General features: G+C 57.8%; 49 protein-coding genes (2 of these 49 running past the window's edge). 25 read left to right on the top strand and 24 right to left on the bottom strand.

What is annotated here, in order from left to right; genetic code table 11:
- From MARHY_RS12825 to MARHY_RS12840, 4 genes are all read right to left on the bottom strand, one after another.
- Positions 1-870, bottom strand: the beginning of a protein-coding gene (locus MARHY_RS12825) for a TRAP transporter large permease subunit (RefSeq protein WP_041654880.1). Its footprint begins 1,182 nt before the window's first position; only the first 870 of its 2,052 coding nucleotides appear in the window; it begins with the start codon at positions 868-870; the stop codon falls past the left edge of the window.
- 15 nt (positions 871-885) lie between these two features.
- Positions 886-1,896, bottom strand: coding sequence for a putative solute-binding protein (locus MARHY_RS12830; RefSeq protein WP_011786243.1), 1,011 nt, complete (start codon positions 1,894-1,896; stop codon positions 886-888).
- Positions 1,897-1,959: 63 nt separating this feature from the next.
- Positions 1,960-3,024: a hypothetical protein gene (locus MARHY_RS12835; RefSeq protein WP_014422168.1), complete on the bottom strand. Its 1,065-nt coding sequence runs from the start codon at positions 3,022-3,024 to the stop codon at positions 1,960-1,962.
- 294 nt (positions 3,025-3,318) lie between these two features.
- On the bottom strand, positions 3,319-3,948 hold the full coding sequence (locus MARHY_RS12840; protein ID WP_014422169.1) for a TetR/AcrR family transcriptional regulator: 630 nt from the start codon (positions 3,946-3,948) through the stop codon (positions 3,319-3,321).
- 132 nt (positions 3,949-4,080) lie between these two features.
- On the opposite strand from MARHY_RS12840, the gene MARHY_RS12845 reads away from it, so the two are divergent.
- The 8 genes from MARHY_RS12845 (at position 4,081) to MARHY_RS12880 (ending at position 15,690) form a co-directional block, all read left to right on the top strand.
- A complete protein-coding gene (locus MARHY_RS12845; protein ID WP_014422170.1) occupies positions 4,081-5,877 on the top strand; it encodes an acyclic terpene utilization AtuA family protein in 1,797 nt (598 codons plus the stop codon).
- A 224-nt stretch (positions 5,878-6,101) separates the two neighbouring features.
- A complete protein-coding gene (locus tag MARHY_RS12850; protein WP_014422171.1) occupies positions 6,102-6,968 on the top strand; it encodes an SDR family oxidoreductase in 867 nt (288 codons plus the stop codon).
- A gap of 9 nt (positions 6,969-6,977) precedes the next feature.
- Positions 6,978-8,594: an acyl-CoA carboxylase subunit beta gene (locus tag MARHY_RS12855; RefSeq protein ID WP_014422172.1), complete on the top strand. Its 1,617-nt coding sequence runs from the start codon at positions 6,978-6,980 to the stop codon at positions 8,592-8,594.
- Between the two features lie 30 nt (positions 8,595-8,624).
- Positions 8,625-9,785: a citronellyl-CoA dehydrogenase gene (gene atuD, locus MARHY_RS12860; protein ID WP_014422173.1), complete on the top strand. Its 1,161-nt coding sequence runs from the start codon at positions 8,625-8,627 to the stop codon at positions 9,783-9,785.
- A gap of 183 nt (positions 9,786-9,968) precedes the next feature.
- Positions 9,969-10,784, top strand: a complete 816-nt coding sequence (locus tag MARHY_RS12865) for an enoyl-CoA hydratase/isomerase family protein (RefSeq protein ID WP_014422174.1) — start codon at positions 9,969-9,971, stop codon at positions 10,782-10,784.
- A 228-nt stretch (positions 10,785-11,012) separates the two neighbouring features.
- Positions 11,013-12,971: an acetyl/propionyl/methylcrotonyl-CoA carboxylase subunit alpha gene (locus tag MARHY_RS12870; protein WP_014422176.1), complete on the top strand. Its 1,959-nt coding sequence runs from the start codon at positions 11,013-11,015 to the stop codon at positions 12,969-12,971.
- A complete protein-coding gene (locus tag MARHY_RS12875) occupies positions 12,968-13,792 on the top strand; it encodes an SDR family oxidoreductase (protein ID WP_014422177.1) in 825 nt (274 codons plus the stop codon). Before MARHY_RS12870 ends, MARHY_RS12875 begins: the two co-directional genes overlap by 4 nt.
- 68 nt (positions 13,793-13,860) lie before the next feature.
- Positions 13,861-15,690: a long-chain-acyl-CoA synthetase gene (locus MARHY_RS12880; RefSeq protein ID WP_014422178.1), complete on the top strand. Its 1,830-nt coding sequence runs from the start codon at positions 13,861-13,863 to the stop codon at positions 15,688-15,690.
- Between the two features lie 396 nt (positions 15,691-16,086).
- Here MARHY_RS12880 and MARHY_RS12885 read toward each other — a convergent pair whose 3' ends face one another.
- Positions 16,087-17,067 (bottom strand): NADPH:quinone oxidoreductase family protein, encoded by a 981-nt coding sequence (locus MARHY_RS12885; protein ID WP_014422179.1) that lies wholly within the window; start codon positions 17,065-17,067, stop codon positions 16,087-16,089.
- A gap of 155 nt (positions 17,068-17,222) precedes the next feature.
- Entirely contained in the window at positions 17,223-17,792 is a 570-nt protein-coding gene (locus tag MARHY_RS12890) for a BLUF domain-containing protein (RefSeq protein WP_014422180.1), read from the bottom strand.
- Between the two features lie 183 nt (positions 17,793-17,975).
- On the opposite strand from MARHY_RS12890, the gene MARHY_RS12895 reads away from it, so the two are divergent.
- From MARHY_RS12895 to MARHY_RS12915, 5 genes are all read left to right on the top strand, one after another.
- Positions 17,976-18,593: a trimeric intracellular cation channel family protein gene (locus tag MARHY_RS12895; protein ID WP_011786256.1), complete on the top strand. Its 618-nt coding sequence runs from the start codon at positions 17,976-17,978 to the stop codon at positions 18,591-18,593.
- Positions 18,594-18,725: 132 nt separating this feature from the next.
- Positions 18,726-20,024: an NCS2 family permease gene (locus MARHY_RS12900; protein ID WP_011786257.1), complete on the top strand. Its 1,299-nt coding sequence runs from the start codon at positions 18,726-18,728 to the stop codon at positions 20,022-20,024.
- A 31-nt stretch (positions 20,025-20,055) separates the two neighbouring features.
- A complete protein-coding gene (locus MARHY_RS12905; protein ID WP_011786258.1) occupies positions 20,056-20,598 on the top strand; it encodes an adenine phosphoribosyltransferase in 543 nt (180 codons plus the stop codon).
- Positions 20,599-20,612: 14 nt separating this feature from the next.
- A complete protein-coding gene (locus tag MARHY_RS12910) occupies positions 20,613-21,275 on the top strand; it encodes a fumarylacetoacetate hydrolase family protein (RefSeq protein WP_014422181.1) in 663 nt (220 codons plus the stop codon).
- A 60-nt stretch (positions 21,276-21,335) separates the two neighbouring features.
- The gene (locus MARHY_RS12915; protein ID WP_014422182.1) at positions 21,336-22,640 is read left to right on the top strand and encodes an ABC1 kinase family protein; all 1,305 of its coding nucleotides are present in this window, start codon (positions 21,336-21,338) and stop codon (positions 22,638-22,640) included.
- 8 nt (positions 22,641-22,648) lie between these two features.
- Here the strand turns inward: MARHY_RS12915 and MARHY_RS12920 are convergent, their stop codons facing one another.
- Together MARHY_RS12920 and MARHY_RS12925 are read right to left on the bottom strand one after the other, a co-directional pair.
- Complete coding sequence (locus MARHY_RS12920) at positions 22,649-23,326, bottom strand: SIR2 family NAD-dependent protein deacylase (RefSeq protein WP_014422183.1); 678 nt, start codon at positions 23,324-23,326, stop codon at positions 22,649-22,651.
- Entirely contained in the window at positions 23,326-24,729 is a 1,404-nt protein-coding gene (locus MARHY_RS12925) for a D-2-hydroxyglutarate dehydrogenase (protein ID WP_014422184.1), read from the bottom strand. The genes MARHY_RS12920 and MARHY_RS12925 overlap by 1 nt, the downstream gene beginning before the upstream one ends.
- A 189-nt stretch (positions 24,730-24,918) precedes the next feature.
- Here MARHY_RS12925 and serA point away from each other — a divergent pair, with 189 nt between their 5' ends.
- Both serA and MARHY_RS12935 read left to right on the top strand, forming a co-directional pair.
- Positions 24,919-26,148: a phosphoglycerate dehydrogenase gene (serA, locus tag MARHY_RS12930; protein ID WP_011786263.1), complete on the top strand. Its 1,230-nt coding sequence runs from the start codon at positions 24,919-24,921 to the stop codon at positions 26,146-26,148.
- Positions 26,149-26,336: 188 nt separating this feature from the next.
- Positions 26,337-26,621 (top strand): sll1863 family stress response protein, encoded by a 285-nt coding sequence (locus MARHY_RS12935; RefSeq protein ID WP_014422185.1) that lies wholly within the window; start codon positions 26,337-26,339, stop codon positions 26,619-26,621.
- A 69-nt stretch (positions 26,622-26,690) separates the two neighbouring features.
- Here MARHY_RS12935 and MARHY_RS12940 read toward each other — a convergent pair whose 3' ends face one another.
- Together MARHY_RS12940 and MARHY_RS12945 are read right to left on the bottom strand one after the other, a co-directional pair.
- Positions 26,691-27,347 carry a YiaD family glycine zipper/OmpA-like lipoprotein gene (locus MARHY_RS12940; RefSeq protein WP_014422186.1) on the bottom strand — a complete coding sequence of 219 codons (657 nt, stop codon included), beginning with the start codon at positions 27,345-27,347 and terminating at the stop codon, positions 26,691-26,693.
- 57 nt (positions 27,348-27,404) lie between these two features.
- Positions 27,405-28,394: an alpha/beta hydrolase gene (locus MARHY_RS12945; protein WP_011786266.1), complete on the bottom strand. Its 990-nt coding sequence runs from the start codon at positions 28,392-28,394 to the stop codon at positions 27,405-27,407.
- 70 nt (positions 28,395-28,464) lie between these two features.
- On the opposite strand from MARHY_RS12945, the gene MARHY_RS12950 reads away from it, so the two are divergent.
- Positions 28,465-29,358: an alpha/beta hydrolase gene (locus MARHY_RS12950; protein WP_014422187.1), complete on the top strand. Its 894-nt coding sequence runs from the start codon at positions 28,465-28,467 to the stop codon at positions 29,356-29,358.
- On the opposite strand, the gene MARHY_RS12955 is transcribed toward MARHY_RS12950, so the two are convergent.
- From MARHY_RS12955 to MARHY_RS12970, 4 genes are read right to left on the bottom strand one after another with little or no spacing between them, the layout of a single operon-like run.
- A complete protein-coding gene (locus MARHY_RS12955; protein ID WP_014422188.1) occupies positions 29,336-29,614 on the bottom strand; it encodes a GIY-YIG nuclease family protein in 279 nt (92 codons plus the stop codon). The genes MARHY_RS12950 and MARHY_RS12955 overlap by 23 nt on opposite strands.
- Positions 29,607-30,512 carry a DMT family transporter gene (locus MARHY_RS12960; RefSeq protein ID WP_041655577.1) on the bottom strand — a complete coding sequence of 302 codons (906 nt, stop codon included), beginning with the start codon at positions 30,510-30,512 and terminating at the stop codon, positions 29,607-29,609. Before MARHY_RS12960 ends, MARHY_RS12955 begins: the two co-directional genes overlap by 8 nt.
- Entirely contained in the window at positions 30,505-31,890 is a 1,386-nt protein-coding gene (locus MARHY_RS12965; protein WP_014422190.1) for a sigma-54-dependent transcriptional regulator, read from the bottom strand. The genes MARHY_RS12960 and MARHY_RS12965 overlap by 8 nt, the downstream gene beginning before the upstream one ends.
- Positions 31,887-33,359 (bottom strand): ATP-binding protein, encoded by a 1,473-nt coding sequence (locus MARHY_RS12970; protein ID WP_014422191.1) that lies wholly within the window; start codon positions 33,357-33,359, stop codon positions 31,887-31,889. The genes MARHY_RS12965 and MARHY_RS12970 overlap by 4 nt, the downstream gene beginning before the upstream one ends.
- A gap of 221 nt (positions 33,360-33,580) precedes the next feature.
- Here MARHY_RS12970 and MARHY_RS12975 point away from each other — a divergent pair, with 221 nt between their 5' ends.
- Positions 33,581-33,970: a DUF4168 domain-containing protein gene (locus MARHY_RS12975; RefSeq protein WP_014422193.1), complete on the top strand. Its 390-nt coding sequence runs from the start codon at positions 33,581-33,583 to the stop codon at positions 33,968-33,970.
- Between the two features lie 155 nt (positions 33,971-34,125).
- Positions 34,126-35,187, top strand: coding sequence for a TRAP transporter substrate-binding protein DctP (gene dctP, locus MARHY_RS12980; RefSeq protein WP_014422194.1), 1,062 nt, complete (start codon positions 34,126-34,128; stop codon positions 35,185-35,187).
- A gap of 15 nt (positions 35,188-35,202) precedes the next feature.
- On the opposite strand, the gene MARHY_RS12985 is transcribed toward dctP, so the two are convergent.
- From MARHY_RS12985 to MARHY_RS13005, 5 genes are read right to left on the bottom strand one after another with little or no spacing between them, the layout of a single operon-like run.
- Positions 35,203-36,012: a mechanosensitive ion channel family protein gene (locus MARHY_RS12985; RefSeq protein ID WP_011786274.1), complete on the bottom strand. Its 810-nt coding sequence runs from the start codon at positions 36,010-36,012 to the stop codon at positions 35,203-35,205.
- Between the two features lie 11 nt (positions 36,013-36,023).
- Positions 36,024-37,235, bottom strand: a complete 1,212-nt coding sequence (locus tag MARHY_RS12990) for a hypothetical protein (RefSeq protein WP_014422195.1) — start codon at positions 37,233-37,235, stop codon at positions 36,024-36,026.
- A gap of 16 nt (positions 37,236-37,251) precedes the next feature.
- Positions 37,252-38,094, bottom strand: coding sequence for a 23S rRNA (adenine(2030)-N(6))-methyltransferase RlmJ (locus MARHY_RS12995; RefSeq protein ID WP_014422196.1), 843 nt, complete (start codon positions 38,092-38,094; stop codon positions 37,252-37,254).
- 60 nt (positions 38,095-38,154) lie between these two features.
- Complete coding sequence (locus MARHY_RS13000; RefSeq protein WP_014422197.1) at positions 38,155-40,677, bottom strand: TonB-dependent receptor plug domain-containing protein; 2,523 nt, start codon at positions 40,675-40,677, stop codon at positions 38,155-38,157.
- Entirely contained in the window at positions 40,674-43,886 is a 3,213-nt protein-coding gene (locus tag MARHY_RS13005) for a carboxypeptidase-like regulatory domain-containing protein (RefSeq protein ID WP_014422198.1), read from the bottom strand. Before MARHY_RS13005 ends, MARHY_RS13000 begins: the two co-directional genes overlap by 4 nt.
- A 110-nt stretch (positions 43,887-43,996) precedes the next feature.
- Between MARHY_RS13005 and MARHY_RS13010 the strand changes: the two genes are divergently transcribed.
- The 6 genes from MARHY_RS13010 (at position 43,997) to MARHY_RS13035 (ending at position 51,679) form a co-directional block, all read left to right on the top strand.
- The gene (locus tag MARHY_RS13010) at positions 43,997-45,175 is read left to right on the top strand and encodes a cytochrome-c peroxidase (RefSeq protein ID WP_014422199.1); all 1,179 of its coding nucleotides are present in this window, start codon (positions 43,997-43,999) and stop codon (positions 45,173-45,175) included.
- A gap of 113 nt (positions 45,176-45,288) precedes the next feature.
- On the top strand, positions 45,289-46,584 hold the full coding sequence (locus MARHY_RS13015; protein WP_014422200.1) for an imelysin family protein: 1,296 nt from the start codon (positions 45,289-45,291) through the stop codon (positions 46,582-46,584).
- Between the two features lie 140 nt (positions 46,585-46,724).
- Positions 46,725-48,134, top strand: a complete 1,410-nt coding sequence (locus tag MARHY_RS13020) for a di-heme oxidoreductase family protein (RefSeq protein WP_014422201.1) — start codon at positions 46,725-46,727, stop codon at positions 48,132-48,134.
- 9 nt (positions 48,135-48,143) lie between these two features.
- Positions 48,144-49,178 carry an imelysin family protein gene (locus MARHY_RS13025; protein ID WP_014422202.1) on the top strand — a complete coding sequence of 345 codons (1,035 nt, stop codon included), beginning with the start codon at positions 48,144-48,146 and terminating at the stop codon, positions 49,176-49,178.
- A 12-nt stretch (positions 49,179-49,190) separates the two neighbouring features.
- Entirely contained in the window at positions 49,191-50,285 is a 1,095-nt protein-coding gene (locus tag MARHY_RS13030; RefSeq protein WP_014422203.1) for a DUF1513 domain-containing protein, read from the top strand.
- Between the two features lie 80 nt (positions 50,286-50,365).
- Positions 50,366-51,679 (top strand): MFS transporter, encoded by a 1,314-nt coding sequence (locus tag MARHY_RS13035; RefSeq protein ID WP_014422204.1) that lies wholly within the window; start codon positions 50,366-50,368, stop codon positions 51,677-51,679.
- A 15-nt stretch (positions 51,680-51,694) separates the two neighbouring features.
- Here MARHY_RS13035 and MARHY_RS13040 read toward each other — a convergent pair whose 3' ends face one another.
- From MARHY_RS13040 to MARHY_RS13060, 5 genes are all read right to left on the bottom strand, one after another.
- Positions 51,695-52,063 carry a DUF4870 family protein gene (locus MARHY_RS13040; protein ID WP_014422205.1) on the bottom strand — a complete coding sequence of 123 codons (369 nt, stop codon included), beginning with the start codon at positions 52,061-52,063 and terminating at the stop codon, positions 51,695-51,697.
- Positions 52,064-52,124: 61 nt separating this feature from the next.
- Complete coding sequence (locus MARHY_RS13045; protein WP_014422206.1) at positions 52,125-53,765, bottom strand: methyl-accepting chemotaxis protein; 1,641 nt, start codon at positions 53,763-53,765, stop codon at positions 52,125-52,127.
- Positions 53,766-54,002: 237 nt separating this feature from the next.
- Complete coding sequence (locus tag MARHY_RS13050) at positions 54,003-56,018, bottom strand: PhoX family protein (protein WP_014422207.1); 2,016 nt, start codon at positions 56,016-56,018, stop codon at positions 54,003-54,005.
- Between the two features lie 179 nt (positions 56,019-56,197).
- Complete coding sequence (locus MARHY_RS13055; RefSeq protein WP_011786285.1) at positions 56,198-56,512, bottom strand: hypothetical protein; 315 nt, start codon at positions 56,510-56,512, stop codon at positions 56,198-56,200.
- Positions 56,513-56,591: 79 nt separating this feature from the next.
- On the bottom strand, positions 56,592-56,843 hold the full coding sequence (locus MARHY_RS13060; protein WP_014422208.1) for a hypothetical protein: 252 nt from the start codon (positions 56,841-56,843) through the stop codon (positions 56,592-56,594).
- A 181-nt stretch (positions 56,844-57,024) separates the two neighbouring features.
- Between MARHY_RS13060 and MARHY_RS13065 the strand changes: the two genes are divergently transcribed.
- Positions 57,025-57,671, top strand: the 5' portion of a protein-coding gene (locus tag MARHY_RS13065) for an alkane 1-monooxygenase (RefSeq protein WP_041654888.1). Its footprint extends 643 nt past the window's final position; 647 of the gene's 1,290 nt are visible here — the first part of the coding sequence; its start codon is at positions 57,025-57,027; its stop codon lies off the right edge, out of view.

Genomic DNA, 57,671 nt, shown 5'->3' on the forward strand with positions numbered 1-57,671 from the left:
GCCGAAGTAGATTGCCAGCCCGGAGGAGTAGCCATCCACAAAGAAAAAATAGCTCATGGCAATGAAGCCCATGGTGCAATACAGCGGCACCACAAGGCCGGAAGCCAGCGCCAGACTGCCCGCCCTCATTCGCTCCGGCACATAGACGAAGCGAAAAGCATTGATGATCATGAACAGCCCGAACACGCCTGCCCAGGCGTACTGCAGGACAATGTTCGCCTCAGACCCCGGAGACTGAGCCAGCCGGCCCATGTAAGCGTTCAATGACAGCACCATCAGGCCGTTGATGACGAACTGCACGCCCTGGCTTAAACGCCACTCCGCCCGATTGCGGGGCAGACGCAAAGCAATGTGGTCGGCATCCATTGCGGCAATGGCGGCAGCCAGAGCAAACATGCCGATAAACAGGAACTTAGTCAGGTCTATGTTATCGAGCAGGAAGTCGGCCAAACCCTGCTCTACAGCCTTGTAGACACCGAGCGCCCAGGTGGCGTGTTTCTGGTTTTCGGCAAACTGCAGGTGGCGCTGCTCACACAGCGCCAGGTTACTCTGCAGGGACTGCCGGATAGCCTGGGGATCCGGCGGGGAACTGAACAGGTCGTCCGGGTCTGGCTTATAGGCCTGGACCCGTCGCTCTACCTCTTTATCAATGTCCATGAAAAGGTTGCAGGTAGGCTCTGTTGCATCCGGATTGAGCAGGTAATAGTTAGGCCAAACCTGCTCGCCGACCCATAGCAACCGGGAGTGGAGCGAGTTGCCCATCCCCAGCAGCAGGGTGGCCAGAAGCAACAGCAGCAGAATCATCCCATGCAACCTGTGCATGGGATACAACGTTCTTACGCCGGTTGCAGTCATTGCGCGCCAGTTCATGGTCAGGCTCTCCGCTTATTCCCGGTTTTCCGCTGTGCACTCGGAGGCGCCGGGATTGCTGGCACATCGGATCTTGCTGAGCAGGCTCAGCATTTTCGGGTGATAAACGTTGGGAGCTCCGTCAACCCCATCGCGCATTTCCAAACGGTTCTGGCGGAACATCTCCTGGTAACCAACGATGTCCTTTTCCGGGATCCGTATCCACTGCTCGTCGGGAATCCCGTTTTCCTGGCTTTTAATCAGATTCATTGCCTGTGGGTACATGCCCCAGGCAACTTCCCGAGCCTTCTGGGCCGTGTCGTCTTCGATCACGCCATCACGGGCAATGATCTGAATGGTCAGCTGGGCGAGCGGGTAGTCGACAATGCCCCCCTTGTCACCGATCCCCTTGTACAGCTCCAGAGCCTGGTAGGCGAACGCAGGCGCATAGGCAGTATCAACCGACCCATTGTTGAACTTGCCAGCAAAGTTGGTGATATCAGAGGGAACCACCGTCGCTTTTACATAGTTCACCATGTGGATGGCGTCTTTCTGGTAGTCCAGGGTGGCAATACGCTTTCCGGCCAGTTCGCCCGCTGTATCAATGCTGCGATCATTCACAAACAGATAACCGGCACCCGCCGGTACAATGCCCAGTACCTCATAGTCACCGTCCTTCATGAGGGACGCGGCCTTGGGCTGTGCCAGGGTGGCCAGCAGGGTTTTCAGGTCGTCGTAACTTGGCAGGGCACCGACGGCACTGATGCTTCCGGTAAAACGATTGAATGGGCGAATACGGATGTCGGTCGCGGCGACGGCATCGCACTGGCCCGCGTTGAAGTCGCCAATGGCCACGCCTTCATCGGTGTAGGGCTTGAGTTGGAAATCTACCCCATGGGCTTTCATTTCCAGAGCGTAGTCCTTGACCATGTTGTAGACGTCGCCGTTAGCGCCGATGACATCAAACACACACATGGAAACCGACTGGGCAGATGCCAGTGGTGCGACAATGGCAAGAGACAAGGCTGCAAGGGATTTGCGAATCATGACGACCTCCGGGTCATTCTTGTGTTTTTGATATTTAAGTCATAGATAACTGAAAGGCCAGCCTCAGAGCAGGCCTTCCAGATCCATGGTTTCAACGTTCTCGGTATTGCGCTCCGGACTCATCTTGCCGAAGAAGGTCCGTGGTGTGCGGTGGCCGTAGTTGGCGCTCCAGTGTTTGTCCGATGCGAACTGGACAATCCTGCGGGCCACTTCGTCCACCAGCCGATATTCCTCCCAAACCTCGATGCGCTCTTCAGCCTCTGCGAATTCCGAAATGGCCTGTGCCAGCACCTGCGGTCGCCCAAAGGTTTCCGCAGCGACTACCTGAACGGCGTAAGAGGCACGGATACCGGACTCAACACTCAGCTCTGCGCTGTTTTCCATCACCTGCCAGGGGTCTGGAGACAGGTCCGGTCGGGTGTCAGGCAACAGTAACCAGACGAGGGCGCGAACGGCGTTGGGCAAACCGCCCCATTTTTCATTATCCACGCACTGGGCGGCACGCTCGGCCTGGGGCGCAATGTTGCGAGGCACACCCGCCAGGGCGCCGGAGTTGGAGTCGTTCACAATGGCCTGCATCCCCGTTAGCAGCCCGAGCAGGAACGTGAGTTCGTCCTGATCACTGAAAAGGAACGGGCATTCCAGAGGTTCGGCCGCCGGGTCAAAATCGTAGGCGGCCATGGCACGCTTGAAGGCTTCGTAGCGGCGCTCAGCGGTGCGCGCGTAGAGTCTTTTGGAGACTTCCCGGGCATCTTTGGCGGCGGGAACATCGCCACGGTATTCCGCCCGCAGATAAGCCAGTTCAGCCTCCCAGGCCCGGTATTCCATGCAATTCGCCGCCAGCAGCATGAGCAGGGAACCGGTTGAATCCGGTGCATCAGTGACTCTCGAAAACGAGTAAACCAGCGGATCCGTGCCCTCACCCAGCGCACAGGCCATGCCCGGATCGGACATCTGCATAACGTAGGGGGTTGCCTCGGACTCCGAGTAGTTCGACAACACGATGCCGGTGGTGGTGTAGATAGGGTTGGCAGAACATCCGGCCAGCAGCAGTACCGAACTTCCCAGCATTGCCTGGCGAACACGAGCCGAGAACCGACGCGCTTGAGAGACCATTGAGGAGATCATAATTCGACCTGTCTGACATTGTTTTTGTATGTAAGGGAGTGCGAGAAATTCTTATCACATTTAATTCTCGTCAATCCGTGAACCAGCTCCGGATACCTCTGGCCAGAGCTCGAACGAGAGCAAGAATGCGAGGAATATTGTCAGACAGAAATGGCTTTATTGCCGAAACCGACATGCCGATCAGGCCAATGGCCCGGGATGAATCGAATTATTTTATTATTTATTGATTTATAACAATGAGTTAAATATGTAGCGCATTTCGGAACAAGCGTGCCACTTTGTGACTTGTGCACATTAACATTGAGCAAGACCCAGCATTGCCATCACCTGATCGGTCAGTCCATCGAGGGTCAGACCGCCCCGTTCCGGGCGATACCAGGTGACCGTCCAGCTCAGGGCGCCGGTCAGCATTCTTCGGGTAATGAAAGGGTCCGCCCCAAGCTGGTTTTCCTTCGACAGCTGCTGGAGTGTAGACAACCACAGGTCTTCATAGATATCCCGCAATTCCAGCACTTCAGCCTGGGAGCCTTCCGAAAGACTGCGCCACTCATACACCAACACCGCCATGGCCTCTCCGGTCTGGCCGTTAATCGACTCCAGTTCTGCCCTGATCAGTGCCCGTAGTTTTTCTCTCGCTGAATCCGCCTGGTCGGCAGCGGCCTGCATCAAGGCGGTATTCAGCCGAATGGTCTCGACCATCACCGCCTTGAGAATTTCCTCCTTGGTGCGGAAATGGTGGAACAAGCTCCCTGACTGAATACCCACAGCCGCCGCCAGATCCCGCACCGTCGTGCGCTCGTAGCCTTTATCCCTGAACAGTCTTGCTGCTTCGTTTAACAGGCGCCCGCGGGCGCTGGCGGGATCAGATACAAGTTGCTCGGCAATGAGGGATTGCAGGATTGGGTTCTGGTTCACAAAGGCCATCCGGTTGTCTTGCTGGGACTTTTTATTCTACCCGAGATTTGCCTGTTTACAAACCAAGCGCTTGCTTGGTATTGTCGTTTCGATCGTTGGATAACCTCTCGCCAGTGCGGGTATCAGAACAAGGCCAAGAACATGTCAGACGCCAACAAAACCATCCGTATCGGTTGCTCCGCCGCTTTCTGGGGCGATACCGAAACCGCCGCTGCCCAACTGGTACGCCAGGGCAATATTGATTACCTGGTCGCCGATTACCTGGCCGAGATCACCATGTCGATCATGGCCGGCCAGAAGATGAAAGACCCGACTCAGGGCTACGCCCGGGATTTTGTGCAGACGGTGATGGCGCCTCTGCTCGGCGAGATAAAGGATAAAGGCATCCGGGTTCTGGCCAATGCCGGTGGAGTAAACCCGGTGGCTTGCCGCGATGCTCTGCAGGCCCTGTGTGAAAAGGCCGGCGTCGATCTGAAGATTGTGCTGGTGCTCGGCGATGATCTGTTGATGAAAAAGAAAAAGCTGGGCGATGCCGGCATTACTGAAATGACCACCGGTCAGCCCTTCCCCGCCATGATGGTGAGCCTGAACGCCTATCTGGGTGCGCCCGGCCTGGTGGCGGCCCTGGAACAGGGTGCCGACATCATTATCACCGGCCGTGTCGCAGACAGTGCGCTGGTGCTGGCGCCGCTGGTGCATGAATTCGGCTGGCGCTGGAACGACTACGACAAACTGGCCCAGGGCAGCCTGGCCGGGCATTTGCTGGAATGCGGCGCCCAGTCTACCGGCGGTAATTTCACCGACTGGGAACAGGTGGCTGATGGCTACGCCAATATGGGCTTTCCCATCGCCGAGGTCAGCGCCTCTGGCGATTTTGTGATGACCAAGCCCGAGGGCACCGGCGGCATGGTCAGCAGGGGCACTGTGGGCGAGCAGCTGGTGTATGAGATTGGCGACCCACGGGCTTACCTGCTGCCAGATGTAACCTGCGATTTCACTCAGGTGACACTGGAGGAAATCGGCAAGGACCAGGTCCGGGTGTCCGGTGCCAGGGGACTGCCGCCGACAGACAGCTACAAGGTATCAGGCACCTGGCCCGACGGATTCAAGTGCACGGTGACGTTCCTGCTGGCCGGCTTTGATGCCCGCGCCAAGGCACAACGAGTGGCGCAAGCTGTTCTTGCCAGGACGTCAGCGATGTTTGCCGAGCGCGGCCTGCCGGATTATTCCGAAACCAGTATCGAATTGCTGGGCACCGAGACTACCTATGGCCCCCATGGCAAGGGCGACCAATGCCGGGAAGTGGTGGTGAAGATTGCCACCGCCCATCCGAAGAAAGAAGCCCTGGTGCTGTTTTCCAGGGAAATCGCCCAGGCCGCTACCGGTATGGCGCCTGGCATCACCGGTATTGTCGGCGGTCGGCCAACCGTGTGGCCGAAGATTCGTTTGTATTCCTGCCTGGTACCGAAGTCGGAGGTGGCGGTTTCGGTGGATCTGGCTGGTGAGAAGTCTGAGGTGGAGGTAGCGACCGAAGGTGGTTTCAATCCGGGCGATCTCGCGGCTGAGCCGGAGTCCCGGATGGAGGTGGCAGCGGATACCTCGGTGCCGTTGATCAAGCTGGCTTGGGCGCGGTCCGGGGATAAGGGCGATCACAGCAATATCGGGGTGATTGCGCGGGATCCGGAGTATGTTCCTTACATTGAGGCGGCATTAACGGAGCAGGCGGTGGCCGAGTGGATGGCTCATACGCTGAATCCGGAGTCCGGCAAGGTGACTCGCTGGTCTATGCCTGGGTTGCATGCGTTCAATTTCTTGCTGGAGCACAGTCTAGGTGGCGGCGGTGTGGCGTCGCTTCGGATTGATCCGCAGGGTAAGGCGTTTGCTCAGCAGTTGCTGGAGTTTCCGGTGCCTGTGCCTTCGAATCTGGTTCCTCAATGAATGTATTAACCCCGGTTCTGGGGCAAGAGCCCCGACAGGGCATTACTTCCCTGAGCTTGGGTGCAAGCGCCCCACCGGGGTACAGCCTTCCGGGACACGCCGTAAATACGTCCGTGTAGGCTTGAGCGCAGCTTCCCTGCTGCGCACAGTCCCGGAAGGCTGTACCCCGGCGGAGCGCCCGAACGTTTTTCGTGGATTCTTTGGATTGGAATAGGGAATTTTGTATGAGTTATCAGTCTGTTCTTCGCCCGGGCTTGTTTGAAGGCCAGGTTTTTATTGTCACCGGTGGCGGTTCGGGGATTGGCCGCTGCACGGCTCACGAACTGGCGGCGCTCGGTGCCCGGGTTGCGCTGGTGGGTCGTAAGCAGGAGAAGGTAGACGCGGTTAAGGCCGAGATTGAGGAAGACGGCGGTATTGCCAGCGCCCATGCCTGCGATATTCGCGAGGAGGAGTCGGTCAAGATCACGGTGAAGGCCATTATTGAGACCCACGGCGGTCTGAACGGGGTGGTGAACAATGCCGGCGGGCAGTTTGCGTCTCCGTTAACAGGCATTAACCAGAAGGGTTGGGAAACTGTGGTGCGCACGAATTTGACCGGCGGTTTTCTGATTTCCCGGGAGGCCTATACCCAGGCCTTGAGTAAAACCGGCGGTTCGATTGTGAACATTGTGGCGGATATGTGGGGTGGCATGCCTGGCATGGGCCACTCAGGGGCCGCACGGGCCGGTATGGTGAATTTTACCCAGACGGCCGCGGTCGAATGGGCGCCGTCCGGGGTTCGGGTGAATGCAGTAGCGCCGGGGTGGATTGCGTCCAGCGGGATGGACAACTACCCGGCCCATATGAAGTCGTGGATTCGTAGCCTGGCGGATGCGGTGCCGATCAAGCGGATGGGTACAGAATCAGAGGTAAGCTCGGCGATCTGTTTCCTGCTCAGCCCGGGCGCCGCGTTTATCAGCGGCGATTGTCTGCGGATTGATGGTGCCGCCTCCCAGGGTGGGCGTGTGTGGCCGATGCCGAAGGCGAAGAATAACGAGCCCTACAACGGTTTCCATCGGGCGGTAACGCCGAAAGTGTTGAGTGACGACTGAGGATTTCTCATGCAGGTACTGGAAACAACAATAAGCCCCCAGTCCGACGAGTTCCGGGCCAATGTCGAGGCCATGGAAGCGCATATCTCGACTTTCCGGGATGTGGAGCAGAAGGTTCTGGACCTGGCGGAATCGGCCCGGGAGAAGTTTACCAAGCGGGGCAAGCTGCTGCCGCGGGATCGCATCAATCGGTTGCTCGATCGTGGCAGTGAGTTTCTGGAGCTGTGCTCCCTGGCCGGTTACAAGATGCATGATGACAAAGACGGTTCCATGGCCGGAGGCGGGATTATTGCCGGCATCGGCAGAGTAGCCGGAGTACGCTGCCTGGTGGTCGCAAGCAACAGTGCCATCAAGGGCGGAACCATTACTCCCGCCGGTCTGGACAAAACCCTGCGCCTGCAGCAGATCGCCATGGAGAACAAGCTGCCGGTGGTGTCGCTGTCAGAATCTGGCGGCGCCAACCTGAACTACGCCACCGATATCTTCGTGCTGGGCGCCCGGGGCTTTGCGAACCAGGCCCGTATGTCAGCAGCCGGTATTCCACAGGTAACCGTCGTCCATGGCAACGCCACTGCCGGCGGGGCCTATCAGCCCGGTCTGTCGGATTATGTGATCACCGTGCGCGAACAGGCCAAGATGTTCCTGGCCGGCCCACCTCTGCTAAAAGCGGCTACCGGCGAGGTCGCCACCGATGAAGAGCTGGGTGGAGCAGAAATGCACGCCACGGTTGCCGGCACCGCCGAATACCTGGCGGAAGACGATGCTGATGGCATCCGGCAGGCCCGGGAGATTCTGGGCGCCCTGCCCTGGAACGAAAACCTGCCGCTACGCCAGGAACCACAGTGGGATGAGCCGCTGTATCCGGCGGACGAGCTGCTGGGCGTGATTCCTTCCGACGCCAAGAAGCCCTATGACGTGCGAGAGATCCTGGCCCGCATCGCCGATGGCTCCCGGTTCCTGGATTTCAAGAACGACTACGACAGCCAGACGGTGTGCGGCACCATCCGTATTCAAGGTCACAGCGTAGGCATCATCGGCAACAACGGCCCGATCACCCCTGCCGGCTCCGCCAAGGCGGCGCAGTTTATCCAGCTTTGCGATCAGGCAGGCACGCCTATCCTGTTTCTGCATAACACCACCGGATTTATGGTCGGTACCCACTCCGAACAGAACGGCATCATCAAACACGGGTCGAAGATGATTCAGGCCGTGGCCAACTGCCGGGTACCAAAACTCGCCGTGGTGGTGGGCGGTTCCTACGGCGCCGGCAACTACGCCATGTGCGGCCGGGGCCTGGACCCGAGATTCATCTTCGCCTGGCCCAACAGCCGCACCGCCGTCATGGGCCCCGCCCAGGCCGGGAAGGTGATGCGCATCGTGGCTGAAGAAAAACAACGCAAAAGTGGTATCGAGCCGGACGAAAAGACTCTGTCGTTCCTGGAACAGGCCACCGCCAAAAAGCTGGAAGACGGCTCCACCGCCCTTTACGGAACTGCCAGGCTCTGGGACGACGGCCTGATCGATCCTCGGGATACCCGCCGTGTTCTGGCCATGGTGCTTTCCGTTTGCCGTGAAGCCGAACAACGACCACTGCGACCCAACGTTTACGGCGTCGCCCGTTTCTGATTTCCACACTGATTTACCGGGAGAACAACAATGAAATTCACAGCCGAACACGAAGCCCTCAGAAAGACCGTCCGCGATTTTGTCGAAAAGGAGATCAATCCGCACTGCGATGAATGGGAGGAAGCCGGCGAGTTTCCCATTCACGATCTGTTCAAGAAACTCGGCAACCTGGGCCTGCTGGGCATTCAGAAGCCGGAGGAATACGGCGGCATGGGTCTGGATTACAGCTACAACCTCGTGGCTGCTGAAGAACTGGGCATGGCCAAGTGCGGCGGTGTTCCGCTGGCCGTGGGCGTGCAGACCGACATGTGTACCCCCGCGATTGCGCGCTTCGGTTCCGATGAACTGAAACGGGATTTCCTGGCCCCGGCTATTGCCGGCGATATGGTGGGCTGTATCGGTGTGAGTGAAGTGGGCGCAGGCTCCGATGTGGCCGGCCTGAAAACCACGGCTAAGAAAGACGGCGATGACTACGTCATCAACGGCTCCAAGATGTGGATCACCAACTCCCCGAAAGCGGATTTCATGTGTCTGCTGGCCAACACCAGCGACGACAAACCCCACAAGAATAAAACCCTGATGATCGTGCCCATGAACACACCGGGCATCACCTTCAGCCCGCACCTGAACAAGCTGGGTATGCGTTCATCAGAAACCGCCCAGGTGTTTCTGGACGACGTGCGAATTCCCCAGCGCAACCGCATCGGCGCAGAAGGCACCGGCTTTATGATGCAGATGCTGCAGTTCCAGGAGGAGCGCATGTGGGGGGCCGCCAACGTAATCAAGGCCCTGGAAAACTGTGTCACGCAGACCATTGAATACTGCCGCGAGCGCAAGACCTTCGGCCAGCCGCTGATCGACAACCAGTATATTCATTTCCGCCTGGCGGAGTTACAGACCGAAATCGAAGCGCTGCGCGCGCTGACCTATCAGGCCTGTGAGCTGCACGTTGAGGGCAAAGATGTCACCAAGCTGGCGTCGATGGCGAAACTGAAGGCCGGGCGTCTCGGTCGAGAAGTGACCGATGCTTGCCTGCAGTTCTGGGGTGGCAACGGTTACATGTGGGACAACCCCCTGTCACGGGCTTACCGCGATGTGCGGTTGGTCTCCATCGGCGGCGGTGCCGACGAAATCATGCTGGGCATCATCTGCAAGCTGATGGGCACCTTACCTGGCAAGAAACGCGACTAACGTTTGGAGTTTGGAGTCAGGCCTCGCGGTCAGGTAGGGCTTTCCGGGACACGCTGTGAATACATCCATGTACGCTTGACTGCAGCATCCCTGCTGCAGACAGTCCCGGAAAGCCCTACCTGCCCCCAAGGCCCCGAACATTGCGACTGGTACCCGATTGCCGCCCGAAAACGGAGCCTTTTTATGGAACAGCTACCCCAGTGCGAAACCCTGATTCTTGAAAAACAGGGCCCCACCCTGTTCATCACCATCAACCGCCCCGACGTCCGCAACGCCATGAGTCTGCAGATGGTCGCTGAGTTGTCCACCATCTTCAGCGAGATCGAAAACGACATCAGCATCCGCGCCGCCGTCATCCGCGGCGCAGGTGGACATTTCTGCGCCGGCGGCGATATCAAAGACATGGCCGGCGCCCGGAGCCAGAAAGCCGGCGAAGGCCGCGACGACCCGTTCTACAAACTCAACCGCGCCTTCGGCCAGATGATCCAGCAAGTCAACGAATCATCCAAAGTCGTCATCGCCATCACCGAAGGCGCCGTCATGGGCGGCGGCTTCGGCCTGGCCTGCGTCTCCGACCTGGCCATCGCCGGCCCGACTGCCAAATTCGGTATGCCGGAAACCACCCTCGGCGTCATCCCGGCCCAGATCGCCCCGTTCGTTGTCGAACGCATCGGCCTGACCCAGGCCCGTCGATTGGCGCTGCTAGGTTTGAGAATCGACGCAACGGAAGCCTGCAAACTCGGCATCGTTCACCAGGTTGCGGAATCCGAAGAACAGCTAAGCGACATGCTGAACCAGGCTCTGGAACGGGTACGCCTGTGCGCCCCCGACGCCACGGCAGAAACCAAGGCCTTACTGCATCGGGTGGGACATGAAGCCATGGCCGGTTTACTCGATGACGCCGCTGAAAAATTCGCGGCCTCCATTCGGGGGCCCGAGGGCACGGAAGGCACTATGGCGTTCATGCAAAAGCGTGAGCCAAAGTGGGCCGAGAGTTAACGAAAACAAATATTAAAACAAGCCACTCAACAATCATTGGGCAGGCAAACACCCAAGGTCGCGGGAGCGCCACTGGCGGGATAAGCCTCCGGAAAATTTCGAAGGCCAAGGATGGCCTGAGAGAAGCGCACAGGGATGTGCTCGTAGCGGTTTTCCGGAGGCTTATCCCGCCAGTGGTGCGGACGAACACCAACCTGGGGCGGTCCAGTAACAAGGTAGACAACACGTATGCTAAAAAAACTACTCATCGCTAACCGAGGCGAAATCGCCGTCAGGGTCATCCGTACAGCCAAAGCGCTGGGCTACCGAACCGTTGCCGTCTACTCCGAAGCCGATGCCAACGCCCTGCACGTTGAACAAGCCGACGAAGCCGTCTGCATCGGCCCGGCACAGGTTGCTGCGTCTTACCTCAACGCCGACGCCATCCTCGATGCCGCAAGGAAAACAGGCGCCGACTGCATCCACCCGGGCTACGGCTTCCTCTCCGAAAACTCCGGCTTCGCCAAAGCCGTCAAACAGGCCGGCCTCACCTTTGTAGGCCCTCCCGAAAACGCCATTGAACTCATGGGCAGCAAACGCCGCTCGAAAATCGCCATGCAGGAAGCCGGCGTGCCCGTAGTCCCTGGCTACGAGGGCAACAACGCCAGTGATGATGAACTCATCGCCGCAGCCCAGGACATCGGCTACCCCCTCATGCTCAAAGCCTCCGCAGGTGGCGGCGGCCGGGGCATGCGCCTGGTCGAGAGCGAGAGCGAGTTGGCCGACAACATTAAGAGGGCCCGCTCAGAAGCCAAACAGGCCTTCGGTGACGACGAACTGATCATCGAAAAAGCGGTCATCGAACCCCGGCACGTAGAAATCCAGGTTTTTGCAGACCGCCATGGCAACGCCGTTTACCTGGGCGAGCGGGACTGCTCCGTACAGCGCCGGCACCAGAAAGTGGTCGAGGAAGCGCCCTCACCTTTTGTTACCCCGGAACTGCGTAAGGCCATGGGCGAAGCTGCTGTCAAAGCAGCCCTGGCCTGCGGTTACGAGGGCGCCGGTACCGTGGAATTTCTGGTCGACAAAGACCGCAGTTTCTACTTCCTGGAAATGAATACTCGCCTGCAGGTAGAGCATCCGGTCACCGAACTGATTACCGGCCAGGATCTGGTGGCCTGGCAGTTGATGGTCGCTGAAGGCCGCCCACTACCTCTGGCCCAGGATGACATCCAACTCAATGGCCACGCCATCGAAGTACGACTTTACGCCGAAGACCCGGCCAGCTGTTTCAACCCGCAAACCGGCACCCTGCACCAGTTCACTCCGGCCGAAGGCGAAGGACTGCGGTTTGATACCGGCGTGCGCTCCGGTGACGTGGTCAGCCCCCACTACGATCCCATGCTTGCGAAAGTCATCGCCTGGGGCCAGAACCGGGACGAAGCCCGTCGCCGCCTGATCCGGGCGCTGGAAGACACCACAGTCTTTGGTGTGACCACCAACCGCCATTTCCTCAGCCGCATCATCGCCGATGACATCTTTGGTGCCGGTGAAGCCACCACGGCCTTCCTGCAGCAGGCCTTCAAGGATGATCCGTCACTGGCGCCCCAACCGCTCACCATCCGCGAGCTGGCCCTCAGCGCCTGCGCCCTGAGTCTTGGGCAATCCGCCCAGGAGGGCTGGAGTAACGCACCCGCCACCGTCATGCCGATGAAACTTGAGGCCCGGGATGAAGCCCTGGAACTGCTGGTTCGGCACAGTGGCCACAAACTGCTGGTGGCCCACGGCGAAGAGCACTATGAACTGCAACTGCAAAGCCAGGAGCCAGGCCTGCTGTGCATTATCGACAACGGGGTTCGTCAGCGGTGCCAATACTACCGGAGCGGAGATTCCCTATATTTGCAGGCGTTCGGCCGTTCCTGGTGCGTTCGGGATATTACGCACCAACCCGCCCAAGGTGCCTTGGGCACCGGCAGCGGCAAGGTCCAAGCCACTATGGACGGTGCCATTATAGATGTACTGGTGGCAGAGGGAGATCAGGTGGAACAGGGCCAGACCCTGGTGATTCTGGAAGCCATGAAAATGGAGCATCCGGTTAAGGCGGATCGCACGGGCACCGTTGGCCAGTTGCTCGCCCGCAAAGGAGACCAGGTCAAGCGTGGCCAACTTCTGGCAGACGTGCAGTCCACTGAGGAGGCAGAATCATGAGCCGGCTACAGCAGCGCACAGTGTTTATAACCGGCGGTAGCCGGGGAATCGGCCGCGCTATTGCCCTGGCCTGCGCCCGGGAAGGCGCCAACGTGGTCATTGCAGCGAAAACCGATACCCCGCATCCGAGACTACCCGGCACCATCCACACGGTCGCTGAGGAAATTCGCAACGCCGGAGGCCAGGCGCTACCGCTGGTACTGGACGTGCGGGATGAACGACAGGTCCGCCAGCGAATAGACGAAGCCGCCGGTTATTTTGGCGGTATCGATGCCTTGGTGAACAACGCCGGGGCGATACGCCTGACCGGTGTCGAAAACCTGAAAGTGAGCCGATACGACCTGATGCATCAGGTCAACGCCCGGGCCGTATTCACCTGCAGTCAGGCGGCCCTGCCCTGGCTGAAGGAATCCGGTGGCCACATTCTCAGCCTGTCGCCGCCGCTGAACCTGAATACCCGGTGGTTTTCCCAGTACGGGCCATACACCACCACAAAATACGGAATGACCATGCTCAGCATGGGCATGGCCGAGGAGTTCCGACGCTATGGCATTGCCGTGAACTGCCTGTGGCCAAAGACTCTGATTGCCACTGCCGCCATAGAACACGAAGTGGGCGGACCTCAATTGATGGCGCAGGGACGAAAGCCGGAAATCATGGCCGATGCCGCGGTCAGCATACTGTCCCGCAGTGCGGACGAACTGACCGGGCAAGCGCTGATTGACGAGGATGTACTTCGCCAGGATGGCGTGAAGGACTTCGAACACTACCGGTATGCCGCAGGCAACAAGCCACTGCTGCCGGATCTGTTCCTGGATTAGCCGCGGAGCAATGGGTTGGTCCGCGGTTCAAAACTTACAAAGACAATGACGACTGAAACGGACGCACCATGAGCCAAGACATCGTAACCGCACGCGACATCATGCGCAGCCTGCCCACGGTTCTGAAAAAATTTCCCTTCGTGGCAAAAGGGCTTTACTACTACCGGGTAAAGGACGACAAAAAAGAGCTGACCCTTGGCAAGCTGGTAGAGCGCAACGCTGACAAACACCCCACGCGCCCTGCCATTCTCTTCGATGATCGCAGCATTACCTGGGCAGAACTGGATGCCTGGAGCAATCGAATTGCCCATTACCTGAAAGATCAGGGGCTGGTAAAGGGCGATGCCATTGCGGTACTGCTGGAAAACCGACCGGAACTACTGGCGACCGTGGTTGGCGCAGCCAAGGTCGGCGTGGCCTGCGCCATGCTGAACACCTCCCAGAAAGGCAAAGTGCTGGCCCACAGTATCAACCTGATCGAGCCACGACTGCTGGTGGTTGGTAGCGAACTGATCGACAATGCCGAGTCGGTTCGTGGAGAGGTTCAGCTCCGGCACACGCATCCCCTGCTCTACCTGCATGACGGCAACACTCTGAACACCTTTGGTGACGCGCCGGAGGGCTTCGTCAATCTGGCCCTGGAAGTCAGCCGCCGGCCCTCAACCCGACCGGTCCTGAGCAACCCGGTAACCATGGGCGATACCGCCGTGTATCTTTACACCTCAGGCACCACCGGCCTGCCCAAGGCAGCGCCCGGTTCACATCGCAAATTTATCAAAGCCTACGGCGGCTTTGGCATGCTCTCCCTGGCCATGGAACCGGAAGACGTCCTGTACTGCACGCTGCCGCTGTATCATGGCACCGCCCTGCTGGTGTGCTGGGGCTCGGTCCTCGCCGGTGGCTCTGCCATCGCCCTGCGCCGAAAATTCTCCGCCAGCGCCTTCTGGGACGACGTCCGACGCTACAACGCCACCACCTTCGGCTACGTGGGCGAACTGTGCCGCTACCTGCTGAATCAACCTCCCGGCAGCCAGGACCGCAACCACGGCCTGACCAAAATGATCGGCAACGGCCTGCGCCCCTCCATCTGGAAAGAATTCAAAGAACGTTTTGGCATCGACAAGGTGGCTGAACTGTATGCCTCATCAGAAGGCAATATCGGCTTCAGCAACTTTTTCAACATGGACAACACCGTGGGTTTCTCCACCGCGCCCTACAAGCTGGTCAAATACCACGAAGGCACCCGGGACCCGATCCGCAACGACAAGGGCCGTCTGGAGGAAGTGGAAAAAGGCCAGCCTGGCCTGTTGATCGGGGAGATCAACAAGAAGTGGGCATTCGAGGGCTACACCCAGAAGGAAGCCACCGAGAAATCCATCCTGCGCGATGGCTTCAAGAAAGGCGATGCCTGGTTCAATACCGGTGATGTATTAAAAGAAATCGGCTGCCGTCACCTGCAGTTTGTCGATCGCATGGGCGACACCTTCCGCTGGAAAGGGGAGAACGTATCGACGACGGAGGTGGAAAATATCATTGATGGCTCCGGCATGGTGGAAGAAGCCATTGTGTACGGTGTCGAGATTCCCAAAACCAACGGCAAGGCGGGCATGGTAACGCTGGTGCCTCAGTCAAATGGTTCGTCCTTCGATATCAACAAGCTGTTTGACTATCTGCAGGAGAATCTGCCGGCCTATGCGGTGCCGGTGTTTGTGCGGGTGACCAATGCCATCGAGAAGACGGGAACGTTCAAGTACCGGAAGGTGGACATCCAGAAGCTCGGCTATTCTCTGGAGCGGTCGGAAGACGATGTGTACGCCTGGCTGCCCGGTTCGTCCGGTTATACTTTGCTGACTCCGGAGTTGGTGTCCGATATTGATTCGGGGGGTGTTCGGTTTTGATCCTGACTTTTGGAGAGGGGCCTCATAACCTAGCCTGCAACGCTTGGTGACAGTGAGTACGGGGTGCCCCTCCCAAAAACCGCTACAAGCACATCCCTGTGCGCTTCTCTCCGGCCATCCATGGCCTCCGACATTTTTGGGAGGGGCACCCCGCACTCACTTCCGAGCCAAGGAGTGATAGTCAGTTTACTGAAAAACCTAGCTTTTCTCCCTGACTATTACTGTGAAGCTGACCGGCCGTGATGGGGAACGCTTCCAAAAAATTTTGAGGGCCATGGATGGCCCGAAATAAGCGCACATGGATGTGCTTGTAGCGGTTTTTTGGAAGCGTTCCCCAGCGCGGCCCACACCGAAACCTAAAGGCTAGGAGGGAGGCTACCCCTCAGGCTCCAAGAACTATTCTTCAACCCGCAAAACGATCTTGCCAGTGGCCCGACGCCCCGTAAGCGCCCCAAGCGCCGCCGCATATTCCTCGAACGGGAAAACCTCGCTGACCTTGGGATCGATCTTGCCGTCGGCATACATCTGCAACAGCTCCATCATGTTCTGGGCACTGGTCTGCGGCTCGCGCTGGGTGAAGCTACCCCAGAACACGCCTACCACGGAACAACCCTTGAGCAGCGTCAGGTTCGCAGGAATCTTGGGGATATCCCCTGCGGCAAAGCCGATCACCAAATGGCGGCCGTTCCAGCCCATGGTGCGCAGGGCCTGCTCGGTGAAATCTCCGCCGACCGGGTCATAAATGACATCCACACCTTTGCCCTTGGTCAGTTTCTTCACCGCATCTTTCAGCGATTCCTCGGTGTAGTTCACCAGTTCATCAGCACCGGCCTCCCTGGCCACCGCGAGTTTTTCAGCAGAGCTGGCCGCCGCGATCACTTTCGCGCCCATAGCCTTGCCCAGCTCCACCGCTGCCAGGCCAACACCACCGCTGGCGCCGAGTACCAGCAGGGTTTCGCCCGGCTGCAGGTTGCCTCGCTGTTTCAACGCATAATAGGAGGTGCCATACACCATCATGAAAGCCGCTGCTTTCTCATCGGACATAGAGTCCGGAATTGGCAACAGGTTGGTTTCCGGAGCAACCACTTCTTCGGCAAACGCACCCCAGCCGGTCAAGGCGGCTACCCGGTCTCCGGGTTTGAAACGGCTGACTTTTTCGCCCACTTCAAGCACTTCACCGGACAGTTCGCCACCAGGGGAAAACGGCATGGGCGGCTGGAACTGGTATTTGCCCTGAATGATCAGGGTGTCCGGGAAGTTCAGGCCTGCAGCCTTGACCCGGATTTTTACGCCGCTGCCTTTTACGTCCGGGCTGGCAATGTCTTCGATGACCAGATTCTCTGCCGGGCCATATTCTTTGCACAGAATGGCTTTCATGGTTGCTCCTGGGCTGTCTGTCTTACCCTGATGGCGTCAGGGCGGGTCTGATTTGATGTTGTAATTGACCCGGATCAAGCTAAACGCACAGAGCCCGTGAAGCAAATCAAGGCTGCTTATTCATGGCAATAAGCCCGGCTGATAAGCCGGCGGATTCAGAACAGTACAGCGCCCGCTACCACGGCGACGATGATCGTCACGCCAGCGGCCAGAAGCCCATACCTGACGCCGGGAGACAGGGTTTGTGAATGTGGAACCCGGGATGGGCTGTCTTCGTCGTGATTGACCAGTTTCTGGTCTTCGCTGGAGCGCCGAATCAGGTCAATCATTTCCTCACACTGGTGGCTGGAGAACGCCGCCGGGTTGAAGTCCGGTAACTGGTGCTTGTCCAGAAAGGCCTGCACGTCGGATGACAGGGGTACATACTTCATCGACCAGTTGGAGAAGGTCGGGAAGTCCAGCGGCTCTTCAATCAGCATGCGGATATTGCGGTGACGAGAGTCCTGGCGGATTCGCTCGAAGGTTTCCCGGACAAATTCTTCCTCGCCCTCAAGGTACTGGAAAAACCGGTTGTCGCCATAGTACAAGCCACCGACGAGGCCTGCCCGACCGTTATTTCTTCGGGACACCATGAGAATTCTGGCCACGTGGGGTTCGACACCCTTTTCCAGGGGCTGGGCTTCAAACGTTGCTTCGCTGGCGTAGGCGAGTCGCATCAGGGCCATATTGCAGTACTCCGGATCAATCAAACGGGAAACAAGGCAGTGATACGCGTAACTGTCGCGCAATAGATCACATTGGCCGAATCGGCCATCAACGCCTGAAGATGAATCCCGGGACGAATTCCGCTATTCTTCCAGCCTTTCACCCACGCCCCGGACCGAATTTCGTCAAATCAGAGCTGCCCCATGTTTGACATCATCTATACTCTTGAAATGATTGGCGTTGTGGCGTTTGCCATTTCCGGCATGATCGTCGCCCGGTCCAAAAACATGGATCCGGTGGGTGTTTTTGCCATCGGTTTTATTACCGCTCTGGGTGGCGGCACATTGCGGGATCTGATCATGGACAATCACCCGCTGTACTGGATCAAGCACCAGGAGCAGCCGATCATGATCCTGGCCATGGCAATCGTGTTCAGCTACTGGAGCCGGGCCCATTCCCTGAAAGAATCGAGAATCGTCTTCCCGGACGCCATCGGCCTTGGCATTTTTTCCATTCTCGGTGCGCAACTGGCTCTCGATCTGGGCCACTCCTGGTTTATCGCTTCCATGCTGGGTGTAATGACAGGCTGCTTCGGCGGCGCCCTGCGTGACACCCTGTGCAACGAAGTTCCCTTTATTTTCCGCAAGGACCAGATCTACGCCTCTATCGCCTTCGCCGGTTGCTGGCTGTACTTTGTGTGCCAGTGGTTGCTGGAGAGCGAATCCATGGCGCTGACTATTGGCCTGCTGTTTATCGTGATTGTTCGCATGCTCGCGGTGCGCTTTGATATCCGCCTGCAACGAGACCAGATGCTGAACTGAACTCTGAATCATCCCTTGGCGTGAGGCGCCTGAGCCGGTAACATTGCCGTTTTTTCACCCAATTCACGTTTTCCGCACGCAAACTGACTTTCAAACTCCCTAATCCAGGCATTCTAGAGGCAGACCCAAGTCATGCTTGAACGACTGTTCCAACTCCAGGCCCACGGCACCACCGTCCGTAAAGAAGTGGTAGCTGGCATTACCACCTTCCTGACCATGGCCTACATCATCGTGGTCAACCCCAGCATCCTGTCGTCCACCGGCATGGATTTCGGAGCCGTTTTCGTGGCCACCTGTCTGGCCGCAACCATCGGTACGCTGATTATGGGCCTCTGGGCAAACTATCCAATTGCCCTGGCCCCCGGCATGGGCCTGAACGCCTTTTTCTCGTTCACGGTCGTCGGCAGTATGGGATACAGCTGGGAAGTGGCGCTGGGCGCTGTCTTTCTCTCCGGGTTTATTTTCTTCATTCTGAGTGTGGTCAAGATCCGGGAATGGATCATCAACAGCATTCCGATGTCCTTACGCTTTGGCATTTCCGCCGGCATCGGATTCTTTCTTGCTCTGATCGCACTGAAAAACGCCGGCATCGTGGTAGATAACCCTGCGACCCTTGTGGGTCTGGGCGACATCAAAGTGGCTGAGAGCCTGCTGTTCTTCGCAGGCTTCGTACTGATCTGTGCACTTTCCTTCCGCAGAATCACCGGCGCCGTGATGATCGGCATCCTTGCTGTTACCGTGGCAGCCATGATGCTTGGCATGGTGGAATACAAAGGCTTTGTGTCTGCCCCACCCAGCCTTGCCCCCACCTTTATGCAACTTGATCTGGCCGGCGCACTGAATGTTGGCATGATCAGCATTATCTTTGCCTTTCTGTTCGTGGATCTTTTCGATACCTCCGGCACCCTGATCGGAGCAGCCCAGCGCGGTGGATTGCTGGATAAAGATGGCAAGCTGCCCCGTCTCGGACGCGCTCTGATGTCGGATTCCGTCGCAACCATGTCAGGCGCAGCCCTGGGCACCTCAACCACCACCAGCTATATCGAATCAACGGCTGGCATTTCCGCCGGTGGTCGCACAGGACTGACGGCTGTTGTCGTCGCCTTGCTTTTCCTGGCCTGTTTGCTGCTGTCGCCGATCGCGAGCATCATTCCTGCCTATGCGACCGCACCGGCCCTGTTCTACGTCGCCGTGCTGATGGCAAGCGGCCTCAAACTGATCGATTGGGATGACATCACCGACGCCGCACCAGCGATCGTCACGGCACTGACCATGCCGCTGACCTTCTCTATTGCAAACGGCATTGCCCTGGGTTTCATCACCTACGCCGTGATCAAGGCGTTGTCTGGCCGCTGGTCCGATCTTAACGCCAGCGTCGTTACCATTGCCGTTGTATTTGTTCTGAAATTCATGTTCCTGGACGCCGCCTGAGCGGCGCCCAGAGTAATCACCGGATCCGCCCATGGACTATTTTTCCGAGAGCATCAAGAAAGCCATCCGCACTGTGCCGGACTGGCCCAAACCCGGCGTCTCCTTCCGGGACATCACCACGGTCCTTCAGGACAAAACGGCATTTCGTAAACTGATCGATGCATTTGTCCATCGCTACCATGGCCAGCACATTGATGCGGTTGCCGCCGTCGATGCCCGAGGCTTCATTATTGGCTCGGCGCTGGCCTACGAGCTGAATGCGTCTCTGGTACTCGTGCGCAAGAAGGGCAAACTGCCCTTCGACACCCTGGTGGAAGACTACGAACTGGAATACGGCACGGCTTCCGTCGAGCTGCACGAAGACGCTTTCAAACCTGGCGACAAGGTCATCCTGGTGGACGATCTGATTGCCACTGGCGGCACCATGCTGGCCGCAACCCGGCTGATCCGTCGGATCGGAGCTGAAATCGTTGAAGTAGCCGCCATGATTGATCTGCCGGATCTGGGTGGCTCACGCAAGCTGCAGGAAGAAGGTCTGCAGGTTTATACTGTCTGCTCATTCGAAGGAGACTGAGCGGAGGCGCCACCATGGGCGATTATCAGCATCACTGGAAAGATGGAACACCGGTTCATCTTCCCCTTGGCAAAATCGTTTGTGTGGGGCGCAACTACGCCGAACACGCCCGGGAGCTGAACAACCCGGTACCGGAAGAACCGCTGCTGTTTATCAAACCCTCCACCGCAGCGGTTCATATCACCCGCCCGCTGGTCTACCCCAGAGGCCAGGGTGCGGTGCACTTTGAAACCGAACTGGCCGTACTTATCGGCCGCCCCCTGACCAATGCCTCCGCCAGCGAAGTGGAAAGTGCCATTCTCGGTTATGGCCTGGCCCTGGACCTCACCTTGCGGGACGTGCAAAGCAGCCTGAAAGAAAAGGGACACCCCTGGGAGCGCGCAAAGGCCTTCGACGGCGCCTGCCCGCTTTCACCGTTCGTTGCCGCCGACCAACTTGCCAAGGGCAACCTGAACTTCAGACTGGATATCGACGGCCAGCGCCAGCAGACCGGGAATACCGGCGACATGCTGAACCCGATCGCGCCCCTGATTGCTCATATGAGCACCCAGTTCACCCTGTTACCCGGCGATGTGGTGCTGACTGGCACGCCCAAAGGCGTTGGCCCGCTTGTCAGCGGCCAGACTCTGTCCCTGGAGCTGGAAGATGTGTTATTTGTGGAGACCACAGTGGTCTGAACGCAACACGGATACGGATATTCAGACGAGCTGCAAACTTCCCGTAGAACAGGCACTACCATGGCCAGGAAACCCGTTACTTCACGCACAGGACGCTTCTTCAAACTCGCAGGCATGACCGCCACGGTGGCGGGCCAGTACGCCGGCCAGAGAGCGCGGCGCATGTTCCGCACCGAAAATGACGAAGGCGCCCAGAGCGAAAGCTACACCCGGATGGCCGGGCAAATTGCCGATACCCTGGGCGAGCTCAAGGGGGCGGTGATGAAGGTGGGACAGATAGCCTCCCAGACCCAGGACTTCCTGCCCAAAGAATTCTCGGACGCGCTGGAAAAACTCCAGAAAGAAGCACCACCGATGCCATTCGAGGTGATTCTGGAACAGGTGGAAAGTGAGCTGGGCAAGCCGGTTGGCGAGCTGTTTGAATACCTGCAGGAAACACCCTACGCCTCCGCCTCCATCGGCCAGGTACACCGCGCCCGCCTGCACGATGGCACGGATGTGATCGTGAAAGTGCAATACCCCGGCGTGGATGAATCCTGCGACTCCGACCTCAAACAGCTACGACTGGCCCTGAAGCTCGGCGGCCTGCTGAAAATGCCCAAGGAGACGGTTGACCAGCTGTTCGGCGAAATCCGGGTTCGACTGAAGGAAGAGCTGGATTACGAGAACGAGGCGCGAAACCTCAAGCTGTTCCACGAATTCCACAATGATCAGCCGTGGGTGATCATCCCGGAGGTGGTCGACAGCCATTCAACCCGTCGGGTCCTGACCCTGGGGCTGGTGGAGGGCGACCACGTCAGCAAGGTCACACCGGAACACTACTCCCAGGAAACCCTTAACCTGATTGGCCACCGGATTTTCACGATCATGGCCGATCAGCTGTTCCGGTTCCAGTGCATTCACGGCGACCCTCACGCGGGCAATTTCGCCTACCGGCCGGATGGCACCATTATCATGTATGACTTCGGCTGCGTGAAGAAACTCAAACCGGAGATTGTAGAAGCCTACCGCAAAGCCTTGATCGCAGCGCTGGATGAGGACTACCAGGCCCTGGACCAGTACCTGATCGACCTGGGCGCTCGCGTGGACAGCCAACCGGCGGTCGATGAAGCCTATTACGCCATGTGGAGGGACATCCTGATCATCCCGTTCCTGAACGATGAGCCCTACGACTTCGCCGAGGCCGATATCCATAAACACGTGGCCGCAAAAACCAGCACGGTGTTCAAATATCTGGATTACTTCAAACCGCCGGTCGAGAGTATTTTCATAGACCGGATGATTGCGGGACATTACTGGATGCTAAAACGCTTAGGTGTTCAGGCCGCATTCAGAAGTGAACTGGAGAAATACCTCCGAGGCTAACGCCAGGTTCACAAATAACGCGAAACCCACTCCCGCATCCCTTCCGAGGCCCCTTTGCGAATCACCCGTGCCCGGGAGACGGACGCAGGTTCGCCAGGATCAATCACCGTGATGGGCACATCAATGTCCACCTCGTAGATCAGCCCCGCCGCCGGATATACCTGCAGCGACGTACCCACAATCAGCAACTGGTCTGCGGTGCGCACCACCTCTGCCGCCGCATCCAGCATCGGGACTTCTTCGCCGAACCAGACGATATGGGGCCGAAGCTGGGCACCGCGATCACAGGTATCCCCGGGATTGATGTCGTTGTAGCCGATGTCGTAAATGAGGTCCGGATAGGCGGAACTGCGGGCCTTGGTGAGTTCACCGTGCAGGTGCAGCACATTGCTGGAACCGCCGCGCTCATGCAGGTCGTCCACATTCTGGGTGACCACGGTCACCTGAAAACGGCTTTCCAGCTCCGCCAGCAAGCGGTGTGCAGGATTGGGCTGGACGGTTTGAAGTTGCCGCCTGCGCTCGTTATAGAACCTCAGCACCAGATCCCGGTTGCGCTCGAACGCCTCCGGCGTGGCCACGTCGTACACACTGTGCTGCTCCCACAGCCCACCGTTGTCCCGGAAGGTGGAGAGGCCGCTTTCGGCGCTGATTCCGGCGCCGGTGAGTACGACAATGTGCTCTTGCATCAGTCGAAGATCTTGCCCGGGTTCATGATGTTATTGGGATCGAACACCTGCTTGATACCGCGCAGGTAGGCAATTTCCGCCTCGCTGCGGGTGTACTGCAGGTAGGGTTTCTTGGTCATGCCCACACCGTGCTCAGCAGAGACACTGCCCTGATAACGCTCGACAATTTCAAATACCCACTTGTTCACCTGCTGGCATTTTTCGAAGAAATCTTCCTTCGCCATGTCCTCCGGTTTGAGGATGTTCAGGTGCAGGTTGCCGTCACCAATGTGGCCGAACCAGATGATCTCGAAGTCCGGGTAGTGTTCGGTAACCACGTTGTCGATTTCCTGGAGGAAACCCGGCACCTTGGAAACCACCACCGAAATATCGTTCTTGTAGGGAATTCGCGGCGCGATGGATTCGGAAATCCGCTCACGCAGCTGCCAAAGGTTCTGTGCCTGGGTTTCACTCTGGCTGATGACACCATCCAGCACCCAGCCTTCTTCCACACACTGCTCAAACAGTGCCATGGCATCGTCCATTACCTGATCAGAAACAGCCTCGAACTCCAGCAACGCATAATATGGAGCCTCGGTCTCGAACGGTGCCTGAACCTGGCCGTGGGCCAGTACATGCCCCATGGCCTGGTGAGAGAAAAACTCGTAGGCGGTCAGATCCAGTTTTTTCTGGAAAGCCTGCAAGACATCCATGGTGTTGGTGAGGTCGTTCAGGCCCAGCACCAGCACGGTCAGGTCATCCGGCTTGCGGGTAAGCTTCATGGTGGCTTCGGTAATGAAACCCAGGGTGCCCTCGGCACCGATGAACAGATGTCGCAGATCGTAGCCGGTGTTGTTCTTGGCCAGATCCTTGTTCAGATCCAGCACATCACCTTTACCGGTCACCACTTTCAGTCCGGCAACCCAGTCCCGGCTCATGCCCCAGCGAATGACCTTGATGCCGCCGGCATTGGTGGACAGGTTGCCACCGAGCTGGCTCGACCCGGCGGAGGCAAAATCCACCGGATAGTACAGGCCGTTTTCTTCGGCAAAGGTCTGCAGTTGCTCGGTCACCACCCCGGCCTGGCAACGTACGGTGCGATCACTGGCGTTGAAATCCAGAATCTGGTTCATGTTGTCGAACGCTACCACCACTTCGCCATTGGCGGCCACGGCGCCTGCACTCAGGCCGGTACGTCCGCCCGAAGGTACCAGAGCCACCTGATTGTCATTGGCAAACTTCACCAGCGCCTGCACCTGCTCCGTGGTTTTCGGCAGGACAATGGCCAGCGGCTTGGGCGGGTAGATTTTGGTCCAGTCCTTGCCGTAATTGTCCAGATCCGCAGGATCGGTGAGAACCTTGCCCGGGTTTTCGGAGGTGGCAACCAGCTCTTTAAGGGAAGCGATGATCTGTTCGGAACTCATGGATGTGTCAGTCTCTTCGAAGTTGGGCCAGGGCCTGTTCAGAGATCACTCACAAAGAATTGATTCAGGCAAACCGGCGCGCTGTGAAAATCTGCGTTTATGGTATCATACCGCCCCTGTTCTGTGAGCCAGGCCGACGATCCCTGGCTGCAGGTCATTTCACGTGACGAAAGGTTCGGAAGCAAGCCCATGTCAAATACGTCTCTCGAAAAGAGCAAAATCCGGATCCTGCTGCTGGAAGGCGTGCATCAATCTGCCATTGATACCCTGAATGCCGCGGGTTACACCAATATCGAGTATCTGACCCATTCATTGGGTGAGGAAGAGCTGATCGAGAAGATTGCCGATGCGCACTTCGTTGGTATCCGCTCTCGCACCCAGTTGACCGAGAAAGTATTTGAAGCCGCCAGGAAGCTGGTGGCTGTGGGCTGCTTCTGTATCGGCACCAACCAGGTTGACCTGCAGGCCGCGACCCGCCGTGGCGTGGCCGTGTTCAACGCGCCTTTCTCCAACACCCGTTCCGTGGCAGAACTGGTTCTGGCCCAGGCCATCCTGCTGCTGCGCGGCGTGCCGGAAAAAAACGCCAAAGCCCACCGTGGCGAGTGGCTGAAATCCGCCAAGAACAGCTATGAGATTCGTGGCAAGAAGCTTGGCATCATCGGTTACGGCAACATCGGCACCCAGTTCAGCGTGCTGGCCGAAAGCCTGGGAATGGACGTCTATTTCTACGACGTGGTTTCCAAACTGCCGATCGGTAACGCCACGCAAGTGGGCACGCTACAGGAACTGCTGAACATTTCCGATGTGGTTTCCCTGCACGTACCGGAGACTCCGGCAACCAAATACATGTTCAAGGCCGAGCAGTTTGCCCAGATGAAGCCGGGCAGCATTCTGATGAACGCTTCCCGCGGTACCGTGGTGGATATCGACGCCCTGGCCGATGCGCTGAGTTCCGGTAAACTGCTGGGCGCAGCCATCGACGTATTCCCGGTGGAGCCCAAGTCCAACGACGAAGAGTTTGTCTCTCCACTGCGCGAGTTCGACAACTGCATCCTGACTCCGCACGTGGGTGGCTCAACCATTGAAGCCCAGGAAAACATCGGGCGCGAAGTGGCCGAGAAGCTGGCCATGTACAGCGACAACGGAACCTCCGTTTCTTCGGTGAACTTCCCGGAAGTGGCGCTGCCGTCCCACCCGAACCAGCACCGCCTGCTGCACATTCACGAGAACGTGCCGGGCGTAATGTCGGAAATCAACCAGGTGTTCTCCGAAAACGGCATCAACGTCTGTGGCCAGTACCTGCAAACCAAGGAAGATATTGGTTATGTGGTGGTCGATGTGGACAAGGCCTACGGTGAGCTGGCGCTGGAAAAACTCCGCCAGGTAAAAGGCACTATTCGCTGCCGCGTACTGTTCTGACAGACAGCTGCCTTCAAGAACCGGAGCATCCCCCTGGGAGCTCCGGTTTTTTTATGCCATTTCGGGCCACAACGCCGCATTTCAACAAAACTTCATGCTGCCGCCCTTGAGATTCGGCCATACGTAGCCATGCTGAAAAGTACCAGTCATTCAAACCGGGCCGGAACAGGCCCAGCATGGAGGTAATTATGTCCTTGAAGGAATCTCTGCAGAAGAAACTGGAAACCCAGACCGAGTACTGGAGCAAACAGATCGACAGCCTGCGTGCCGAAGCCGACGAAAAGATGGCCAAGGCAAAGGATGACCAAGCGGAAGCCGAAATTCAGAGAGAGTTTTCAGAGCGCATTCAGTCCGTTGAAGACCACATCGAGACTGCCCGAAGCAAACTGGGCGAACTCAAGGACTCCGGCGAAGATCAGCTGGAGGATCTGAAGAAGCGAATCGACGAATGGCTGCCGAGCAATACCAACTGATTGCTCCTGCCATAAAGCAAAAAGCCCCGGCATAAACCGGGGCTTTTTTGTTGAATGCTGAGCAGGTTATTACTGCATCGGCACCAGTGTCAGCTCAACGCGACGGTTCTGTTCACGACCCGCAGCCGTATCGTTGGAAGCAATCGGGTAGCGCTCGCCATAACCGGTGGCCCGGGTACGACGGGGCTCAATGCCCTGATTCAACAGGAAGTCACGGACAGAAGACGCGCGACGCTCGCTCAACAGCTGGTTGTAGCTGTCTGAACCGGTGCTGTCAGTATGGCCTTCAATCTGGATGATGGTTTTGTCGAACTCTTTCAGAACCAGGGCCACAGACTCAAGAGTGCCGGTAAAACCGGAACGGATGGTGGACTGGTCGGTATCAAAGGTGATGTTACCCGGCATGATCAGGTCGATCTGGTCACCATTACGGACGACGCGAACACCGGTACCTTCCAGCTTCTGGCGCAGCTGGGCCTCCTGGCGATCCATGTAGTAGCCGATACCGCCACCCACGGCCGCACCGCCAGCGGCACCAATCAGTGCGCCTTTGCCACGATCACTGCTGCTGGAGGTTGCTGCGCCAATAGCAGCACCACCGATCGCGCCAATAATACTGCCCTTGGTGGCATTCGAAGTTTTCTCTTCCCCGGTATACGGGTCATAGGTCATACAGCCACTCAGGCCAACAGTTGCTACCGCAAAGGCAAGAATTGTCTTTTTCACTGTCTTCTCCCGCTTCTGTAATCGTTGGTCCGGAGCTTTTGGCACTACAGCCACTGCTTACTCCGAGAATGTATCGATAATGGTATTGAATACCGTCGCCTGCAAATCCTGCGCTTCGTTCACAAGATGATGACGACCGTCCGGTATTCTTCGTTCCTTCACTGAGGAAAATTTATTCCGGATAATCCTCAGATTGTGCTGCCAGTCTACCGTCAGATCCTTCTCACCCTGCACCACGGTGACCGGAAAATCCACCGGCCTCGCCGACTCAATGTGCGGCACCCATTGTCGCAATGCAGTCACCCAATCGACATGAACCGCTCTTGCCTGCAACGGGTCGTGTTCCCGCAGGAACCGAAGAAAGCGGGTATCGCCACTGTTCGGGCCGAATACCCGTTTCCAGCGAGTCAGGAACGGTTTGACCAGACTGTGGAGAATCTTTGCCCCCAGCCAGCCCATAGGCCTTACCAGTGGCGCCAGCAACACCACTTTGCGGAACGCCGAGGACTCCCGGTTGTGGTGGTTCGACAGCAGGTAGTCAATCAATATTGCGCCACCCGTACTCTGCCCCACTGCGTACCAGGGCCCCCGAATCTTGTCCCTGACCTTCGCCATTACTTCCGACAGTACGGCCTGGTACTCCAGGAAACTGCCAATGGCGGCCGGCGTGCCACTCGACAATCCGTGCCCGGGCTGATCGTAGGCCAGAACATCGAAGCCTGCACCAAGACAGCGGTCAATCAATTGGGTATACAGACCCACATGATCAAAATAACCATGCAGAATGAACACCGTGCCTTTCGGGCTGGCGCTCTCCGGCAGCCGGAAGTAATGCACCATCACTTCATGCCGCTCAGCACAGATGTACCCCTGATGGTAGACCACATCCGGATGCTCAACCCAAAGATCAAGGCCATAGAACCGGCAATACGCCTCCATCTCGGAACTCAGTTCCCGGCTGGCGGACGGATCAAACGGTTCCAGACGGTCCAGCAGGGAATGTCTGTCCCAATTCGGTATTTCTATGGTATCTGTTTTCCAGTACACGTAGAGTTAAACGCCTGTCATGAATCCATAAATGCCAGTCATCCTAACGCATTCACAAGGGAGAACACAGATGTTCCAGCCGCTTCTTGAGGCCGGGTTGAGAGGGACCATGCACCGTTTTGTGAAGCCCGTCCTGTCCCGGGCGTTTCCGTTATCGGTGCAGCGCCGATACACCCGGGAAGCTTATCGAACATCCTACCCGCCTAAAGACGTCAGTTTCGCGTGGGAAGACCTGGGCGATGTACCGGTGCTGCGTGCCTCTCCGGAAGACCGTTCTGGAGGCACCGTACTGTATTTTCACGGCGGAGGCTATGTCATGGGGTCGGCCAATACCCACCGCGGCATCGCCGGCCATCTGGCCAAATTATCTGGCTGCGACGTACTGGTACCGGATTACCGGCTGGCGCCGGAGCACCCGTTTCCCGCCGCGCCAGACGATGCCGAAGCCGTATATCTGGCCTTGATCAACCAGGGAGTAAGCCCCGGCTCCATTGCCCTGGCCGGAGATTCCGCCGGCGGCGGTCTGTCGGTGGTACTGGCCATGCGATTGCGGGACCACGGTCATCCACTACCCTCATCCGTCACCTGCTTCTCGCCCTGGACAGATCTGTCAGAAAAGGATCTTTACACTCCGGAATGTGAACCGGTCCTGCACGCTGCCTGGACCTTCAAAGCCGCGAAAATGTATGCCAACGGCGTGCCTTTGACGCACCCGCTGGTGTCGCCTGTCTACGGCGACCTGCGTGGCCTGCCTCCCCTGCTGATTCAGGTCGGAAGCCAGGAAGTTCTGCTCAACGACGCCCGTCGATTGGCGGAGGCGGCCAAACAGGAACACGTGGAAACCACGCTGGAGATCTACAACAATCTCTGGCATGTATTCCAGGTGCACGCCGCGCAGCTTGACCGGGCCAGAGACGCTCTGGCCGTTGCCGGGCGTCACATCAGGCATCATCTTCAAGCCTGACGACACCCCGGATCAAAGCTTCCTTTCGAACCTTGGGCCAGCGCTTGACCTGCCATTCCAGTCGGGAGGCGCGGCTCCTGTCGCCGGCAGGTACATGGAACTCCAGGGTTAACGGCCCTTTACCTCTCAGGCTCCGGGCACCTTTGGGTGCCCCCGCCTGATGCTCGGCAAACCGCCGCTCCACATCTGTGGCAATTCCGGTGTAGAGGCTACCCGATGCGGTGCGAACAAGGTACAGATACCAGTTCTCAGCCATGGTTCAACGCCTGCTCCCGGTCACGGACTTTCTTCTGCTGCAGCCATAATCCCGCAATGATCAGCACCAGCCCGACGTAGGTCGAGGTGAGAATAACTTCGCCCAGAATGAAGTAGATAAACACCAGGGACAGAAAAGGCGAGATAAAAATCAGATTGCTCACTTTCGAGGTGTTTTCTGCTTTTTTCATGGCCTGGGACCACAGCACAAAGGCTATGCCCATTTCAAAAACGCCGACGTAAACCGCAGCGGCCATCGAACTCCCGATCGGCATCGCCAACCCCGCCGTCTGCCAGCACACCAGCACAATGACCGGCAGTCCAAATAGAAAATTAAGAAACAGGCCAACCACCGGGTCCCGGGTATCCCGGGTGGCAATAATCCAGTAAGACGCCCAAACCAGCGTGCTGCCCAACGCCAGCGAGACACCGAGCGGGTCCGAGAATGAGAGCGAAGTTACCGCACCGCGGGTGGCGATCACTACCACTCCGGCGTAACACACCAACCCCGCCAGAATATCGATCCTGCGCAGTTTCTGCCCCAGAAACGGCACCGACAGATAGGCCAGCACCAGTGCCCAGGTGTAATTAAGAGGCTGAGCCTCCTGGGCGGGCAGACGGTCGAACGCACCAAACAGCAGAAAGTAGTACAGACAGGGATTGATCAGCCCCATCAGCATGGACTGCAGGTATTGGCCACGCCGCAAACGGAACACCAGTCCCCAGCGCCCCTGTAGCATGAGGATAGCCGCCATCACGACGATGGATGCGGTACAGGCCACCAGCAGCATCTGAACCGGCGCAAGATCCGCCAGTGACAATTTGAAGGCGGTAGCAACGGTCGACCACAGCAGCACCGTGGCAAGGCCGTACATCATGGCCTGTTTCTGATCAGTCATGCCCATGCTCCAAATCCGACTCCAGCCAGCGATACAGTGTTCTGCGATTAATGCCGAGTATCTGGGCCGCCCGGCGTTTATTACCATCAACGGCAGCCATGACCCGGCGCACGTAATCCTGCTGGAGCATCTCCAAGGTGGGCCATTCGGAAAGTTTCCCGGGCGAAGCGGCAACGGCAGCCTGAACAATCCCGCCCTGGCGCTTCCGGATGCGTTCGGGCAAATGCTCGGGCTGTATGGTATCGCTTTCACAAAAAGTGACCGCCCGCTCAATCGCACTGGACAGCTCACGCACATTGCCCGGGAACGGATAATCGCGGAGTATCCTTAACGTGACGTCACTGAACTTCAGGAACCCCCGGCTGTGACGACGTGCTGCCTCACCCAGAAAATGCATGGCCAGCAATTCAACATCCTCATCCCGCTCCCTCAGGGGAGGCACCGTTAACGACAGGGTTTCGAGACGATAATACAGGTCTTCGCGGAAATGACCCTGCTCAACAGCCCGAAGCAAATCCACATGCGTTGCCGCCAGAATGCGAACATCCACCATTTCCTCATGGTCAGCCCCCACTGGTTTGATGCAGCCCTCCTGCAACACCCGAAGCAGTTTGGCTTGCAGCGCCAATGGCATTTCACCAATCTCGTCCAGCAGCAAGGTGCCACCGTTCGCCTCTGCAAACAGCCCCCTACGGGCCTGCCGTGCACCGGTAAAAGCACCAGCCTCGTGACCGAAGAATTCACTTTCCATCAAGTCTGGCGGTATACCGGCACAATTCACCGCAAGGAACGGCCGTGCTGAGCGCTCACTTTGCTGGTGGATTGCCCTCGCAACCAGCTCTTTCCCGGTTCCACTTTCGCCATTAATCAGAACCGCGGCCTGACTGCGGGCAACCTGGCGAATGTCTGACCTGAGGCGATCCATCATCGCACTGCCGCCGATCAAGCCCATGTTTTCATCGCCGCCGCGCCCGGACTGATACTCCGCCAACTGCCGGTTCAGATCCGCCTGGGCCAGCAACCGTTTGATCTTTAACCGGAGATGATCCGTTGAGAGCGGCTTGGTCAGAAAATCATCAGCGCCGGCCTTCAAAGCATCGACCGCCTGGTCCACCGTCCCAAACGCGGTAATCACGATAAAGGGAATACCGGGATGCTCGGCCTGCTGAAGCGACAGAATCTCCAGACCGTCACCATCGGGCAAGCGCAGATCCGATACGATCAGGCCCGGGCGTTCGTCTGCCAGAGCAGTCCGCGCCTCGGCCACCATACTGACCCTGCGTACGCGGTATCCATCCACTTCCAACTCCTCCATCAGCAGTTGGCCAAGGCTGGCGTCATCTTCGACCAGCAGGATCGTGACAGGCCGGCTGCTCATTGCCCCACCTCTTTCGGAAAATACAGCGCCATACCACAACCACCCAACTCGCTATCAATCACCTCAACGGCCCCCCCGTGTTCTTTCATGACACTCTGAACCACTGCCAGCCCTAACCCCGTGCCTTCGCCGGCCGGGCGGGTGCTGAAGAACGGCTCGAAAACCCTGGCGTGATGCTCCGCCGGTATACCAGGGCCATCGTCCTCGACCCGGAACACCCAAAACTCCCCGGTCTCGCCGACAGAGAGCGCGACTTGTTCCCGGCCAGCCTGACACGCATTTCTCACCACATTCAGACACGCCAGGCCAACCCGGAGCGGCTCCGCCCGTGTCGGCATCGGCCTGTCAAAAGCGTCGGCTTGCAGCGAAACCGCCTGGCAGCGCCTGTCTTCACGGGCGCGGGTAACGACGTCCTCGAGAATGTCTGCCAGGTTTACGGGTCGCCGGGACTCGGGCACATGCCGGAAACAGTCCAGCAGTTGCTGGATAATCATGGTCATCCGGTCCACCTGATGTTCGATATCATCCAGATGCCGTTGCTGCTCCTGCTCCAGCCCGGCCCTGGCCAGAATGCGGGCCCGGCCCTGAATAACGTTCAGAGGCGCCCCCAGTTCGTGAGCTACCCCGCCTGCGACCCGGCCAATCATCGCCACTTTCTCCTGGTATTCCAGCTGTTCTGCCAGCGCCCGTTCCCGGGCAATCCTGTCTTCGATTTCGGCCTCGGCCTCGGCCATTCGTTCGCCCAGAGCACGAATGCCCTGCTGAATCTGACGCAGCTCCTGTGGCCCTGCCCCCGGTGTCTCCAACCGCCAGGCGCCCGGTTGCAGAGAGGCCATGCTCTCCAGCAAACGGTTCACATGTCGCCCCACGGTCCGGTAATGCCCCAGAACGACAACGAGGATGATGGTGGCCGCAATCATCGACCAGATCACCACTGCCCACCAACGGCTGGTGGCTACCAGATCATGGAAATCACTGCGTTGCCGCGTTACCTGCAACAAACCCTGAATCCGCCCGTCTTCCGCAACCAGCGGCGTGAACTGGGAAAACACCGACTCGCCATCCACCCAACGAAACGCGCCCCCGAGCTCACCACTGGCGATTGCCTTTTCGGCGCTGGCGCTATTGGTGACATCGGAGTCAGCAACACCGAGACTGGCCACCCGGTCACCCCCGGCATCAAACACTGAGGCCCCTGAAATGCGCCCGATCTGGAAGATGGATTTCAGGGATTCTCCCAGGACCAGTTCATCGCTTTCGGCCAGCGCCTTACTCACCGGCCCGCTGACCGCTCGCGCCACCAGTTCCAGGTCTTCACGAAGGCGATCGTTCAGAGCGCGCTCTACCGCACCCATGCCAATGTAGATAGCAATGCCACTGAATAGCAGCAGCGGCACCACAATACTGAGCACCAACGTTAGTTGCAGCGAGCGGAACAGTGCTCCCACCCGTTTTCCCATCAACGCCATAAACACCACTCTGCAGAAATGTCACAGTCTTTCTGCCACATGTGGCATTTTGCCACAAGGCAGATTACTGAGCCTTAACCATAAAAAACCAATAACCTTTTGTTTTTATTGTCTTTATAGAGAATTTAAAACCTGGCACGGGAATCGCTACCGGCACATCGACATTCACGAGTTTGTGGCTGGACAACAGAGCCGGCCTCATTAAAACCAGGAGTAAAGCTATGAACAAACTGCTTGTATCCATCACCGCATCTCTGGCACTGCTGGCAACCGCACCGGTGATAGCACAACAGAACCCGGCCCCGGCCGAACAGGGCTCCGGCTACAGCAACCCCGCCGCCGCAGGTAGCCAAAGCACCAATTACAGCGATGCTGAGCTGAAACAATTCATTGAGGCACAATCCGGTGTTATGGAAGTGCGAGAGGAATACATCGAGAAGATCGAATCAGCCGAGTCTCAGCAGAAGGCCCAGGAACTACAGATGGAAGCCAACGACGAGATGGTCTCGGTGATCGAAGACGTTGGTATCGATATCCCCACCTATAACGCCATTGCCACCGCCTATAGCAGTGAGCCGAAGGTACGCAACCGCGTTGACGCTCTGATGTAAATTTCCTGCATCCGGTTCGTCGTCTGGCCCCGCTTCGGCGGGGCTTTTTTGTAGCTGTTCGTCTGGCGTTTACACATCGGCCTTTTCTCCTCGGTCTGTTGTGTTACCTTTTCCCTCTAGACTCAAATGCGCCGGATTCTGGAGCCCTGAATACAATGACCAAACGCCACCCGCTTCTCAGCTTCAGCCTCGTTGCCACTGCGGCAGTGATGCTGCTGACCGGCTGCTCCGACAATGGCTCCTCGTCAGCCGCGCAGAGTACGGCGAACGGCAAACCAGAGTATCCGGTCACCTGGCGCTTTGCCCTGGAAGAGATTGAAGGCAGTGTTCAGCATCTTTACGCACAGCAGTTCAGGGAACAGGTCGAAGCGCTGTCTGGTGGAAGGATTGAGGTCGATGTCTTTCCTTACGGCTCTTTGGGCACCTCAGCCCAACTGACAGAACTGACTCGCAACGGCTCAGTCAACCTGGCCTTTGCCTCACCCGGCCACCTGGCCGATACCGTTCCGGAAACCGGCCTGTTTAATCTTCACTTCCTGCTTCCGGAAGAACAGGAACCAGCCCGCCGCCTTCTGGAGGCGCCCGCGTTTATTTCCGCATTTGAACCGGCCTACCACAACGCTGGCCTGCAACTGCTGGGGTTCGTGCCGGAAGGCTGGATGACCTGGACGGCCAACAACCCCCTGAGAACCCCCGCTGATTTCCAGGGGTTAAGATTTCGCACCATGACCTCGGAAACCGCAGCAGAGGCTTTCCGAAGCTATGGTGCTGACCCCGTACAGACGCCTTTCGCCCAGGTATACAGCGATCTCCAGCTCGGCAACATCGACGGCCAGAGCAACCCGGTGTTTGCTATTGAGGAAATGGGGTTCAATGAAGTCCAGAACGTCATGACCATGGCCAGGGCCTCACGGTTTATCGCATCTGTTGTGGCCAATGAGGACTGGTTCGCAGGACTCCCCTCGCAGGAACGGAAATGGCTGGAGGAAACCATTGCACAGTTATCCGAGGAAGCCTGGACTCTCCAGGAGGACCTGAACAAGGAGCGGCTGGAGACCATACTGGAACAGGGCGGTATCCGGGTCGTACGGCTGACGGAAGCTGAAAGGGCGGCCTTCCGCGATGCGAGCCTGCCCGCCCGGCGACGCTTTATCGAACTGACCGGAGAGAAAGGCCAGGCGCTGATTCAGCGGGCAACGTCGATTGCGGGTGACTGATCAGCCCGGCCCGGATCAGGCTTTCTGAGCCTGCAGATAAGGGTAGGAGACCATCGGGACACCCTCGTCACCACAGATCTCCGCGGCCCTTGCGGTCAGGTCTGAAATGAAACGCGCCTGCTCTCTGGGCTCCAGCGGGTAGGCTTTCAACCGATAGCACATACCGGCTTCCCGTGCGGCAACCGTGACCAGCACCGGCTGGTAGGTTTTGGTGAGCGGGCAGGCAAAGATCGCATCCCGGAACAGGCCCAGCATCCGGCCGACATCGTGGTTCGGGTCCAGAAAAACCTCGGCCACGCACATCAGGTTATCCGTGCCGTCATTGCCATTGGCCAGCAGTGTATTCCACAGCAGGCTGTGGGGAATCACAATCACGGTATCATCCAGCGTCACGATTTCTGCGGCCCGGGTACCGATACTCCGCACCTCACCATAGCGACCGTTCACTTCGATCCAGTCACCCGGTCGGTAAGGCATTTCATAGAGCGTAACGATACCTGCAATGAGGCTGTTGGCGTAGTCCTTGAACGCAAAACCCAAGGCAAGACCCAGGGCACCGAAGATGGCAATCATGTTCTCGAATGAGGGTTCCACCAGAATGGGCACCACCACAATGATCGTCAGAACAATGACCAGAAGCCGGAAAAGAGGAACGGATGCGAGAAGGTACAGCCTCGGTTTTCCCGATAGTTTCGCAGCCAGTACCGGAACTGCTTTCTGAACCATCAGGATCAGCAACGAAGCCGCAACGATGACCGCCAGGGCTTCCAGCAAAGCCTCGGAGGTAATTGAAGACAGTGCGTCCTTGATACCGAAATCGCCCATAACCGTTTCTCCTAGAAGCTGTCCACCGGATACCCTTTGGATTGCAGATACCGCCGGACAGCCGGATACGCCAATGCCTGCACCCGAAAGATGCCTTCCTGCTCATCCCCGGTCACTACATCGGCTCGTTCCAGCCGGGACAGCGCTATCCGCAATTCCTCGCCAGGCAACCCCGACGTCAGCTCCAGCTGCCCCAGGCTCAGGCCGCCATGCATCAACAACGCATGCAGCAGGTAGCCGGACCGCCGGGCTGAACTCTGGGGCACGGCAGGCAAACTCAGCTGATCCAGTGGCGCCACCCAGCACTGGCGGCCCTCTTGATGTGCATCCCCTTCCCCTTGCTGCTGCGCCTCATCCTCGGGCCGTGCCCGAAGAGTTCGGCGCCAGATAGCCAGGGCAACCCCCGGATTTCCCCGAGCCAAAGTGGCCAGATCCCGGGTAAACAGGCTGTATTTTCGCTCGTCGTCCCCGGTTGGCGCCGGCAGTACATACAGGCCATCCTGGGTCATTCTCGCCGTCAGTGGTCCTTGCGAGCGCTCCCCCGCCAGATGTCCAAGCCAGTTGGTAAGACGATCCCCCGACAAAGGGCTGGGGGTTAATGGGGCCAGGTGGAGCTCTGGCAGGTACTGAGTCCAGAACTGCCAACACCAGCTGGAACAGCCAATGATGCCCTCACCCACTTTATCCCGCGCCAGGCGCGCGAATAATTCACGCAACAAGCCAAGACCGGACCGGTGTCGCAGCCAGAAATCTGCCAGTTCCGGTATTACCCAGTCATCGTCCTGAAGCTGGTGATCCCACCAGCCGGTAATGTCTCTTTCAGGCATTAACAGATTGTCCGGCGGGGCGATCACCCGCCGACCCGAGGCCCCCAAAGCTTCGGCAATACCTGAGAATGGTGGTGCCACCAGAAAACTGGCCTTGCGAGACTGCCCGCCTGACCGGCGCAACTGTTCCAGCGCGTTCAATAAAGCCCGGGCAAGTTCTTCACGATCCGGTACCGGGGCATAGTCCTGAATCTGGCGTTCCGACAGGGTAGGCAAATCATCCAGACTTCTGAACGCCTGTTCATCGGGATGAATGCCTGCTTTTAACTGATCCAGAATATCCCGGAGACCACTGCGAATGGTTCTGCGGACGGAGGTCTCCGGAACACGCCATTGCTCCAGAGGAATCAGTCCGCCAGGCAGGCATGGGTGATCAGCTTGGTTGTTGTCAGTCAACGGCGATACTCCGGGCCTATTCAGGCACCAGCCAGTCCATGGAGGGCGACAGCCCGAGCCGGCCCGGGCCGGTCAGATCCGACATCATGGCCGCAAAGCGTTCATCAAACCCCCAGGGTGGATTCACAATCAGCATGCCGGAACCCACCATGCCCCGTTCGGGCGGCTGATCCAGCATAACCTCGCACTGAAGAATCTTGCGCACTGAACCGGACGCCCTCAGCGAATCCATCAGCTGTTGCTCCAGGCCACTGGTTAACAGGGGATACCAAATAAGATAGACGCCATGGCGGCATTTTTTCCACGCGGCCATCAATGTCCGGGCTACGGCCTCATAATCGGTTTTGATTTCGTAAGAAGGATCAATCAGCGCCAACAGTCGCGGCTGTGCCGGCGGCAGACAATTCAGGAGCCCTTTCAGGCCATCCTCATGGCGCACCTTCACCCCCGATTCATCAGCCCACTGAGTCAGCTGACGCTCTTCCGAAGGGTGCAGCTCGAAAGCGGTGACGGAATCACCCGGTCGGCAAAATTCCGCAAACCATGCCGGTGAGCCCGGATACGTCTGCAGCAGCCCATTACCCGGGTTGTACCGCGCCAATACCTCCAGAACCGGCTGCCAGTCGCCGGAGGCCAGTTGCTCCCGGACCCGCCACAAGGCCTGAACACCCCCGTCAGCTTCCGCAGTTTTTCGGGCCCGCTCGCTGCCAAGATCGTAACGGGCACTGCCCGCGTGGGTGTCAAAACAGGCTATGGCAGATTTCTTGGATTGCATCATGGCCAGCACCAGTGACAGTGCGGCATGCTTCTGAACATCGGCAAAGTTGCCGGCGTGGAAGGCGTGAAGATAACTCAGCATAAAAGGCTCCCGGAATCAGGAGCCCATTAAGCCGCAGTCACCTCAGCCAAGCAAGTGGCCTCAGAAATCCAGACCGAGCGTGAGCCACAATTGCCGGCCGGGCTCAATGCCCGAATCGCCTTCAGACACCGTGTACACACGGTCGTTCAATACATTCTTCACTTCAGCGCCGGTCACCAGCACGGTGTCGCCAACCATCGGGATGCGGTAATCGATACCCAGATCGAACAGAAGGGTGGCTTTTCGCTCCTCGTCCTCATAGACCGTCAGGCTTTCGCGGACAACTTCACCACCGTTATCGATCAGCTCACCTTCAACCTGACGACCGGTTCGTTTTATCTGGTCGTAGGCGCCACGATAGCGGGCATTGGCCGAGGCACTGAGCTGCTCTGAGAAGCGGTGGGCCACACCCACATTCACGACAATCGGTCGATTGAAATCGCTGCGTAGGATGTCCAGCTCGCCATAAGGCATGCGTTTGCCTTTATAGGAAACATATTCTGAAGAAGAGGTATTATCAATCGGGTCGTCGTAATCGGCATTGTTGGTCTTGGTTTCAGACCAGGTGCCATGCACGCTGATCAGCGTGTTGCCGTAGACAGCGTTCCAACCGAGGGAGACGCCCAGGTACTCGCTGCTGCCGTCATTGTTCATGATGTAGTAGCGGTAGCCGTCTTCCCGGGTCTCTGTTTCGGTGCGGGCAAACTCGTCCTGATTGTCCCGCTTCACCACTTTGAGAGTCATCACACCGCCCAACAGCGCTTGCTCAAGCCCAACGGTTTGCTCATCGCTGTAAGGTGTTGCCATATCGTCAAAGACATAACGGTAATCGCCCTGCCCGGACTCACGCTGCCAGTCTGTAACAATGTTCTGCTCGGTGCTTCGGTATTCACGATAGTAAGGCGCCCGGGCCTCCCGCAGTTTATAGGTCAGCAGGGCCGCCCCGTAGTAACGGTTATAGCCGGCAATCAGTCGAGTACTGGCATTACCAAAGACATCCAGAGTTGCCCGGGACCGGAACGCTAAGTCGTGGTTCTTGAGGAAGTCATTGTAGTCATAGCGCACCCCCAGGGTGCCGCTCAGCCGTTGCCAGGCCAGGGTGCTCTCCGCATAGAGTGCAGCCTCGTTCAGGCGCACCGTCACATCGTCGGCTTCATACACCCGCCGGCCGGAAAAGTACTGCTCTTCCTGCACGCAGTCGTCGACTATACCCCGGCACTGCACGTCGCTATTGACGACCGCATTGTCGTAAACGAAGAGCGTTTTATCCCGCTGGTAACGGTAGCTGCTCTGGCTGATTTCACTACCGGCCTCATGACGAAATTCAACGCCCCCAACTGTGACGGGCAAGGCTTTCAAACGATAGGCCAGAGTGGCTGATTCCTGAACCATATCCAGGTCGCCGTAGCCCCCTTCCCGACTGAGGCCGACGTCTGCCTCACGCCCCCACTGACGGCTTCGGGTGTTTTCCCAATTGTAGAAGCCATTGGGGGCTTCCCGGTTGTTCACACTCCGGGTCCAGCCCAGGTCAATTTTATGCTCAACCGCCTCACCGAGATAGTCGTACCCTGCCTTGAGGCTGTAGCCGCCGCCTTCCACCGAATAGTCACTGCCCTTTACGTCGGTGAGAAAACTTTCGCTTTCGAACGGCGCGTAAGTGGCAGAAATATCCAACACCCCACTGGCACCCAGTTCCGACGTCAGCTTGACCAGGACATTCTGGTTACGCTGAACCCGGTTGCGGGTTTCTCCCAGAGTGACGTCCGGGGTCTCGGAATAGGCCTGGCTGGCACTGGTCAGAATCCCGACAGAGTCAGTCATCGGCGTTGAGTAATGGAAGTTGGCCCGATAACGCTCAAATTCAGGTTCCGAAGGCGGCATGGGGGGCAGCGCCTGGGATTCCGGATCCCAGTCCCGGGTAAAGGTCCTGAACTGGGTCCACTGGCTGCGGGTGCCGCTGACACTCAGCTTTCCTTCCGCATCATTCCCGGCCCTGCGGGTAGTCGCATCCACAACCCCGCCGGTAAAACCTCCGTATGCCGCCGGCACGTTGCTGTCATACACTTTCAGCTCGCCGATCAGGTCCGCATCCAGAAACAGTGCCTGCTCATGACCGCCGATGTCATCAATGCCAGAGCCGTCGCTGTCGGAGGCCGGATCCAGGCGATTGCTGTTACCCAATCCGTCTACGACAAACTGGTTCTCATAGAATCGGCCACCGGATATCGAGATGGACTCGGGCTTCAGATCCGTCAGCCCATCCACACCCTCGCTGTCCTCGCCAAACTGGATACCCGGAACCAGTTTCAGAACGCCTTCAAGGCCGCCATCCACGGCACCAAACTGTTCAATATAGTCCCGCTCGAATACGTATTCACCAGCGCCGGTTTCACCCACACCACCCGGGTTGGCAACGGGCGCGGTTATAACGAGTTCAGGCAGTTGCTTCGCGGCGGAATGATCAGTGCTGTCTTGTGCCACCACACCGTGACTGATCACCGACAAGGTGACCAGTAACGGGCTTGATGACCAGCGCCGTGGTGGAATACGACAGAGGCGCTGGCCGGTTCCTGCAAGCTTCACAGTTCACAAACAGAACAATAGGGTGTTGCATCCGATGCATTCGCGATACCGTCTCCATCGATATCATCATCCAGGGAAACCGCGAGGGCGTCGCGCTCCTGCTGGGTGCTTGCCGGGCTGAAGAAGTCCGGCAAGCCGTCTTTGTCGAAGTCGAACCTCACAACCGTTGAGTCAGGATAGTCGCCATAGGAAGCGTACCCCTTCGCAACCAGAGCCAGTCGGGCGTTTCTGCTAGTGGAGTAATCTGCTTCCTGAGCAAGCCGTTCAGCATCGTCAAAGAATTGTGCGCTTGCCAACAAAACAATCACGACTCTCAGGTAGTTTTCTCGATCTTCCGGATCATTGATGGCCGCAATCAACGGAAGTGCACCGGATGCGCCGTCCGAACCGATCAAACCGTTTCTGAGTTGGATACGGGCACGCTCGGCCGCCTCGGGCTCTCCCGCTGCAATGCCGTCTCCGGCAATGCGACCACGGATAATATCCAGCATCTGTTGCTGATACGCTGCAACATCAAGGTGCTCGTCAATGCCGTCTTCAATCTGGCTTTGTGAATCCGTCTCGACGGCAATGGCGGCCGCCAGATTCATGGCCTCATCCATCGCCAGAGTGGCGAGCGCGAAGTCCCCCGCATTGGCAGCGAAGATAGCAATCTGGGTTTTCTGATAGGACTGCTCGGCCTTGTCACCCATCACATCGATCAAGGCATTCCAGGACGGAACATAGACAAGACTTTGTGCATATTCACCGATGAACTGGTAACTCTCGGCGAGAAGAGCATAGGCGTCTGCCTGCTCGACGGTAGACCAGAGCGCCATGCGGTTCTCTACCGCAGCCGAACATTCATTCATGCGGGTCCGCGCCTTCGCAGGTTCGCCGAACCAGTCATAGAGTTTGGCAACTTTACGGCAGCCCTGACCGATGTAGGAGCTTGGCCTCGTTTCAGAAGCCGCAAATTCGGGCGACAGGGTAATCTCAAAGGCGATATCAGCAATCGCCAGAGCTTCCACAGCGTATCCCTCATCCCAAAGTCGCCGGGAGAGATAACGGAACCCTCCGTCCTTCCGACCGGTGCCGGTGTACGTCAACAACTCAACAACGTCGGCCAGATCGTCGGTACGACCGGTGATCAGCACCACAGCATCATTAATTCTATTGCTCTGATCGGACTTAGCCAGCTCCAGCGCCTCGTATACGGAGAATGCTGCAAGGGCATCCGCTTCGTAGGCTTTATCGTTAGCCACATCATAAGGCCGTACTTTTTCCTCAAGCAGGCTCTTGAAGCGCTCATCCAGGCCCAACAAACCGTAGGCATCGGCATAATTCTTGGCATAAATAACGGACGCCTGATTACAACCGATATCAAGCAGAGCCTCGAATTCATCCAGGGTCTTCTTCAGCTTTTCATATTCACCAAGCGACCCATAAAACTCCGCAACACTCGCGAGCTGAAGCGTCTTTATGGCGTAACACTTGTCAGCGGACTCCCGTGCTCCCATCGATGACACCACCTCGTGGAAAAAGGACGCGGCCTCACGAGCGCGATCATAGGACTCACCGACGGAACCGTTACCAATCGCCTCAAGCACCAGAGCCTCGGCGTTATTGCCGACGCCAACGGCCAGCCTCGCATAGGCAGTGGTGTATGGCTGCCCTTTCTGACTCTTGATATAGGCTCTTACCCCGGCCATTGCCTCATCCGCTTTCTGCGGAAAGCCCGCGTTACGATAGTCACCACTTAACGTCTGGTAGAAGGATGCATCATCTGCACTTACCAGTGGGACACCATTTTCGTCCTCCAAAACCTTGAGGTACTGGTTATAGAATTCAAGCGCTTTGTCCCACGCTTCAATCGCATCTTCGGTCTTACCTTGCCCCTCAAGAACGCGTCCCACCTCTTGGAATGCCTCGCCCTTCCATGAAGATTGAAAAACTGAGGTCTGTGCCATCAACTCGGCCTGATCTATAAATCCGGCATCGGCGAGCCCCCGCACAACAGACACATACACCGGATCGGTAACCTGATCATCCATCACCCCATCAAACAGTCGGGCAGCCCGATAATATGGAGACAGATCAGAACGGAAGAAGTACTCCACCCGCGCCGCGTTGTCGTCGCCAAGCTCTTCCCCCACCGCAAGCGGCAGCGTACTGTCGACCACTTCGGTGTCAGCCAGCAAGGGCAGGAGGTTTTCCGGGTCAATGGGTTGGGGCACGGTGAAATCTGACGCAGCAATGGCCTCGGCACTCAGGGCATTGATCACCACCACATAGCGGGCAATGTTCAGTAGGGCGGCGCTGTCGGCAGGCAGGCCCCGCTGGTTCAGGGCGTCAAAAATGGCATCGGCCAGGGCATTGAGGTTGGCCTGTTCTCTGTCACTGGCCGGTTGGAAATCAAGGTTGTTGCTAAGGTAGTCAGCGACACCCTTGCGGATGTTGAGCCGGTTCAGTTCGCGAACCATGGCCTCTGCGTTGGCCGGCGCTTCCGCCAGGCTATCCAGCGCAGCAATTCGGCTTTGCACGGCCCGCAGTCGAGAGACCACTGCGGCCGGCAGACCAGCATCGGCGACCAGAAGGTCTGCGGTATCACCGAGATTGCCGTTGGCCATTTGCAGTTTATCCAGCAGGCTACTGGTACTGTCAGCTGCACCTTTCATGGCCACCATCAACTCAGTCAACAGCATGCTGGCGCGCTGGGTTGCAGCCGAATTGGCCGGATCGGATTCCAGTTCTTGTTCGGTCAGGCCCAGCATACTTGCAAAACCTGCCAACGTTCCGCCCTCGCGCTCATAGGCCAGCGCCAGTGTTGTCAGCGGGGTGACCATGATTTCTGAGCCCGTGCGCAAACGGGCCTCCAGCGTAATTCCCTGAAGATCCTGGCCTGTTTCCACATCCCTTCCACCAACGGCCACCACGCGGGCCCCCGCCAAATCGACAGAAGAAGACAACTTGAACGAAAACTGTCCCGTTTGGTCCGTTATCTGAATCCGGGTTAGAGCGTCGCCCTGAGCATCAACCAGCCGAACCGCCGCTCCCTCTATGGCGGGGTCCGTCACGGTGCCAACTACGCTGGCGGTGGTGCTCGCCCCTCCCCCATCCGAACTACTACCCGAGGAACCGCCACAAGCGGACATTACCAGTGCGGATAAAAACACCAGGCCAACCCGCAACGATCGGAACACAGAAGGCAACAAGCGCCAACGACTCATGAGAGCAACTCCTAACTGTCGGTTGATTCGTTTTTGATATATGTAAATTATGCCGACTTGAATTAGTAATGCAAATCATTATTATTCGCTTAACCATATCAGGAAGACCTATGCCGATTTTTTCTTGTTTACGCACACCGCAGCTCATTCCCCTTGCCCTGACTCTCCTGCTGGCTGGTACCGAGGCTTCCGGAGCAAACTCAAGCCGCCCGAAAAATGTGACGATCACGGATTGCGAGGCCTCCATTTCTCAACTGAGACGATGCTACGAGCAGCCCCCGGCACTCTGGCCGACACCCACCATTGACGAGGGCGTTGACTACCAGGAATTGGGGTTAATCCCGCCACCAGCAAAACCTGATGCCAGGGAACAGAAACTGAGGATTTTGGGCGAAAGGCTGTTTTTCGACCCGATACTGTCCGCATCGGAGCAGCTCACCTGCGCCAGTTGCCACCATCCAGATCAAAGGTTTGCCGATGGCCGCCGCACCTCGAACGGGCACAGATTTCAGGAGGGCACCCGGAACAGCCCCAGCTTGTTAAACACCGGCCTACGTGACACCTGGTTCTGGGATGGACGCGCATCCTCTCTGGCTGAACAGGCCATTGAGCCCATGCTTAACCCGATTGAGATGGCAGGAACCCGGGAAGGCATAGAATCAAGGCTCAACAATTCCGAGCACTACCGAGCGGAATTTCAGGAAATCTTCGGAGACCATGCCATAACCCTTGAGCATGCTGGGGAGGCATTGGAAACCTGGCAGGGTACGTTACGCTCACGATCTGCGCCGTTTGATCGATTTCTGCGAGGCAATAGAGACGCATTAAGTGACCAGGCACTGCTGGGACTGCATCTTTTTCGCACCCGGGCTCGGTGCGCCAATTGCCATATGGGACCGTTATTGTCCGATAAAAAATTCCACAATATCGGGCTGACCTACTACGGCCGGAAACTGGAAGATCTTGGGCGTTATAACGTGACGAAAAAGCCGGCCGATGTGGGCCGTTTTCGTACACCATCGTTACGGGATATCGCCGCAACAGGGCCTTATATGCACACCGGTAATTTTCCGCATCTCCGTGGGATTCTGGCCATGTATAACGCCGGGGCACCAAGACCCAAACCCAAAGAACACCAGCTGACTGACCCTCTATTTCCACAAACATCCGTCCTGCTCAAGCCATTGAACCTTGAACAGCATGAGCTTGACGCCCTGGAAAGCTTCCTGCTGAGCCTGACCTCCGGAACGGCCAACCGAAGGGTGGTCGGTATTGAAAGCAAAAACTGAGTCTTGGGCTTGCCCGATATCAAAAACCCCTTGCTATGTAGGGTTTCCAAACCCATAATCTGAACGCTAATATTTCTTATTTACAAAAAGACCTCATCAACATGGAGTTTGAAATGAAAAACCTGTTTCGCCCAGCCCCATTGGCACTGACCATTGCCACAGCCCTTACCGCGGGCTGCGCAAACGCGCCCTGGTCCGCCGAGCAAAGTGCGCAGGCCACCAAAGCATCGGTGGTAACCCATTACGCCGATCTGGCCCATGCCACCTACGAGGATGCCCTGATTACTGCGCGTGCGCTGGACGAGGCTACTGACCGTCTGATTGCCAACCCCACCGAAGCCAACCTCAAAGCGGCAAAAGAAGCCTGGCTGGCCTCACGGGTTCCTTACCAGCAGTCAGAGGTTTTCCGCTTCGGCAATGCCATCGTGGATGACTGGGAAGGCCAATTGAACGCCTGGCCACTGGACGAAGGCCTGATCGACTACGTCAAAGCCGACGACTACCAGCACGAACTCGGTAATGCCGGTGCAACCGCCAACATCGTCGCCAGCAACAGCATTAACGTCGGCGGGGAAACTCTGGATGTGGCAACACTCACCCCCGAACTGCTGGCTGACCTGAACGAAGTGGGCGGTTCCGAAGCCAACGTAGCCACCGGATACCATGCGGTCGAATTCCTGCTGTGGGGCCAGGATCTGCACGGTTTTGAAGGTGGCGCAGGCGAGCGCCCGGTTACTGACTACGCCAAAGGCAACGACTGCACCAACGGCAACTGTGAGCGCCGTGCCCAGTACCTGGATGCCGTGACTGATCTGCTGGTCGATGATCTGGAGTGGATGGTTGCCCAGTGGGCCCCGGGCACCTCAGACAACTACCGTTCCCAGCTGACGTCCGCAAACGCCGACGAGGGCATCCAGAAAATGCTGTTCGGTATGGGTTCCCTGTCCCTCGGCGAGCTGGCCGGTGAGCGCATGAAAGTTGCCCTGGAAGCCAACTCCTATGAGGACGAACACGACTGCTTCAGCGATAACACCCACAACTCGCACTACTACAACGGCCAGGGCATCCAGAACGTGTATACCGGCACCTATCGTCGCGTAGATGGCTCTGTGGTTTCAGGCCCGTCCCTGTCTGACCTGGTTGAGCAGACCAACCCGGAGCTGGATGCTCGCCTGAACCGTCAGCTGGACGCGTCAATGGAAGCCTTGGCGCTCATGAAAGCCCGCGCCGAGAGCAGCCAGAACCCGATGGCCTTTGACACCATGATCGCCCCGGGCAACGCGGAAGGCACCCGCATTGTCAACGGTGCTATCATGGCGCTGGTTGAGCAGACCGGCTCTATCGAGCAGGCTGCACGGCAACTGGGCATTCAAGCCCTGTCCCCGGACGACGCCGGCCATTCATTCTGATTGATCCGGTTGCAGTAAACGGATACCGGGAGATAGAAACTCCCGGTATCCTGCTAACAAGAACAAGCCATGGAAAACCCTCCTTTTATGCCCGAAGGTCGATTTTCCATGGCTTCTTCCATTCTGAAACGCGAGTAGTTATGAAACGAGCACTCATCTTCTGTCTGTTGCCGCTGGCCTTCAGCACTCAACCCCTGATTGCAGAGACTCACGCTGGTTACCCGATACAAACTACACCGGCCACAGGCGGTGAAGGCACGGTCAATCAGGCCGACACCAACGCCTACTCGCTGCCCCAGGGCAACCTGTCCATGACCAAACGCCTGGATTTCAGCGTTGGCAACAGTTTCTTCCGCAATCCCTGGGTGGAAGCACCGGCCAGCACCGATGCCCGGGACGGCCTGGGCCCCCTGTTCAATACCAACTCCTGCCAGGGTTGTCACATCAAGGATGGCCGTGGACACCCGCCCGGCGTTGATGAACCGCCTGTCTCCCTGTTCCTGCGGCTGGCAGTACCCGCCGATCCGGTCAAGGATGCAGAACTCCTGCGCAAGCACGGTTTCAAACCCGCACCGGTCTACGGCAGTCAATTGCAGACTGCGGCCCTGCCGGCCGCAAAACCGGAAGCGGATCTGGTGATTGACTGGGAGCCAGTTCAGGAAATACTTGGGGATGGAACGGTGGTTGAACTGCGCAAACCGGAATATCGCATCGAGAACCCCAACTATGGTCCTATGCCGGCAAATTTGCTGGTCTCTCCCCGGGTGGCACCACAAATGATCGGCATGGGACTGCTGGAAGCCATCCCTATTGCCGATCTTGAGGCATTGGCCGATCCGGAAGATACCGACAACAACGGGATTTCCGGCAAGCTTAATCAGGTGTGGGATGTCGCCAGCCAGCAAACGCTGCCGGGCCGGTTTGGCTGGAAAGCCGCGGAACCGGATGTGCACCAGCAAAGCATGGGCGCCTTCGCCGGCGATATGGGCCTGACATCGTCCATCAAACCCACCACCGACTGCACCCCGGAACAACAGTGCGAACGGTTTACTCACGGTGGTGAGCCCGAAGTGAGCGACAAGGTCGCCAACTTTGTCACCTTCTACGCCAAGAGTCTGGCGGTCCCTGCCCGTCGGGATCTGGGCGCTGAATCCGTGCAGAAAGGCGCCAGGCTATTCAATGAAACCGGCTGTGCCGGTTGCCACACCCCGAAACACCAGACCGGAGAAGTGGCCGACCGCCCGGATCTGAGCAACCAGACCATCTGGCCCTACACCGACCTGTTACTGCACGACATGGGCCCGGCCCTGGCAGACGGCCGGGACGAGTTCCTCGCTGACGGCAACGAGTGGCGCACGCCACCGCTTTGGGGCATCGGCCTGGCCCAGGTGGTTAACCCCCAGTCCGGTTTTCTGCATGACGGCCGCGCCCGCACGCTGGAAGAAGCCATTCTCTGGCACGGTGGCGAAGCCCAGCCGGCAGCTGACCGCTATCGTCAGATGGCCGAGCCGGAGCGCAGCGCCCTGATCGATTTTCTGAATTCACTCTGAGGATCCACTATGCAACCGATCACCAGACTGTTCTTCGCCTCCGCCCTGCTCGTCTGCACTACGGCGGCACTCGCGGCCAACGCCGATACCCGGGCCCGCGAACAGTGGCATGGCGCTATTCAAAACGGCTACGAATCGCTGGCAACCAAAACCGAACAACTGGCATCGGCGGCAGTCGGTTACTGCAATACGCCAACGTCCGACAGCCGACCGGCCCTGAACGATGCCTGGCTCGATGCCTTCCTGGCCTGGCAGCGGGTCCGATTTGTTGACTTCGGCCCGGTGGAGAACAACAACCTGTCCTGGCAATTCCAGTTCTGGCCGGACCCGAAAAACCTGGTCGCTCGCAAGGCCCGGTATCTGCTTGACACCGAAGCTCCCGTTAACGCCGAGGTGATCAACCAATCCGGGGTAGCGGTTCAGGGCTTTCCCATGGCCGAATACCTGCTATTCGATGAGCAACTCAACAGTGGAGAAAACGCCCTGCCCGCAGCCAAAAACTGTGAGGTGCTCTCGGCGGTCACCCGACATATGGCACGCAATGCCCGGGGTCTCGCAGACAGCTGGGCCAGCTTCAAACAACACTATCTGGACACCGGGCCATACCGCGACACCACCATCAAAGCCGGTATGACGGCGCTTGAAATACTGGAAGAGCGACGACTGGCGCAGCCCATGGGGCTAAGGGGTAATGGCAAACGCAACCCTTACATCACCGATGCCTGGCGCAGTGGCCAGAGTCTGATGGCGGTGGAAGCAACAGTGGCAGGGCTCGAGAAATTCTACCTTCCCGGACTGATCACTTTGCTGAAAACCGACGGCGAGGCCAGACTGGCAGAGCACATTCAGAGGCAGTTTGAGGAAGTGGCTGACAACTTTCCGGAAGCCCATGCTGCCATGGCAACGCTCATGGAGAGTGATGAGCGGTTCCGCATTCTGCAAGGGCTCTTTGTGGATGTTTCCCAGCTTTCAACGCTGGTCAATGACGAAGCCGCCGTGGCGCTTGGCGTAGTGCGTGGCTTCAACTCAAGTGACGGCGACTGAACAGGTATACCCATGCTCATCTATCGCAGAACCCTGATCAAAGCCACCGTCGCCGGAGCTATGGCCGCCACCCTCACCGGGTGCTCGTTGCTCCCCCGCAAAACCGGCCCACAGCCCGAACGCTATGCTGGCGCGGTTGGCCTGCCGGATCGACGCTTTGGCGTGAGTGCCTTTGATCGATCCGGCAACGTTCAGTGGCAGGCGCCGGTAGACACCCGATGCCACAGCGGCTGTAACCGGCCCGGCCGAAACGATACTCTGTTTTTTGAGCGCCGACCGGGCTGGTCGTTCTATGTGTTTGATGCAGAAACCGGCCAACGCAGACACCGCATCATGGCCCCGGAAGGCGAACACTTTGTCGGTCACGGCGTCTTCTCACCCGACGGCCGGTGGCTCTACGCCACGGCCAGCCGCTACCAGCCTGGCGAAGGCATTGTCACCGTCTACGATGCCGAGCAGGACTATAAACGGGTGGACACCTTTGAACTGGAAGGCATCGGGCCCCATGAGCTTACCCTGCATCCGGACGGCAACACTCTGGTCATCGGCCTGGGCGGCATTCTGACCCACCCTGATTACGACCGCATCAAACTCAATCTGGATACCATGCAGCCGGCCCTGATTCTGATGGACCGCCGGTCCGGCCAGATCGTTGGCCGCTTTGCCCCTGCCCACCACCAGCAGAGCTCCCGCCACGTCAGCGTCAGCACCGAAGGCAAAATCTATGTTGCCTACCAGTATCAGGGCCCGCTCTACGAGCGACCTCCGCTGCTGGCGCGCATAGAAGATGGGCAACTCCGGGAATATCGCTTTGACCCGGAAACCCAGGCCGCCCTCGGCAACTACATCGCCAGCGTGGTGGCCCATCCTGAAAACGACCTGATCGCCGCCGCTTCCCCCGTGGGCGGCACCGTTATTGTCTTCCGCGGCAAGACCGGGGAGCTGGTTGCCAAAGCCCGCATTACTGACTGCGCCGGCATTCAGACTCTGGCAGGAGGCGATTTCCTGGTGTCCTCGGGACAGGGCCGACTGGTGCAACTGAGCGCCGGACAAGCTGCGAAAGACATCGCGCGGCTACCGGTACAGTGGGACCACCACCTGGTCTGACCGGCACCGCTGGTCCTCCCGCTTAAGCACACCCGAGCTAACTGGTATGCTTGGCAAACATTTTTCCGGAGGACGGCCCTTTGCCAGCAACCAAACCCGACACCATCGACCAGCTCTACGGACTGATTGCCAACGAAGAGGACGCACGGGTCTGTAAAGACATCCCGGAGGAAGCCTGTCGGGAAGTACCCCGAAACTTCTTCCTGATTCTGTTCAGCAATGTGCTCACCAAACTCGGAGACTTGCTGATCAGCCCCAAGACCGTGCTGGCCTGGCTGATGAGTGCCGTTGGCGCACCGGCTCTGGTAGCCTGGTTGGTGCCTATCCGGGAATCCGGCTCCATGGTGCCACAAATGGTGATCGCCGCCTGGGTGCGTCGCAAGGCGGTGCGCAAATGGTTCTGGACCCTGGGCAGTTTCGGGCAGGCCGTCAGCGTGGCTGCGATGGCGGCAAGCGTGTGGTTTCTTGAAGGCTATGCGGCCGGTGGCGGTATTGTCGCGGCGCTTGTTGTGTTTTCACTGGCCCGGGGATTCTGTTCGGTCTCTATGAAAGACGTTCAGGGCAAATGTATCCCCAAAACCCGCCGGGGTCGGCTGTCTGGGCTGGCAACCACCATTGGTGGCACCGCCACGGTAGTGCTCACAGGACTGTTGTTCTGGGATCGGGGCGACCCCAGCATTGCGTTCTACACCACATTGCTGCTCCTGGCAGCTACGCTGTGGGTGATTGCCGGGGTTCTGTTTGCCAATGTGGAAGAGTACGCCGGGGAAACAGGGGGCGGTGGCAACGCTATCAACGAGGCTTTTAAAAGCCTGTCGCTGCTACGGGACGATGCGCCCTTCAGGCATTTTGTCATCACTCGTGCACTGCTTTTGTGTTCGGCTCTCGCGTCTCCCTATTTCGTGGTGCTCGCCCAACAGGAATCCGATATCGGCTGGATGCTGGGTGTCTTTCTGCTCGCCAGCAGTCTGGCCAGCTCCCTGAGCGCCAGCTTCTGGGGTTGGGCCGCCGACACCTCCAGCCGCCGAGTAATGATTCGGGGTGCCGCCATGGCCAGCTCGGTCTGCCTGGTGGTTGGTGTTCTGGCGCTGGTGCTGGGCCCCGGGTTTGGCGGTGCCTGGTTCTATCCGGTCGCGTTTTTTGTGCTGAGTATTGCCCATGCCGGCGTGCGCCTGGGGCGTAAAACCTATCTGGTGGATATGGCCGGTGGCAACAAACGGACAGACTATACAGCAGTCAGCAATACCGTTATCGGTGTGTTGCTGCTGGTAACCGGGGGGTTCACAGCCGCCATTTCCATGATTTCGGACGTGGCGGTGATTCTGGTATTGGGCCTGATGGGGCTGGCGGGTATGCTGAGCGCATTACGCCTGGAAGAAGTGACGGAAGGCTGAGCCATCAAGACCCCGTTACATCGGGGTCTTGCCATCGTTCAGGGCCAGGGCGCCTTTGACAATTCGGTAGATCACCCAGATCGCAATACCCAGCAGAATAAACCAGCCCACGATCAGCATGGTGGTAATCACCCCGATGACTGTCCACAGCAAACCAATCCAGAAGGTGCGGATCTGCCAACGGAAATGGGGCTCTATCCAGGTACCACGGACATCATCCAGTTTGACGTAGTTGATGATCACGCCCACCAGTGCCGTCAGCCCCCCCAGGAAAAAAGACAACGCCTGCAGGATGTAAACCACCACCGCCAGATTCCTCGCAGAGCTGGGCTCCTGTGATTGCTGACCGTCAGGTTTTGCGGGGATATACTCGGTTTCGGACACAGGTGTTCTCCTTGTTACGTCCCTGGCAGTCTATCACAGCCTTGGCTGGAGCCCAGTGCGATCAATTCCCCGCCGGCCGATACCCAACCCGGAAACCGCCCCAGTGCTTACCGTTCACATAGATGGGCACCGACAGGTCGTGCATGATCTCACCGGTGTCCCGGCGATAGGTCTGGAGCAGCATACTTTCGGTATGACTCCCACAGCGTATGCCAGTGCGGTCATTGAACAGTCGCTTGCTGCGGCTTTTCACCAGGTCGACTTCCGGATTACCACTCGGCGGGTGGGCAAAATCCTTGTTATGGGTAGGCACATAACCGTCCGGCGCGCAGGCGATGGAGAACACCATAGCCTCATGGGATTTCTTGATGGGCTCCTGTATTGCCGGAAACATCTGGTCAGTAAACCGATCGAAGCTGCTGGAATACTGTTGGGGCTGGGTGTTGGCAATCGGTGTTCGCTTCTTGTCAAACAGCGCCGCTTCACTCAAACGGCCCTCTCGAATTGCCGCCTCAAACAACTGGCCAATCTGCTGCGCCCCTTCCAGTGCTTTCTCATAAAACGGCCGGTGGTAGCTTTCGCTGCTGTTCAGCGCAAAGGCAGCATTCGCCTTCTCCGCCAGCTCCATCAACGTGGAAGCCTGGTCCGCCAGCGATGCCACACTGGTATCACTTTCGGATATATGGTCACGGACAGACTCAATAGCCGAAAACACCTGGGCCAGACTCTGCTCGTTGTTCTGGTCGATCTCGGCAATACGGGCAACCTGCTGCTGAACCCGGTCGGATTGATCCCGAATCTGATCCAGCTGGCCGCCAACGCTCTCTACAGATGCCAGCCCGTCTTCCACGGTTTTCGCCAGAGATTCAATGCGGGACACAATCTTGGTTGTGTCATTCTGGATTTCGTCGAGGGTGTCTGCCACTTCACTGGTGGCCTGGGCAGTGCGCCCGGCCAACTGCCGGACTTCATCAGCCACCACCGCAAACCCGCGGCCCTGTTCACCGGCGCGGGCCGCCTCAATGGCGGCATTCAGTGCCAAAAGATTAGTCTGCTCGGCGATACCCTGAATGGTGGACGTCACGCCCTGGATCTTGCCGGATTTTTCGTGCAGGGCCTGAATCAACCTGAGGTTCTCTTCCGACTGTTGATGCACCAAGCGCACATTTTCAATGGCCGACACCAATGACTGACGCCCCTCCACGCTGACTTCGCGATTCTGCAATGCCATGGTGGCGGCGTTGGTGGCCTGTTCCGATGATTCCCGAACCGATTCCGTGATCTGGCCGGCGTAGTCGGCCATCTGAGCGGTTTCTTCAACCTGTCGGTCCAGGCGCTGCTTCACCTGATCCGCCGCAAACGAGACTTCGGCGGCCGAGATGGCATTCTTGTCGGCACTGGCCGAGAGGGTTTCAACCAGGGCCTTGCCCGCACGGGCATCCGCCAGAAGCTGCGCACACTGAGCCCGCAAGGGATGATTGTCAGCCAGGGAGCCATCATTCAGGTCGTTGATTCCACGCTCTATTGGTTCAAGCACCCGTAAAACCAGATAGCAAGCCGCAGCAGCAAGGCCCACAAGGAGCCCGATTAACAGAGAGGCGGCATCGAGCCCCATCAACGGAGCCACCAGAATGCAGGCAATACCGAGCGCAACAGCAATGCCCACCCCCCATAAAATTGCAGTGCGATCGAGTAAACCCATGGTGCCCTCATCTTTGTCATTGCTAACGCAAGCATGTTGTTATTGCAGGCCATCCCTGAGGTTAAAGAAATGATATAGGTTAATAACTCCTACTTTAGTGGACTAAAGATACCACTATTGCAGGGCCCAAGGAGTTTATCGGCATCTGGAAGGAAATCTGAAATACAGAAGAGAAAAGCCCGGGCGGAACGAGTCCGCCCGGGCTTTTTGGCAGAGCCTGACAACCGTTATGACTGATCAGGCACCGATAACGCCGCTGTCATCGCGGGTAACGATAACCGTTGCATCACGCGGACGCGGATCGTTGGCATCCGGCCAGTTTGCTTCCGGGTGCTGGATATTGACGAACATGGTCTTCACATCCGGTGTGGAGACAACGCCTGTAACCTCACAGCCAACCGGCCCAACGAAGAAACGCTTGATCTCGCGGGTTTCCGGGTTGGCCGCCAGCATCATGTTGTTCTGATAAGGTGCTGCATCGGAGCCGTCGGTCTGAATCCAGAGGCGGCCGTTATAATCGAACCAGAGGCCATCCGGACTGTTGAAGATGTTGTCATCAGTCAGAGATACGATAACCTGGTCGTCAACCACGGTTTCCGTGCCCTGCTCACCGGCGAACACGAAGATATCCCAGTCAAAGCTGGTCGCAGTGTGGTCGTTGCCGTCTTCGCTCCAGCGAATAATATGACCGGTCCGGTTGTTGGCATTCGGATTTGCCGCGTTAACCTGCTCCTCCGTCCGGCGGGAGTTATTGGTCAGCGTAAAGTAAACCTGACCGGAATTCGGATCTACAGCCCCCCACTCCGGGCGATCCATCGGGGTCGCACCTGCGATGTCGGCAGCCAGGCGAGTGTTCAACAAAACATCAGCCTGATTCTCAAAACCGTCAAACTGAACGTTGCCAACCATTTCGCCCTGGGCCGCAGCCACTTTGGCAGCAAAATCCGCATCGTTCAGATCCAGCGCCAGCCAGTTCCCCGAGCCATCGTCATTAAAGCGAGCCACGTAGAGCGTGCCCTCGTCCAGAAGGTAGCCGCCGGCCGTTGCAGCGTAATAGGGCTTCGAGGAGACAAATTTGTAGATGTACTCGAAACGGGAATCATCACCGGAATAACATACGACCGGCTCACCTTCCTTAACCGGCGCAAAAATCACACCCTCGTGACCAAAGCGGCCCAGCGCGGTTCGCTTCTGTGGTTTGCTCTCTGGAGTAAACGGGTCAATTTCCACCATGAAACCGTAGGTATTGGCCTCATTCCGGTAATCATCCGCCGCCGACGCACCCGTCGGGGTAACATCAAAGCGCACGTATTGATCCGCACCGCTGTCAGCCAACTCCCAGTCGTAGCGGCTTGAATCGCCGACGCCATGGCGGGTCTGCTCCCGGGGCTGCGTTGCATCGCTATTAGCGAAGTACCCGTGCCAGTTTTCCTCAGCCGCAAGGTAAGTTCCCCACGGCGTCGGGCCCATCGCGCAGTTGTTCAGAGTACCGCGGGTTTCCGTTGCATCCGGACTGTATTTGGTGACCAGTTTGTCGTAACCACGCACCGGACCACGGATATCCATTTCGGTATTACCCGTAACCCGGCGATTAAACGGACTCCCGAAAACAATATCCCACTTGCCGTTGTTGTCGCGTTTGATATGAACCACAGACACACCGTGCGCGGCGATTTCCTTGCGCACTTCATCGGCCGGACGCATACCGTTGATGTAGGTAGCCCCGTTGGCATGCAAAGCGCCTTGATTGATGTACTCATGGTTCATCACCAACAGACCTTCGCTGGAGCTGTTACCACCGGCTTTCAGATCAATCGGGAAAAAGTGCACGCCGTCATGATGCATGCCCATTTGCTGCTCTTGCTCTTCTCCGGTATTGGTGCCATCCGGCTTATAGGCCGGGTAAGACCCGGTAATTGGCGTGCCCCAGGGAAGAAACGCTTCAGAGGAGTATCCCTCGGGAACAACGACCTGATTCGCGGTTGAAGTAGGGACAGCCTTGAAACCCAGTTCAGTGCTGGATGTGTTTCCACCGGTAGTACCGCCATCGTTGTCACTATCACTGTCACTGCCACAACCGGCAAGCCCCAACCCCATAACGCTGGCCAGAGCGGCGCCTACGCTACCTTTCATGACGGTACGACGCTGCATTCTGGCAGACAGTACCTGATGGAACGGGGTGTTTTCGGAATGATTGACGACTGGCTCGTAGTTCGGGTCCAGGTAATTGGGATCAAGATCGTGCTTGGCCATGGTTTGCCTCTCTCGGATTGGTGGACAAGTCCTTTATTTCGAGAGGCAAGTGTCGGCAAGTAATGTGACAGGACGTAAACAGATTTAAGTCAGAATGTTGAACGTTCGATGACAACCGGTGAGGCAGAAACAGAAACGGGGCCAAAAGGCCCCGCAACCGCGCGATGCAACTCAGCTGATCACTGAGTCATTTCGTCGTAGCCTTCTTCCATGGAGTCCGCTGCTTCTTCCATGGAGTCACCCGCTTCATCCGCGGCTTCTTCAATCTCGTCGCCGGCGTTTTCGGCACCTTCCTGCATTTCACCAATCACGCCTTCATCCTGACCCGTGGCTTCTTCCCAGGTTTCTTCGGTGGCGTTAGCGGCGTCGTCCATCATTTCCTCGGCATTTTCACCCGCTTCTTCAAAATCCGCGCCTTCATCGCTCTCGGAGCTGCAGGCAGAAAGTCCAAGCGTGGCAACTAGTGCGAGTGCGCTCAAGGTAAACTTGTTCATAACATGTCCCTCTGTCGGTATATGTGTACAACGCCAACAGAGTAGAGGCAGCCCGCGGTCAATAGCAATTACCGGGCGATTACCCTTTCGTTAACCGCTCACCGTCGATCATGATGATGTGGTCCGCTGAGACCACCTGTCCTTTTCCCAGCACCACGAAATCCCGCCCGGCCCGGCTAAGCACTTCCCGGATAACGCCGTGAACCACGCAGACCTGCCCATTCGGGTCCTGATAGATGATTTCTGCCAGCTTCATGGCGCGCGCGTATTCCTGGAGCCGGTGCTGCAACGTCCAGGACATAGTGGCCGGAGATGGATTTATGGCACTCATTCGACGCTTCCCTGTTTTTTTTGTTTCCAAAAGTCTGGACCACAAGCTCTGGATTCGCCAGCTGGAGCCTGATTGTCATTAGAGGCCAGTTCGCTTAACCAGACTCTCTTACTTGTTGTATTGCAAGATTGTCCGACATAAATTGAACAAACAAACACAACGAGTTCCACGGAGAGCCCATATGAACGCCAAAGTGAAATCCTCGCTCGACACGCACCAGGTCGCCGCGCCCCGGAAAACCGGGGCACCGGATTCAAAAGACACCGCCACCAAGGCCGAGACCTGGAAAGATCCCAAGCGCTATATGTGGCTGTTGGGGCCTGCGCTTCCAGGCATTGGCCTTGCCGCTCTGACTGGCTACGCCCTGGCCCCTAAACGACTGAAGGCTCTGGCCTGGACCGGGCCGGCACTGGTGCACGGCATTATTCCGGCACTGGACCGGGCGATTGGTGAAGACAAGAGCAATCCTCCTGAATCGGCGGTAAAGACCTTGGAGCAGGACAAGTATTACGACCGTATTGTGAAGGCGTTTATCCCCACCCAGTACGCCATGACCTTCATGGGCGCCTGGCTGGCCAGCCGGAAAAACACACCACTTGAGGACAAGATCGGCCTGACCCTGACCGTAGGCGCCATCAACGGGGTAGGCATCAACACCGCCCATGAACTGGGCCATAAGTCCAATAAACTGAACAAACTGATGGCCATGGCCGCCTTGGCTCCCACCGCCTACACCCACTTTGTGGTTGAACATAATTTTGGTCATCACAAGCGGGTAGCCACACCTGAGGACCCCGCCAGCAGCCGAATGGGCGAGAGTTTCTGGAA

The organism is Marinobacter nauticus ATCC 49840 (assembly GCF_000284615.1).
Classification (GTDB): domain Bacteria; phylum Pseudomonadota; class Gammaproteobacteria; order Pseudomonadales; family Oleiphilaceae; genus Marinobacter; species Marinobacter nauticus.

Excerpts from the sequence above, each read along its gene's own strand:
- MARHY_RS12900 (WP_011786257.1), top strand. The coding sequence starts at position 18,726 with ATGCTTGAACGACTGTTCCAACTCCAGGCCCACGGCACCACCGTCCGT.
- MARHY_RS13025 (WP_014422202.1), top strand. The coding sequence starts at position 48,144 with ATGCAACCGATCACCAGACTGTTCTTCGCCTCCGCCCTGCTCGTCTGC.
- MARHY_RS13005 (WP_014422198.1), bottom strand. The coding sequence starts at position 43,886 with ATGAGTCGTTGGCGCTTGTTGCCTTCTGTGTTCCGATCGTTGCGGGTT.
- MARHY_RS12895 (WP_011786256.1), top strand. The coding sequence starts at position 17,976 with ATGTTTGACATCATCTATACTCTTGAAATGATTGGCGTTGTGGCGTTT.
- MARHY_RS12950 (WP_014422187.1), top strand. The coding sequence starts at position 28,465 with ATGTTCCAGCCGCTTCTTGAGGCCGGGTTGAGAGGGACCATGCACCGT.
- MARHY_RS13020 (WP_014422201.1), top strand. The coding sequence starts at position 46,725 with ATGAAACGAGCACTCATCTTCTGTCTGTTGCCGCTGGCCTTCAGCACT.
- MARHY_RS12845 (WP_014422170.1), top strand. The coding sequence starts at position 4,081 with ATGTCAGACGCCAACAAAACCATCCGTATCGGTTGCTCCGCCGCTTTC.
- MARHY_RS12875 (WP_014422177.1), top strand. The coding sequence starts at position 12,968 with ATGAGCCGGCTACAGCAGCGCACAGTGTTTATAACCGGCGGTAGCCGG.
- atuD (WP_014422173.1), top strand. The coding sequence starts at position 8,625 with ATGAAATTCACAGCCGAACACGAAGCCCTCAGAAAGACCGTCCGCGAT.
- MARHY_RS12830 (WP_011786243.1), bottom strand. The coding sequence starts at position 1,896 with ATGATTCGCAAATCCCTTGCAGCCTTGTCTCTTGCCATTGTCGCACCA.
- MARHY_RS12850 (WP_014422171.1), top strand. The coding sequence starts at position 6,102 with ATGAGTTATCAGTCTGTTCTTCGCCCGGGCTTGTTTGAAGGCCAGGTT.
- MARHY_RS12840 (WP_014422169.1), bottom strand. The coding sequence starts at position 3,948 with ATGGCCTTTGTGAACCAGAACCCAATCCTGCAATCCCTCATTGCCGAG.
- MARHY_RS12915 (WP_014422182.1), top strand. The coding sequence starts at position 21,336 with ATGGCCAGGAAACCCGTTACTTCACGCACAGGACGCTTCTTCAAACTC.
- MARHY_RS12995 (WP_014422196.1), bottom strand. The coding sequence starts at position 38,094 with ATGCTGAGTTATCTTCACGCCTTCCACGCCGGCAACTTTGCCGATGTT.
- MARHY_RS13050 (WP_014422207.1), bottom strand. The coding sequence starts at position 56,018 with ATGGCCAAGCACGATCTTGATCCCAATTACCTGGACCCGAACTACGAG.
- MARHY_RS13055 (WP_011786285.1), bottom strand. The coding sequence starts at position 56,512 with ATGAACAAGTTTACCTTGAGCGCACTCGCACTAGTTGCCACGCTTGGA.
- MARHY_RS12960 (WP_041655577.1), bottom strand. The coding sequence starts at position 30,512 with ATGACTGATCAGAAACAGGCCATGATGTACGGCCTTGCCACGGTGCTG.
- MARHY_RS12905 (WP_011786258.1), top strand. The coding sequence starts at position 20,056 with ATGGACTATTTTTCCGAGAGCATCAAGAAAGCCATCCGCACTGTGCCG.
- MARHY_RS12910 (WP_014422181.1), top strand. The coding sequence starts at position 20,613 with ATGGGCGATTATCAGCATCACTGGAAAGATGGAACACCGGTTCATCTT.
- MARHY_RS12885 (WP_014422179.1), bottom strand. The coding sequence starts at position 17,067 with ATGAAAGCCATTCTGTGCAAAGAATATGGCCCGGCAGAGAATCTGGTC.
- MARHY_RS13015 (WP_014422200.1), top strand. The coding sequence starts at position 45,289 with ATGAAAAACCTGTTTCGCCCAGCCCCATTGGCACTGACCATTGCCACA.
- dctP (WP_014422194.1), top strand. The coding sequence starts at position 34,126 with ATGACCAAACGCCACCCGCTTCTCAGCTTCAGCCTCGTTGCCACTGCG.
- MARHY_RS13030 (WP_014422203.1), top strand. The coding sequence starts at position 49,191 with ATGCTCATCTATCGCAGAACCCTGATCAAAGCCACCGTCGCCGGAGCT.
- MARHY_RS12955 (WP_014422188.1), bottom strand. The coding sequence starts at position 29,614 with ATGGCTGAGAACTGGTATCTGTACCTTGTTCGCACCGCATCGGGTAGC.
- MARHY_RS12835 (WP_014422168.1), bottom strand. The coding sequence starts at position 3,024 with ATGATCTCCTCAATGGTCTCTCAAGCGCGTCGGTTCTCGGCTCGTGTT.
- MARHY_RS12880 (WP_014422178.1), top strand. The coding sequence starts at position 13,861 with ATGAGCCAAGACATCGTAACCGCACGCGACATCATGCGCAGCCTGCCC.
- MARHY_RS12970 (WP_014422191.1), bottom strand. The coding sequence starts at position 33,359 with ATGGCGTTGATGGGAAAACGGGTGGGAGCACTGTTCCGCTCGCTGCAA.
- MARHY_RS12870 (WP_014422176.1), top strand. The coding sequence starts at position 11,013 with ATGCTAAAAAAACTACTCATCGCTAACCGAGGCGAAATCGCCGTCAGG.
- MARHY_RS12985 (WP_011786274.1), bottom strand. The coding sequence starts at position 36,012 with ATGGGCGATTTCGGTATCAAGGACGCACTGTCTTCAATTACCTCCGAG.
- serA (WP_011786263.1), top strand. The coding sequence starts at position 24,919 with ATGTCAAATACGTCTCTCGAAAAGAGCAAAATCCGGATCCTGCTGCTG.
- MARHY_RS12965 (WP_014422190.1), bottom strand. The coding sequence starts at position 31,890 with ATGAGCAGCCGGCCTGTCACGATCCTGCTGGTCGAAGATGACGCCAGC.
- MARHY_RS12925 (WP_014422184.1), bottom strand. The coding sequence starts at position 24,729 with ATGAGTTCCGAACAGATCATCGCTTCCCTTAAAGAGCTGGTTGCCACC.
- MARHY_RS12975 (WP_014422193.1), top strand. The coding sequence starts at position 33,581 with ATGAACAAACTGCTTGTATCCATCACCGCATCTCTGGCACTGCTGGCA.
- MARHY_RS13045 (WP_014422206.1), bottom strand. The coding sequence starts at position 53,765 with ATGGGTTTACTCGATCGCACTGCAATTTTATGGGGGGTGGGCATTGCT.
- MARHY_RS12865 (WP_014422174.1), top strand. The coding sequence starts at position 9,969 with ATGGAACAGCTACCCCAGTGCGAAACCCTGATTCTTGAAAAACAGGGC.
- MARHY_RS12935 (WP_014422185.1), top strand. The coding sequence starts at position 26,337 with ATGTCCTTGAAGGAATCTCTGCAGAAGAAACTGGAAACCCAGACCGAG.
- MARHY_RS12920 (WP_014422183.1), bottom strand. The coding sequence starts at position 23,326 with ATGCAAGAGCACATTGTCGTACTCACCGGCGCCGGAATCAGCGCCGAA.
- MARHY_RS12890 (WP_014422180.1), bottom strand. The coding sequence starts at position 17,792 with ATGGCCCTGATGCGACTCGCCTACGCCAGCGAAGCAACGTTTGAAGCC.
- MARHY_RS13010 (WP_014422199.1), top strand. The coding sequence starts at position 43,997 with ATGCCGATTTTTTCTTGTTTACGCACACCGCAGCTCATTCCCCTTGCC.
- MARHY_RS12855 (WP_014422172.1), top strand. The coding sequence starts at position 6,978 with ATGCAGGTACTGGAAACAACAATAAGCCCCCAGTCCGACGAGTTCCGG.
- MARHY_RS13060 (WP_014422208.1), bottom strand. The coding sequence starts at position 56,843 with ATGAGTGCCATAAATCCATCTCCGGCCACTATGTCCTGGACGTTGCAG.